The organism is Streptomyces sp. NPDC002896 (genome assembly GCF_040295225.1).
Lineage (GTDB): Bacteria > Actinomycetota > Actinomycetes > Streptomycetales > Streptomycetaceae > Streptomyces.
Genome location: NZ_JBEOVA010000043.1, coordinates 1 through 56,670, shown reverse-complemented (window position 1 = coordinate 56,670; position 56,670 = coordinate 1). Strand labels below are relative to the sequence as shown.

At 69.7% G+C, this 56,670-nt stretch carries 51 protein-coding genes and 6 pseudogenes; 30 read left to right on the top strand and 27 right to left on the bottom strand.

The features are described from left to right. Positions 1-165 (top strand): transposase (locus ABT009_RS41790; RefSeq protein WP_351306946.1); only part of this gene is annotated, 165 nt, incomplete at its 5' end. Positions 166-390: 225 nt separating this feature from the next. On the opposite strand, the gene ABT009_RS41785 is transcribed toward ABT009_RS41790, so the two are convergent. From ABT009_RS41785 to ABT009_RS41775, 3 genes are all read right to left on the bottom strand, one after another. Continuing rightward, complete coding sequence (locus tag ABT009_RS41785) at positions 391-945, bottom strand: DUF3291 domain-containing protein (protein WP_351306942.1); 555 nt, start codon at positions 943-945, stop codon at positions 391-393. A gap of 32 nt (positions 946-977) precedes the next feature. After that, positions 978-1,658: a helix-turn-helix transcriptional regulator gene (locus ABT009_RS41780; protein ID WP_351306940.1), complete on the bottom strand. Its 681-nt coding sequence runs from the start codon at positions 1,656-1,658 to the stop codon at positions 978-980. A 285-nt stretch (positions 1,659-1,943) separates the two neighbouring features. After that, positions 1,944-2,099: a hypothetical protein gene (locus ABT009_RS41775; RefSeq protein ID WP_351306938.1), complete on the bottom strand. Its 156-nt coding sequence runs from the start codon at positions 2,097-2,099 to the stop codon at positions 1,944-1,946. Between the two features lie 297 nt (positions 2,100-2,396). On the opposite strand from ABT009_RS41775, the gene ABT009_RS41770 reads away from it, so the two are divergent. Together ABT009_RS41770 and ABT009_RS41765 are read left to right on the top strand one after the other, a co-directional pair. Further along, positions 2,397-3,122, top strand: a complete 726-nt coding sequence (locus ABT009_RS41770) for a glutaminyl-peptide cyclotransferase (protein ID WP_351306936.1) — start codon at positions 2,397-2,399, stop codon at positions 3,120-3,122. 281 nt (positions 3,123-3,403) lie between these two features. Beyond that, positions 3,404-4,855, top strand: coding sequence for an amidase (locus ABT009_RS41765; protein WP_351306934.1), 1,452 nt, complete (start codon positions 3,404-3,406; stop codon positions 4,853-4,855). A 550-nt stretch (positions 4,856-5,405) separates the two neighbouring features. Here ABT009_RS41765 and ABT009_RS41760 read toward each other — a convergent pair. Beyond that, positions 5,406-6,509 carry an IS481 family transposase gene (locus ABT009_RS41760; protein WP_351306932.1) on the bottom strand — a complete coding sequence of 368 codons (1,104 nt, stop codon included), beginning with the start codon at positions 6,507-6,509 and terminating at the stop codon, positions 5,406-5,408. Positions 6,510-6,558: 49 nt separating this feature from the next. After that, complete coding sequence (locus tag ABT009_RS41755; RefSeq protein WP_164408749.1) at positions 6,559-6,957, bottom strand: VOC family protein; 399 nt, start codon at positions 6,955-6,957, stop codon at positions 6,559-6,561. A gap of 93 nt (positions 6,958-7,050) precedes the next feature. Here ABT009_RS41755 and ABT009_RS41750 point away from each other — a divergent pair, with 93 nt between their 5' ends. From ABT009_RS41750 to ABT009_RS41740, 3 genes and pseudogenes are all read left to right on the top strand, one after another. Beyond that, positions 7,051-8,040, top strand: coding sequence for a helix-turn-helix transcriptional regulator (locus tag ABT009_RS41750; protein ID WP_351306929.1), 990 nt, complete (start codon positions 7,051-7,053; stop codon positions 8,038-8,040). Positions 8,041-8,287: 247 nt separating this feature from the next. Continuing rightward, positions 8,288-8,944 carry a hypothetical protein gene (locus tag ABT009_RS41745; RefSeq protein WP_351306927.1) on the top strand — a complete coding sequence of 219 codons (657 nt, stop codon included), beginning with the start codon at positions 8,288-8,290 and terminating at the stop codon, positions 8,942-8,944. Between the two features lie 571 nt (positions 8,945-9,515). Next, positions 9,516-10,258 (top strand): annotated as a pseudogene (locus ABT009_RS41740) (IS110 family transposase); the annotation flags it as partial. Here ABT009_RS41740 and ABT009_RS41735 read toward each other — a convergent pair. Further along, positions 10,259-11,378 (bottom strand): annotated as a pseudogene (locus ABT009_RS41735) (IS3 family transposase); the annotation flags it as partial. 118 nt (positions 11,379-11,496) lie between these two features. Between ABT009_RS41735 and ABT009_RS41730 the strand changes: the two are divergent. Next, positions 11,497-11,925, top strand: a complete 429-nt coding sequence (locus tag ABT009_RS41730) for a hypothetical protein (RefSeq protein ID WP_351306925.1) — start codon at positions 11,497-11,499, stop codon at positions 11,923-11,925. Here the strand turns inward: ABT009_RS41730 and ABT009_RS41725 are convergent. From ABT009_RS41725 to ABT009_RS41715, 3 genes are all read right to left on the bottom strand, one after another. Next, a complete protein-coding gene (locus ABT009_RS41725) occupies positions 11,884-13,368 on the bottom strand; it encodes a sulfatase family protein (protein ID WP_351306923.1) in 1,485 nt (494 codons plus the stop codon). The genes ABT009_RS41730 and ABT009_RS41725 overlap by 42 nt on opposite strands. A 4-nt stretch (positions 13,369-13,372) precedes the next feature. After that, a complete protein-coding gene (locus tag ABT009_RS41720) occupies positions 13,373-14,344 on the bottom strand; it encodes a TauD/TfdA dioxygenase family protein (RefSeq protein WP_351306921.1) in 972 nt (323 codons plus the stop codon). A 149-nt stretch (positions 14,345-14,493) separates the two neighbouring features. Then, on the bottom strand, positions 14,494-14,586 hold the full coding sequence (locus ABT009_RS41715) for a putative leader peptide (RefSeq protein WP_502990068.1): 93 nt from the start codon (positions 14,584-14,586) through the stop codon (positions 14,494-14,496). A 175-nt stretch (positions 14,587-14,761) separates the two neighbouring features. On the opposite strand from ABT009_RS41715, the gene ABT009_RS41710 reads away from it, so the two are divergent. The 10 genes and pseudogenes from ABT009_RS41710 to ABT009_RS41665 all read left to right on the top strand — a co-directional run. Beyond that, positions 14,762-16,021 (top strand): ROK family transcriptional regulator, encoded by a 1,260-nt coding sequence (locus ABT009_RS41710; protein ID WP_351306919.1) that lies wholly within the window; start codon positions 14,762-14,764, stop codon positions 16,019-16,021. A gap of 60 nt (positions 16,022-16,081) precedes the next feature. After that, complete coding sequence (locus tag ABT009_RS41705; RefSeq protein WP_351306944.1) at positions 16,082-16,165, top strand: putative leader peptide; 84 nt, start codon at positions 16,082-16,084, stop codon at positions 16,163-16,165. A 163-nt stretch (positions 16,166-16,328) separates the two neighbouring features. Further along, positions 16,329-17,915: an ABC transporter substrate-binding protein gene (locus ABT009_RS41700; protein WP_351306918.1), complete on the top strand. Its 1,587-nt coding sequence runs from the start codon at positions 16,329-16,331 to the stop codon at positions 17,913-17,915. 2 nt (positions 17,916-17,917) lie between these two features. Further along, positions 17,918-18,862, top strand: a complete 945-nt coding sequence (locus ABT009_RS41695) for an ABC transporter permease (RefSeq protein WP_351306917.1) — start codon at positions 17,918-17,920, stop codon at positions 18,860-18,862. Positions 18,863-18,870: 8 nt separating this feature from the next. Then, entirely contained in the window at positions 18,871-19,743 is an 873-nt protein-coding gene (locus tag ABT009_RS41690; protein WP_351306915.1) for an ABC transporter permease, read from the top strand. Beyond that, positions 19,740-21,665: an ABC transporter ATP-binding protein gene (locus tag ABT009_RS41685; RefSeq protein WP_351306913.1), complete on the top strand. Its 1,926-nt coding sequence runs from the start codon at positions 19,740-19,742 to the stop codon at positions 21,663-21,665. Before ABT009_RS41690 ends, ABT009_RS41685 begins: the two co-directional genes overlap by 4 nt. Continuing rightward, positions 21,662-22,438, top strand: a pseudogene (locus ABT009_RS41680) (SUMF1/EgtB/PvdO family nonheme iron enzyme); the annotation flags it as partial. The gene ABT009_RS41685 and the pseudogene ABT009_RS41680, both read left to right, overlap by 4 nt. A 211-nt stretch (positions 22,439-22,649) precedes the next feature. Beyond that, the gene (locus tag ABT009_RS41675) at positions 22,650-24,257 is read left to right on the top strand and encodes a transposase (RefSeq protein WP_351306911.1); all 1,608 of its coding nucleotides are present in this window, start codon (positions 22,650-22,652) and stop codon (positions 24,255-24,257) included. Positions 24,258-24,625: 368 nt separating this feature from the next. Beyond that, positions 24,626-25,366: pseudogene (locus tag ABT009_RS41670) on the top strand (sulfatase/phosphatase domain-containing protein); the annotation flags it as partial. A 247-nt stretch (positions 25,367-25,613) separates the two neighbouring features. Continuing rightward, positions 25,614-26,012: pseudogene (locus ABT009_RS41665) on the top strand (arylsulfatase); the annotation flags it as partial. Between the two features lie 136 nt (positions 26,013-26,148). Here ABT009_RS41665 and ABT009_RS41660 read toward each other — a convergent pair. Further along, positions 26,149-27,942 (bottom strand): endo alpha-1,4 polygalactosaminidase, encoded by a 1,794-nt coding sequence (locus tag ABT009_RS41660; protein WP_351306909.1) that lies wholly within the window; start codon positions 27,940-27,942, stop codon positions 26,149-26,151. Positions 27,943-28,857: 915 nt separating this feature from the next. Between ABT009_RS41660 and ABT009_RS41655 the strand changes: the two genes are divergently transcribed. Together ABT009_RS41655 and ABT009_RS41650 are read left to right on the top strand one after the other, a co-directional pair. Then, entirely contained in the window at positions 28,858-29,502 is a 645-nt protein-coding gene (locus ABT009_RS41655; protein ID WP_351306908.1) for a CBS domain-containing protein, read from the top strand. Positions 29,503-29,778: 276 nt separating this feature from the next. Then, positions 29,779-30,135, top strand: a complete 357-nt coding sequence (locus ABT009_RS41650) for a hypothetical protein (protein ID WP_351306906.1) — start codon at positions 29,779-29,781, stop codon at positions 30,133-30,135. Between the two features lie 634 nt (positions 30,136-30,769). Here the strand turns inward: ABT009_RS41650 and ABT009_RS41640 are convergent. The 3 genes from ABT009_RS41640 to ABT009_RS41630 are packed head-to-tail and all read right to left on the bottom strand — an operon-like array spanning position 30,770 to position 34,333. Next, on the bottom strand, positions 30,770-32,374 hold the full coding sequence (locus ABT009_RS41640) for an FAD-dependent oxidoreductase (RefSeq protein WP_351306904.1): 1,605 nt from the start codon (positions 32,372-32,374) through the stop codon (positions 30,770-30,772). Continuing rightward, complete coding sequence (locus tag ABT009_RS41635; protein WP_351306902.1) at positions 32,371-33,099, bottom strand: class I SAM-dependent methyltransferase; 729 nt, start codon at positions 33,097-33,099, stop codon at positions 32,371-32,373. The genes ABT009_RS41640 and ABT009_RS41635 overlap by 4 nt, the downstream gene beginning before the upstream one ends. Positions 33,100-33,139: 40 nt before the next feature. Further along, positions 33,140-34,333 (bottom strand): lycopene cyclase family protein, encoded by a 1,194-nt coding sequence (locus tag ABT009_RS41630; protein ID WP_351306900.1) that lies wholly within the window; start codon positions 34,331-34,333, stop codon positions 33,140-33,142. Positions 34,334-34,570: 237 nt separating this feature from the next. Between ABT009_RS41630 and ABT009_RS41625 the strand changes: the two genes are divergently transcribed. Genes ABT009_RS41625 through ABT009_RS41610 form a run of 4 tightly spaced genes read left to right on the top strand, consistent with a single transcriptional unit; the run spans position 34,571 to position 39,463 of the window. Continuing rightward, positions 34,571-35,899, top strand: coding sequence for a polyprenyl synthetase family protein (locus tag ABT009_RS41625; protein ID WP_502990067.1), 1,329 nt, complete (start codon positions 34,571-34,573; stop codon positions 35,897-35,899). Beyond that, positions 35,896-37,437 carry a phytoene desaturase family protein gene (gene crtI / locus ABT009_RS41620; protein ID WP_351306897.1) on the top strand — a complete coding sequence of 514 codons (1,542 nt, stop codon included), beginning with the start codon at positions 35,896-35,898 and terminating at the stop codon, positions 37,435-37,437. Before ABT009_RS41625 ends, crtI begins: the two co-directional genes overlap by 4 nt. Beyond that, the gene (locus ABT009_RS41615; protein WP_351306895.1) at positions 37,434-38,447 is read left to right on the top strand and encodes a phytoene/squalene synthase family protein; all 1,014 of its coding nucleotides are present in this window, start codon (positions 37,434-37,436) and stop codon (positions 38,445-38,447) included. Before crtI ends, ABT009_RS41615 begins: the two co-directional genes overlap by 4 nt. Further along, positions 38,444-39,463 (top strand): DUF5914 domain-containing protein, encoded by a 1,020-nt coding sequence (locus tag ABT009_RS41610; RefSeq protein WP_351306894.1) that lies wholly within the window; start codon positions 38,444-38,446, stop codon positions 39,461-39,463. The genes ABT009_RS41615 and ABT009_RS41610 overlap by 4 nt, the downstream gene beginning before the upstream one ends. Positions 39,464-39,874: 411 nt before the next feature. On the opposite strand, the gene ABT009_RS41605 is transcribed toward ABT009_RS41610, so the two are convergent. Continuing rightward, positions 39,875-40,678, bottom strand: coding sequence for a methyltransferase domain-containing protein (locus ABT009_RS41605; RefSeq protein WP_351306892.1), 804 nt, complete (start codon positions 40,676-40,678; stop codon positions 39,875-39,877). Positions 40,679-40,822: 144 nt separating this feature from the next. Next, positions 40,823-41,182: pseudogene (gene tpg, locus ABT009_RS41600) on the bottom strand (telomere-protecting terminal protein Tpg); the annotation flags it as partial. Positions 41,183-41,771: 589 nt separating this feature from the next. On the opposite strand from tpg, the gene ABT009_RS41595 reads away from it, so the two are divergent. The 5 genes from ABT009_RS41595 to ABT009_RS41575 all read left to right on the top strand — a co-directional run bounded on the left by ABT009_RS41595 (position 41,772) and on the right by ABT009_RS41575 (position 46,958). After that, positions 41,772-41,990 carry a ferredoxin gene (locus ABT009_RS41595; RefSeq protein ID WP_168497133.1) on the top strand — a complete coding sequence of 73 codons (219 nt, stop codon included), beginning with the start codon at positions 41,772-41,774 and terminating at the stop codon, positions 41,988-41,990. Beyond that, positions 41,987-43,390 (top strand): NAD(P)/FAD-dependent oxidoreductase, encoded by a 1,404-nt coding sequence (locus tag ABT009_RS41590; RefSeq protein WP_351306890.1) that lies wholly within the window; start codon positions 41,987-41,989, stop codon positions 43,388-43,390. The genes ABT009_RS41595 and ABT009_RS41590 overlap by 4 nt, the downstream gene beginning before the upstream one ends. Before the next feature lie 61 nt (positions 43,391-43,451). Next, positions 43,452-44,720, top strand: a complete 1,269-nt coding sequence (locus tag ABT009_RS41585) for a cytochrome P450 (protein ID WP_351306889.1) — start codon at positions 43,452-43,454, stop codon at positions 44,718-44,720. A 23-nt stretch (positions 44,721-44,743) separates the two neighbouring features. Beyond that, the gene (locus tag ABT009_RS41580; RefSeq protein WP_351306887.1) at positions 44,744-45,790 is read left to right on the top strand and encodes an NAD(P)-dependent alcohol dehydrogenase; all 1,047 of its coding nucleotides are present in this window, start codon (positions 44,744-44,746) and stop codon (positions 45,788-45,790) included. A gap of 163 nt (positions 45,791-45,953) precedes the next feature. Further along, complete coding sequence (locus ABT009_RS41575) at positions 45,954-46,958, top strand: diacylglycerol/lipid kinase family protein (protein WP_502990066.1); 1,005 nt, start codon at positions 45,954-45,956, stop codon at positions 46,956-46,958. 303 nt (positions 46,959-47,261) lie between these two features. On the opposite strand, the gene ABT009_RS41570 is transcribed toward ABT009_RS41575, so the two are convergent. The 8 genes from ABT009_RS41570 to ABT009_RS41535 form a co-directional block, all read right to left on the bottom strand. Then, entirely contained in the window at positions 47,262-48,008 is a 747-nt protein-coding gene (locus ABT009_RS41570; protein WP_351306885.1) for a dienelactone hydrolase family protein, read from the bottom strand. A 133-nt stretch (positions 48,009-48,141) separates the two neighbouring features. Then, complete coding sequence (locus tag ABT009_RS41565; protein ID WP_351306883.1) at positions 48,142-48,417, bottom strand: hypothetical protein; 276 nt, start codon at positions 48,415-48,417, stop codon at positions 48,142-48,144. Beyond that, a complete protein-coding gene (locus tag ABT009_RS41560) occupies positions 48,414-48,749 on the bottom strand; it encodes a GAF domain-containing protein (RefSeq protein WP_351306881.1) in 336 nt (111 codons plus the stop codon). The genes ABT009_RS41565 and ABT009_RS41560 overlap by 4 nt, the downstream gene beginning before the upstream one ends. Positions 48,750-48,988: 239 nt before the next feature. Next, positions 48,989-49,123 (bottom strand): hypothetical protein, encoded by a 135-nt coding sequence (locus tag ABT009_RS41555; protein ID WP_351306879.1) that lies wholly within the window; start codon positions 49,121-49,123, stop codon positions 48,989-48,991. Further along, entirely contained in the window at positions 49,120-49,815 is a 696-nt protein-coding gene (locus ABT009_RS41550; RefSeq protein ID WP_351306877.1) for an alpha/beta hydrolase, read from the bottom strand. Before ABT009_RS41550 ends, ABT009_RS41555 begins: the two co-directional genes overlap by 4 nt. A 181-nt stretch (positions 49,816-49,996) precedes the next feature. Beyond that, complete coding sequence (locus ABT009_RS41545; RefSeq protein WP_351306875.1) at positions 49,997-50,422, bottom strand: hypothetical protein; 426 nt, start codon at positions 50,420-50,422, stop codon at positions 49,997-49,999. A gap of 255 nt (positions 50,423-50,677) precedes the next feature. Further along, positions 50,678-51,250: a hypothetical protein gene (locus tag ABT009_RS41540; protein WP_351306873.1), complete on the bottom strand. Its 573-nt coding sequence runs from the start codon at positions 51,248-51,250 to the stop codon at positions 50,678-50,680. Positions 51,251-51,379: 129 nt separating this feature from the next. Then, a complete protein-coding gene (locus ABT009_RS41535) occupies positions 51,380-51,949 on the bottom strand; it encodes a TetR/AcrR family transcriptional regulator (protein WP_351306871.1) in 570 nt (189 codons plus the stop codon). 258 nt (positions 51,950-52,207) lie between these two features. Here ABT009_RS41535 and ABT009_RS41530 point away from each other — a divergent pair, with 258 nt between their 5' ends. Beyond that, on the top strand, positions 52,208-52,738 hold the full coding sequence (locus ABT009_RS41530; RefSeq protein ID WP_351306869.1) for a hypothetical protein: 531 nt from the start codon (positions 52,208-52,210) through the stop codon (positions 52,736-52,738). Between the two features lie 49 nt (positions 52,739-52,787). Here the strand turns inward: ABT009_RS41530 and ABT009_RS41525 are convergent, their stop codons facing one another. The 4 genes from ABT009_RS41525 to ABT009_RS41510 all read right to left on the bottom strand — a co-directional run bounded on the left by ABT009_RS41525 (position 52,788) and on the right by ABT009_RS41510 (position 55,021). Beyond that, positions 52,788-53,198, bottom strand: a complete 411-nt coding sequence (locus ABT009_RS41525; RefSeq protein ID WP_351306867.1) for a four-helix bundle copper-binding protein — start codon at positions 53,196-53,198, stop codon at positions 52,788-52,790. A 158-nt stretch (positions 53,199-53,356) separates the two neighbouring features. Then, complete coding sequence (locus tag ABT009_RS41520) at positions 53,357-53,890, bottom strand: DUF4396 domain-containing protein (protein ID WP_351306865.1); 534 nt, start codon at positions 53,888-53,890, stop codon at positions 53,357-53,359. Between the two features lie 84 nt (positions 53,891-53,974). After that, positions 53,975-54,169: a hypothetical protein gene (locus ABT009_RS41515; RefSeq protein WP_351306863.1), complete on the bottom strand. Its 195-nt coding sequence runs from the start codon at positions 54,167-54,169 to the stop codon at positions 53,975-53,977. A 255-nt stretch (positions 54,170-54,424) separates the two neighbouring features. Further along, a complete protein-coding gene (locus ABT009_RS41510; protein WP_351306861.1) occupies positions 54,425-55,021 on the bottom strand; it encodes an alpha/beta hydrolase in 597 nt (198 codons plus the stop codon). 510 nt (positions 55,022-55,531) lie between these two features. Here ABT009_RS41510 and ABT009_RS41505 point away from each other — a divergent pair. Continuing rightward, on the top strand, positions 55,532-56,218 hold the full coding sequence (locus ABT009_RS41505) for a methyltransferase domain-containing protein (protein WP_351306859.1): 687 nt from the start codon (positions 55,532-55,534) through the stop codon (positions 56,216-56,218). Positions 56,219-56,670 lie beyond the last annotated feature (452 nt).

Here is a 56,670-nt window from a genome sequence, read left to right as displayed (position 1 = left end):
AAAGGCGTATCCGCCCGCCGCCTCCGCCAGGAGTTTCCCGACCACATCCGAAAGTATCTGTGGGGCGCGCACTTCTGGTCGCCGTCATACTTCGCTGCCTCGTGCGGCGGGGCCCCGCTATCGATCATCAAGGAGTACATCGACAACCAGAAGCGCCCCGACTGAGGTCAACAGTGCGGACCCGTAGGAACCTGCACGTCAGAGCAGTCCAGAGAAGCGCTTCCTCCCGGGCGTGAACGCCCGGGGTGCCGCGCTAGATCATGCTGAACAGCGGCGCTGGACCGGGCAGCGGCCCAGGCCCGGACTGCCCCAGAGCCGCCGAACCCGGGCAATCACGCAAAGGAGCGCAGCCGCCATGCCGCCGCTCTGCTGGACTGAGCATCCCCTCCCCTACACCGCCGCCGCGTCCCCGGCCGACGCCAGCCGCGCGCTCCGGGCTGCCTGCTCAGGCTGCACTGGCGGCGCGGCCTGAAGGTGCTGGGCGGCCTCGGCGGCGGTGTAGGAGGAGGCGAAGGTGAACGCGCGCGGGGACGGCCCGTGCGCCCGCAGGTCCGCCAGCCGCTCCAGGGCCTCTCCGACGGTCGGGAGGTGACCGGCGGGGACCCACCAGAGCACCAGGTGCGCCTCGACGTGCCGCTCGAACCATTCGCGGCGCCGCCGCATCACCTCCAGGTGCCCGCTGCGGTAGGCGAAGTCCCACAGGGCCTCCTGGGTCTCCCACACCGACAGGTTGACGATGACGTCCTTGCCCGCCGGGCGCAGGCCGGTGGCGTCGGCCGCCCCCTCCTCCACGAGCCGCCACACGAAGCCTGGCGCGCCGTCGGCGGCGGCGTTGACCGGGTCGAGCATCTCGACGAACGGCGCCATGCGCGGGTCGTCGAGGGGGTGGCGGAGCGTGGCGACGTTGAGCTCGGCGAGGTGGGCGGCATGCGCGAATGCGGTCATGGCCACATCCCAGCACGGCCCGCTTTTCTATGTCAATCACCATTGTTTTTAGAAGTCTCGACCACCACGCAGCACTCCCCCGGTCGGGCGTCCATGCGGGCGTGGACGGGACCGTCCGTGCCGAGCAGCCCCTCCAGCAGCCCGAGATTCATGCCGCAGACGAGCGGCGGGAAGCGTTCGGCGACGGCATGGAAGGGGCAGTTGCGCATACGGACGACGCGCGCGGCTGCCCCGGTCGTCCCCTCGGCGCCTTCCAGGTGCGGTTCGTAGCCGCGAGCGGCCAGCATCTCCATGGCCTCTTCGAGGCCGCCGCAGGGCGCCGCCGAGCCGCGCAGAGCCTCGCCCCGGCGGCGCGCGGCCGCCCAGAGCCCGGCGTCCAGCCCGGCCTGCTCGGCGGCCTCGGCGAGCAGCTCGGCGGCGGTGCGGTAGTCGCGGGCGGGCAGCGACACCGCCCGCTCGACCCGCGCCCGCGTGTACACCTTGGCGGGACGGCCCGCCCCCGGCCCCGAGCGGCCCGTCAGGCGGCGACTGCCGCTCTCCAGCAGACCGGCCTCGGCCAGCCTGTCCAGATGGTGCGCAGCAAGCGTGCGCGCCACCCCGGCCGCCTCGGCGGCCTCGTTGCGGCCGACCTCGCGGCCCTGCGCCGCCACGTACTCATACAGGCGACGCCGCACCGGATCCTGCAACGCCGCGATCGCGTCGATGTCCTCCACCCGGCCATTCTAGGAACAACACAGGTTGGAGATAGAAGCGCGGGACGCGGCCCCGGCGAGTGCACCCCGAGGAACGCCCCCAGCCGCGCCCTGACCCTCGTCGAAGACCCCGTCCGGCGGCAACCGGGATGTTGACCGGACCAAAGACGGCGACACGCGTGTGTCATGGACGGGCCTTCTCTGGGGGAGCGACTGTGGCGCGAGGCCAACCCTTGAGGCTTCATGCAGCTCAGCGCCGGTTTCGTCGACGCTAGCAGGTGCAACAGGTGTGGTGGTATCGCCGGTTCAGGTGAAGCCCCGGCGGCGCTGGAGCCGCCGGGGCCGGTGTCCGATCAGCCGCAGCAGGAGGCCGCGCTCGAACGTGTTGCCTGTGGTTCCACCGAGCCATCGCCCGGCGAGCTGGAACAGGCTGCGGCTGGGCCCGATGGGGGTGTCCTGCAAGGCGATGGAGCTCGCTCTGAAGCGCACTCGCGACGTACGGGTTCTTTGCGCCGGGGCGGTCGACGTCGGGCAGGTGCCGACCGCACGGATGACGGGCCTTCTCCGCGCTCCGAAAGTAGATTTGGCTCACGGTGGCCGGATGGCCCGTTTCCTGCCCTGGGAGTTGTCCTGTCGCTCTGCCCTGGAGGCCACTTGTGCCCCTCGTTTGGGTCGCGACGGTCAGTCCTGCGGGGTCTGACGGTCAGTGCATGCCTCATCGTGTTCTCTGGGCTGACCGGTGTGCCCCCGGCTGGCCGTATGGCAGTGCCCGCCGATCCAATGGAACTGGAAGCGAAGGTGCTTCAGATACTGCCGCATGACTCCAGCGCCTTCACCGAGGGCCTGGAAGTTCTGGCCGGCTCGCTGTACGAGAGCTCCGGAATGTACCGACAATCCTGGGTACAGAAGGCAGATCTGTCCTCGGGCCGGGTGAGCCGACGCGTGGCGCTGCCCGCCTCATGGTTCGGCGAAGGCCTGACCCTAGCCGACGGCGGGCTGTGGCATCTGACGTGGCGTGAGCATACGGCCGTGTTCCGGGACAGCCGGACCCTGGCCGAGCTGCGCCGGGTGACTTACGACGGTGAGGGCTGGGGCCTCTGCCACGATCGAGCACGGGGCCGGCTCATGATGAGTGACGGCAGCGCAACCCTCTCGCTGCGCAACCCGCAGTCCTTTGAGCTGCTGGGCCGGATCACGGTCCACGACGGTAACGGGCCCGTAAGCGGGCTGAACGAGCTTGAGTGCACCGGCACGGACGTGTGGGCCAATGTCTGGCCCACCGATGAAATCGCCCGCATCGATCCCGGCACAGGGCGCGTGAAGACGACCCTGCACATCGGTGCCCTCCCAGATCTTCCGCCCGCTGCTCGGCGGCCCGGCAACGTGAACGGCATCGCCGTGGACCCTTCCACGCACGACTTGCTCATTACCGGGAAGCATTGGCCGCACGTTTACCGCGTCCGCCCACAGCCTGCCGACCGATAAGGCGACTCGGCCGTCTCTCTCAACTGGTCATTTATGAGAATCACGGTGCGCGGCAATCGTTGGTTGGGGTGGGTGCCCGTGTCATATCGCCATCGATCGGGGCGCTGGGGCGCCTCCGTCGTGACCATCTCTGTAGGTGTGCCAGACCGCCGCGCCTCGCCATGGCCAGCGGTCGGGCGAATTTTCTGTGGCCGGAGAGCAACATGATGAGTTGAGACATCTATCCCGTTGTGCGAATCAGCATTTTATGACCTCTGCCAGAGGTCAGTACGGTCGGATTCATGGAGTGGAACTTTCAGACTGCAGAAGAACTCGCGGCTGCCTTGCGTGCCGGTGAAGTGACCTCGGCGGAACTGACCGACGAGGCGATTGCCCGTATCGAGCGGGATGACAAGGTGATCAACGCGATCTGTGTGCCGGACTTCGACCGTGCGCGGGCCGCCGCGCGCGGTGCCGACCAGGCGCGCGCCCGCGGCGAGGTCCGGCCGCTGCTCGGTATTCCGGTGACGGTCAAAGAGTCCTACAACATCGCCGGGCTGCCCACGACCTGGGGCATGCCGCAACACCGGGGCTATGTGCCGGCCGAGGACGCGGTACAGGTGTCGCGGCTCAAGGCCGCCGGCGCGGTTGTGCTCGGTAAGACCAATGTGCCCTTGGGGCTGCAAGATATCCAGAGCTTCAACGAGATCTACGGCACCACCAATAACCCGTGGGATCATGCTCGCACGTCGGGCGGATCGTCCGGTGGATCGGCGGCGGCCCTGGCGTCCGGATTCTGCGCGCTGTCCATCGGCTCCGACCTCGCCGGTTCGCTGCGCACCCCCGCGCATTTCTGCGGCATCTACGCGCACAAGCCGACACTCGGACTGGCGGCAACCCGCGGCATGGTCGCGCCGCCGGCACCGCCATTGCCGGTCGACCTCGACCTCGCCGTCGTCGGTCCGATGGCGCGCACTGCCCGCGACCTCACGCTCCTGCTCGACGTCATGGCCGGACCGGACCCGCTGACGCTCGGCAAGGCGCACGACTTGACGCTGCCGCCCGCGCGCCACGAGCGGCTCGGCGACTTCCGGGTCTTGGTCGTCGACGAGCATCCGCTCATTCCGACCGGGTCCGCTGTGCGGGCGGGCGTGAACCGGGTGGCCGACGCCCTTGTCGACGGCGGCGCCCGCGTCGAACGGCACACTCCGCTGCTGCCCGATCTGACCGAAGCCGCGACGCTCTACACGCAGTTGCTGTTTTCGAGCTCCGTTGCGCGTTTTCCCGTCGAAGCGTACGAGCAGCTGCGGACCCGCGCCGCCGGACTGAGCGCAGACGACCAGAGCCTCGACGCGGCGCGGCTGCGCGGGATGGTGTTCAGCCACCGCGACTGGATCGAGGCGAACAACCATCGCGAACTCCACCGCCACGGCTGGCGGCAGCTCTTCGCCGAGTTCGATGCCGTGGTGTGTCCGATCACGCCGACTCCCGCGTTCCCGCACGACCACAACCCCAATGTGTTGGAACGCCGGATCGACATCGACGGAGTCGGGTACCCGTACTTCGACCAGCTTGTCTGGGCCGGTCTGGCCACTATGCCCGGCCTGCCCGCCACCGCCATACCAGCGGGCCGGTCCCCCGAGGGTCTGCCGGTGGGAGTGCAGCTCATCGGTCCGATGTTCGAGGACCGCACCCCGCTGCGGCTGGCCGAACTGCTCGAGCAGAAGATCGGCGGCTTCCAGGCACCGAGGTAGGGCGTACTACCGGGTGTCCGTCGAGGATGAGGTGCGGATGACGAGCGAGGGCTGGGGCCTGGTCCTGACGCTCGCGGCCTGGCACGCGGGACCGGCATGCCGGCTGTCCAGTCGCCTCGACAGCCGGATCGTGTTCGCATCAGACGCGAAGCCTTCGCGTCTGATGCGAACACCGAAGGTCCACCAAGGATGTTGTCTTTCCACTGACCAGCGGGGAACAACCGCCACGGCCCCTTTCTGGTGTATTCGGTTCCCACCCCGGGAAGATCCATCGCCCGTGGTCGCTCGTCCCGAACACTGGTGGTCTGTCGGCGTCGGCTGAACTCGACCGTCGCCGAGACGGTCCTGGGTGCTCGCGCGCAGCGGCTTCAGTGCCTGTTCCACATCGCCGAGTTCAAGCACGACTCCGCCGCCTGTGTGCAGCACGTGGAAGGCCCGGTACCGGGGGATTCGGTACCGGGCCGTCTGCCTCTGTGGCGGTCCAATGGCCGCGACTGCGTTGAACCAGTGAGCGTCCTTCCGTGTTTGCTGTGGTGTCTCGGGACCTTGGTTACACGAAGTCCTCGAAGGTGAGCTGCTGCGGGATGTCCGCGAGTGGTTCGGGCGGCTGGGCAAAGACGATCCGGTAGTCGCTCCCGGCGGTCCGGCTGATGAGCGGTCGGCCGCCGAGCGCGGCGTGCGGCCGCTCGTGGTTGTAGTAGTTTACGAACTCCGCGAGTGCGACGCGGCGTTCATGCTCGGTTGTGTAGTCGCGGACGTACGCCCACTCGCGGGTGAGCGTCCCGTTATACCTCTCCACCTTCCCGTTCGTTCGCGGCGTGTACGGCCTGGTCCGCTTGTGCTTCGTACCGGTCGCGGCGAGGGCGTCAGCCCAGGTCGTAGACCGGTAGCACGCGCCGTTGTCGGTGAGGCAGCGGCGGATCGGTGTGATGCCGTGGGCGGCGAAGAATGAAACGGCCCGGTGCCAGAAGGCGACCGTGGTGACGGCCTTCTCATCGTCCAGGGCCTCGGTGTAGGCGAGCCGGGAGTGGTCGTCGAGCGCCGAATGCAGGTACGTGTATCCGACCTTGCCGGTGCCGGGACCGGTGCGTTTGGAGGCGCGGGCGGACTCGGTGCCGACGCCGTGCATCCGCCAGCCGCCGCCGGTCGGGATACGTCCGAGCTTCTTGACGTCGACGTGGACCAGGTCGCCGACCCGGTCGTGCTCGTAGCGGATGACCTCGCGCAGCTGCTCGCCGGTCGGTGGGTCGAGGTCCCGGAGCCGGTTGAGTCCTCGCCTCACCAGGATGGGGTGGACGGTCGCGGGCGCGAGTGTGACGCCGTGCAGCCGCTGTAGGTCGGCGGTGAGCCGGGCTGGCCCGTGCTTGGTCTGCCGTCGCAGCGCCTCCACCAGGTCGGCGATGTCCTCGGGGGTGCGGGCGGGGCTGGTAGCGGGGCGGGAGGAGTGGTCGGGCAGTCCGTTCTCGCCGTGCGCCCGCCAGCGGGCGTACCACTTGGCCAGGCAGCGGCGGGAGATCCCGGCTTCCGCAGCGACGTGCGCGATCGGACGTCCGGCGTCGATCCGCAGGCACAAGCGCAGACGTCCTTCGGGGGTCAGCGGTGCGTTCCCGTGCCCCCTGCTGGTGGCGCTACTGGACTCGGCGGCCGCGTTCACCGGGAGCCCTGGGATCTCAGGGCCCCCGCGTGAGCGGCTGTGCGTGGCGTCAGCGTGCGAACTTTTCGATAGCCGCCGGGGTGACGGGGGTGAAAAAGTTGACGAGGTTGCCGTCGGGGTCGCGGAACAGCAGCGACCGGTTGCCCCAGGGCATCGTGGTGGGCTCGTTGACGAAGTCGGTGACGAAGCCGGTCAGGTTCTGGTGAACGCGGTCCACGTCGTCGACGAGGAACTCAGTGATCACGCTGTGGTTGTCCGCCGGGCGGGCAGAGCCTGGGGCGAACAGCGGGACGGTGCGGGTGCCGGCGATCGCGAGGGTGGCGCCCGGGGTCTTGAGTTCGGCGAAGTCCTCGGTGGCCCACGTCGCCCGCACTCCTGTGGCTCGCTCGTAGAACTCGACGAGGCGCGCTACGTCGCTGGTGATGATGCGGATCGAGACGAAGTCCATGGGGATCTCCTTGGCTGTGCTGGAGGCGTGCACGTCGCAGGCTAGGAGAAATAGTGGACAGAATCGGTCCTGCATTCGCGTTAGGTTGTGCGCATGCCTCGACCCACTGCCCGCGTGCTGACACTCCTGGAGCTGCTGCAGTCGGGCGGCACCCGGACGGTGGCCGAACTAGCCGACCGGCTCGGCGTCGAAGGGCGCACCGTGCGGCGGTATGTGGACCAGCTGATCGACCTCGACGTGCCCGTGGAATCGGTGCGCGGCCGCTACGGCGGGTACCGGCTCGCCCCCGGGTACCGCTTGCCTCCGCTCATGCTCAGCGACGACGAGGCGCTGGCCGTGCTGCTCGGCCTGGTCGCCGGCCGCCGAGCAGGGCTGACAACGACGCAGCACACGGCAAACGAGACGGCATCGGCGAAGATCCGGCGGGTGCTGCCCAAGCACATCGCCCGCCGGCTCGACACACTCCTGGAATCCCTCGCCTTCACGGAACAGCCCGGAGAGTTCGACACCCCGGACGCCGGGGCCTTGCTCACCATCGCCGATGCGGTGCGCCACCGCCGACCGGTCTCGATCCGCTACACCGACCGCGACGGACGGCGCAGCGAACGCACGCTGCACGCGTACGGGATCGTCGCCCATTCGGGCCGGTGGTACGTCACGGGCAAGGACGCCCGGATCGGCGAGGACCGAACCTTCCGGCTCGATCGCATCGCAGACGCGCGGACCCTGCCCGGTTCATTCGAAGCGCCGGCGGGTCCCGGTCCGGCACAGCGCGTGTTGTCAGGCTTCGCCACGGCTGAGTACCAGCATGAGGTGACCTTGCGGATCCACGGGACGGTCGAGCAGATCCGCGCCCACCTTCCCGCCAGCGTCGCGAGCCTGGAGGAGTACGCGCCCGTGGCAGGCGAGGACCGGGCAACCGAGCGCTGGCTGCGCGTCGAGCTGCGGGCGGAGCGGCTCGACTGGTTGCCTCCGGTACTCGCCTCACTCGACCGGCCGTTCGTCATCGAGCGCCCCGCTGAACTGCGCGACCTCGTCATCGAGCTCGCCGATCGCCTCGCGTCCTACGCCCGCCAAGCCTGACAGCGAGGAGGTTGCGTCCATGGAGATGGTGTACGGGTTCGACCTGATCCGGGGGTTTGCTCCGGCTTCTGGCTGATGCCCGCATAGATGAACGGCCACCGGCTGATCTTCGAGATGTCGAGTCACGAAGGATGGCTTCGTTCACGTTCAGCAGCAGCGTTTGTCGATGAGGATTGTCGGCCGCACCCTCACGGACAGCGCACTAGCTGGAAGGGGTTGCCCTCTTCCCCCGCGATACGGTGCTGCCATGTCTCGATCAAGCGAAACCGGATCAGTCTTGTCTCCCGTCACCGCGGACGACGTCGACCTTGCCGTGCGGCTCGCCGTGGGCATCCTTCGGGACGCACCCCCGGAGGGGTGGGGCGGTAAGGCCGGTTCGCTGGAGTGGGACTGCTGGGAGACCGCCGAGCACCTCGCCAACGACCTGTTCTACTACGCCGTGCAGCTGGGGCCGCAGAGCCCGCCGCTGGACACCCATGTGCCTTTCGCGTTGAGGCAGAAGAGGCCGGACGGACCCGCGGTCTTCCTCTTCGCGGACCGTGATGCGGGTCCGGCCGGCCTGGTGCAGGTGCTGGAGGCGTGCGGCGCGCTGCTGGTCGCCATGGTGCGTACCACGCCGCCCCGGGTCCGCGCCCACCACGCCGCCGGGGTGTCGGACCCCGAAGGCTTCGCGGCGCTGGGGTTGCAAGAGACGCTGGTACACATGCACGATCTGGCGGAAGGCTTCGGGCTTGCCTGGACCCCGCCCTCCGCTCTCTGCTCGCGGGTGCTCGCCCGTCTGTTTCCAGAGGCTCCGGGCGGCGCGGATCCCTGGCTCACCCTGTTGTGGGCCACCGGCCGCGCCGAACTGCCGGGGCACCCTCGTCTCACCACGTGGCGCTCGGACAGCACACCGCGGTCATAGGAGCGGATCGGCTTCAGCCGCCGCCAGGCTGATGATCGTGCCCTTGCCGCGGCGAGAGCGCACCGGGCCACCCGTCCCAACCGGCAACCCGGCGAACCTAATTCCTTGCTAACGGTGCGGCGAGGAGCTGTGAGCCTTGCGGTGCTGTTCGAATGCTGGACCGTGACGTCTAAACGTTGCCTGGCGACAGACGCCTCGCATCAGAGCGGCGGACAGTCCGGCTATCTCGTGGTGGCGGTCGCGTGGGCGCCGGGCGGATGCCTTCGGCGAACACGGCGTTGATGCCTCCGCAGAGCGGTGACGCTCGGTGCCTTCGCGGCCGCCACCACGTCAACACCCGTCACATGATTACTCGTTGGTGTAGTGGTGCGAGCCCGCCGCACGGTGACCTCTTGATACGCCCGAACCGTCCGAGCTCCGGCTTAGACCGAGGCCCGTGGGGTGCGCTGGTGCCACGAACGGCTACTGAGGTGGCGGACCGGCCCTGGTGCCGAGTCCTGGAATTAGGTCGCTGCGTGGCCCGCATGTGCTTGTGACCAGCGCAAACGTTCACTCCTCAGGGGAGAGAAACTTGATCTACTGTGGAATCGACTGGGCCGAACGAACTCACGACGTCGCCCTCGTCGACGACTCCGGCCAGCTGCTGGCCAAGCGGCATGTCACCGACGACGCAGCCGGCTACCGGATCCTGCTGGACCTGCTCGCCGAATACGGCGACACCGAGGACAACCCAATCCCAGTGGCGATCGAGACTTCCCGGGGCCTGCTCGTGGCGGTGCTGCGGACCGGAAAGAGGCAGGTCTTCGCGATCAACCCAATGGCCGCCGCCCGCTACCGCGATCGTCACAGCGTCTCCCGCAAGAAGTCGGATCCTGGCGACGCGCTGGTGCTGGCGAACATCCTCCGTACGGACATGCACGCCCACCGCCCCCTGCCCCAGGACAGCGACCTAGCCCAGGCCATCGGCGTCCTCGCGCGCGCCCAGCAGGACGCGACGTGGAACAAACAACAGGCCGCCAACCAGCTCCGGTCCTTGCTCCGTGAGTACTACCCGGCCGCCCTGGACGCCTTCGCCAAGTGGAACAACGCGGCCTGTGCCGGCACGAGGCCCGCGAACTCCTCAGGACGGCCCCCACGCCCGCAAGGGCTGCCCGGCTGACCCGCACACAGATCCAGGCCGCACTCAAACGCGCCGGCCGCAAGCGAGGTATCGAAGCCGAAGCCGAGCGGCTCCGCGAAATCTTCCGGGCCGAGTGGGCGCACCAGCCGCCGCTGGTCGAGGACGCTCTCGGCAAGCAGATGCAGGCTCTGCTGGTGACGACGTCGGGTGTTGTAGCGGTGCAGCCACCGGAATGCGTCGAGGCGGGCCTCACGCTCGCTGGACCAGCTCTCGCGGCCCTGGAGCGTCTCCCGTTTGAACGTCGCGTTGAAGGACTCGGCGAGCGCGTTGTCCGCGCTGGAGCCGACCGCGCTCATGGACTGGCGGACGCCGGCCCTGCGGCATGCGTCGGCGAACGCCCGGCTCGTGTACTGGGCGCCATGTCCGTGTGCATGACCGCCCCGGCGAGGCTGCCGCGGCATCGCTCGGCGGCGGCCAGCGCATCGGTGACGAGCTCAGAGCGCATGTGATCCGCGATCGCCCACCCGGTCAGGCGGCGCGAGGCGAGGTCGATGACGGTGGCCAGGTAGAGGAACTTCCCACCCTCCAAAGGGAGATAGGTGATGTCGCCGACGTACTTCGTGTTCGGCTCACTCGCGGTGAAGTCGCGGCCGATCAGATCCGGGGCCTTCGCCGCAGACGGGTCCGCAGTCGTGGTGCGGTGCCTGCGACGCAGCCGCACTCCTGTCAGATTGACGCTCCGCATCACACGGGCGATCCGCTTGTGATTGACGCGCTCGCCCTGCTCTCGGAGCTCGGCGGTGATCCTGGGGACGCCGTAGGTGCCGTCCGATTCCCGGTGCACGGCACGTATCCGGGCGACCAGCCGGGCATCGGCCGCTTGCCGGGCGGCTCGGTCCGCGGCCGTCCGGCGCCAGTAGTAGAAGCTGGAGCGAGCGATCCCGAGGATGCTGCACAGCCGCTGCACGCCATAGCGGCGCTGGTGGTCGGCGACGAACTGGAAGCGGTTCACCAGCGCGTCTCCCCGGCGAAATACTTGGCCGCCTTCCGCAGGATCTCGCGTTCTTCCTCCAGCTCGCGGATCTTCTTCCGCAGGGCCGCGTTCTCCGCCTCCAGCGGCGTGGGCGGCTCCGTCGGCACCTCCGCCCGGCGTCCCCGTGGCCGACTCGCTCCGGCCGCCCGGACCCAGTTCCGCAGCGTCTCCGGGTTGACCCCCAGATCAGCAGCGACTGACCTGATAGTCGCTCCCGGGCGCGACTGGTACAGCGCAACCGCGTCCGCCTTGAACTCCGGCGGGTAGTGCTTCATGACCACAAGATGTCCGTTCCCAGATCCTCAAGATCCACGTCTCAAGTGTCCAGGATCCGGGGGGCAAGGCCCATGTTCCCTTGACGTACTGCGCCGTACAGCGTCGTCAACGACGGAGCCCTGCTTGCATTCGGTTCAGCGTCCGCCGCCGGTGCTCGCGGACGCAGCCGGTGCTGCCCCGCTCGTGTCGCGGTCGCGGGATCAGGCATTGGCCCGGCAGGCGGTGATGCGTCGTCTCCTCGCGCTGGATGAGGACAGCGGTTTGGAGACGGTGCATGTACGCATCGTGGCCGGGGCCGCAGGTGTGTCGGTGCGGACGGTGTGGCACTGGCTGGCCGCCGCCAGGGAATCGGGCCGGGTGGAGCCGGTGCCGCGGCGTTCCGCCTTTACTGTCACCGATGAGTGGTCTGCCGGCGCCCGGCACTTGGGCCCGGTGCGGCCGCCGCACCGTACGTCGATGTGCAGTCAATCGACGAATGACGTACGCCACGGACCTTGCGAGGTCGGCGTTTCAATGGACTTCGCCGAGTGGATTCCCGAGCTGAGGGGATGAGACGTGGTTCGCGGGAGGTTGGTGGCCGAAGCGGGCCTCCGCCCATGGGAGCCCGGACACCTCGGGCTCCGGTCTCCGTTGGGTGGCTGTGCGCGGGGGTGCGGGGTCGATGGTCGCGTCGTCTTCGCCCACGCGCCGGAGCCACGCCCGCAGTGCCGCGCGGAGCTCGTCGGCGACGGTTTGGTGGGAGGTCAGGCCTGCGAGATTGTCCAGCTCGTAGGGGTCGGAGTGCAGGTCGTACAGCTCCGTCTCCACATAGCGGGTCGCCGCGGGCTCGTTCCAGGCGTCCGCCTCGGGTGCGGCGACCGCGTACTTCCAGCGGTCCGTCCGTACGGCTCGGCCGACGTGGTCCTCGCTGATCTGGACATAGACCTCGGCGGGGCGGCCGGGGTCGGTGCCGCCGCCGGTCAGGGGCAGGAAGGAGCGGCCCTGCACGCCGTCCGGCACCGGGATGCCGGCGGCTTCCAGCAGGGTGGGGAGCAGGTCGATGGTGCTGATGGGATGGCGGATCCGGCCTCCGCCCGTGAACCCGGGCCCCGTCAGTGCGAAGGGAACGCGTACGGATGCCTCGTGGGCGGAGCGTTTGTACTCGCTGTTGCGGGTACGGAAGTGCGAGCCGTGGTCGGCTGTCCAGGCGAGGACCGTGTCGTTCGCGATGCCGAGGCTGCGCAGGGCGTCGCGCAGCCGGCCGACACCCTCGTCGACGCGTTTGATCTGCCCGAGATAGCCGCCCAGGTGACGGTGCGCGCCGCCCTGCGGGGCGTTCGGACTCAGGGCCGCCAGATCCGGGGGCAGCCAACGGCCCTCATAGCGCTCTCGATACCCCTCGGGTGCGGGGTAGTCGTCGGTGGCGTTCTGGTGGTGTGGTTCCAGCAGGGAGAGGAACAGCAGGAACGGCCGGTCGTGGTGGTCGGCTATGAACCGGATCGCCGCGTCGATCAGGGCGTCGGAACGGTAACCGGGCAACCGCACCGGTTCCCCGGCGCCGTCGTAGACAATCGTCCGGTACGCGTCCGAGGTGAACTCCAGCCGGTCGGAGGCCAGCCACTGTTGGTAGCCGGCGCGGTGCTCGGGTGGCACCGGGCCATCCGGCTGGTCCGCGCCCGCCAAGTGCCACTTGCCGATGTAGCCCGTCACGTACCCCGCCTCTGCGAACGCCCCCGCCAGCGTGGGAACGTCCGACGGCAGCGGAAGGCCGTTGCGGAACACCCCCGTCGCCGTCGGGTACCGCCCCGTCTGCAGGGACGCGCGCGCCGGCGCGCACACGGGGTTGGGCGTGATCGCCTGTTCCACGTGTGTGCCCTCACGGGCGATCCGGTCGAACTCCGGCGTCACGTCGGCCGGATTGCCGTGCACCCCCGTGGTGTCCCACCGCTGCTGATCGGTGAGCACGATGATCACTGAGGGTTGCTCGGGCCGGGAGGGCGGGGTACGGACGGTCATCGGGTCAGGCCTCCGCGAGGGCGCCGTCGGTGGAGGCGCCGGACGCGATCCCGTAGACGGGCTCCGGCACCGACTCCGGGGAGAGCAGCACCGAGCGGCGGCCGTCCACGCCGACGGGGACGTCGCCGTCGATGGTGACGCGGCGCAGGGTGCGCTCGTGGTCGTCGGAGTCGTCCACACCGTAGTGCTGGGTGGCGCGGTTGTCCCAGATGGCGACGTCGCCGGCGCGCCACTGCCAGCGGACGGTGTTCTCCGGGCGCTCGACGTGCGACTGCAGGATGTCGATCAGGGCGCGGGAGTCGCGGCCGTTGAAGCCGGTGAGCTTCTGCAGGAAGTTGCCGAGGAGCAGGGTGCGCTCACCGGTCTCCGGATGGACGCGTACCACGGGGTGCTCGGTCTGGAACTTGGTCGAGGTGAACACCTTGCGGTACTTCTGCAGCGCCTCGGCGGTGGCGTTCGGGCGTACGGCCGCGTAGTCGTAGTCGTTGGTGTGCACGCCGCGCAGGCTGTCGGCCAGCACCCGCAGCGGCTCGGGGAGTTCGGCGTAGGCGGTGACGGTGTTGGACCACAGGGTGTTGCCGCCGTACGGCGGGATGACCTCGGCTCGCAGGATGGAGAAGGCCGGGTAGGCGGGGACGAAGGTGACGTCGGTGTGCCACTGGTTGGCGCGGCCGCCGTGGTCGTTGTCGATGCCGAGGGCGTAGCGGCCGTCGACGGAGGGCACGGTGGGATGGGCGACCGGGGAGCCGAGGAGGCGGCCGAACGCCTCGTGGCTGTCTGCGTCGAGGTGCTGCTGGTCGCGGAAGAAGACAACCTTGTGTTCGAGGATGGCGGCGCGTATGGCGGCCACGGTGGCCTCGTCCAGGTCGCCGCCCAGGCGGACTCCGGAGATCACGGCGCCGATGCGGCCGCCGATCTTCTCGACGCTGAGAGCAGTGGTTTCCGCGATGGGAGCGGCGGGTGTGGTGGTCGTCATGGGAAGGTCCCTTCACCAGAGTTTCTGTTAGTTGCTTTCGGAGCGGAAGGAAATCAGGACAGGTGAGAGCCTCGTTCTCATGTACAAGGTGAGAGAGCACGTGGCACACAGCGCACGAGGCGAACACAGTCGGAACGGAAGGAGCGCCGTCAGCGGCGGGGACACGCCGCCGAGGCGAGGCGCCCCAGGTCGACGTGGAGCCGCGTCACGAGAGAAGTCGTCGCGGTCATGGCCACGATCATGGTCGCGCCTCGGGGAGGCAGTCAAGGTGTCTCCGACTCGCTTCATGGTTCTGCAACACGACCGCCACAGTGGCCGTGTTCACGGCGGCGACAGTTCGCCAAACACCCCACAGACCGGGCATCTTGAGTTCCTTCACTCCCGCTCACGCCACCTGATGTCTGCGAAAGGACCGTCATGCACACCCCCTCCGATATGCGGCTGGCGGCGCATGCCACCGCACCGGGTACCCGCACCTCCGGTGACGGCCGCCGCGAGGCCAACGCCGCCGCCGTTCTGCGCGCCGTGCTCGACCACGGTCCGGTGGCCCGCAGCGGCATAGCCAAGTTGTCCGGGCTGAGCCCGGCGGCCGTCTCCCGGCAGTGCACCGACCTGGCGCGCCTGGGGCTGATCAGGGAGATGCCCGAACTCGTGGCGTCAAGCGGCGTGGGCAGACCCCAGATACCGGTCGATCTGCACTCCGGTACGGACGGCGGGCCGCTGACGGCGGGAGTGCACATCGGAGTGCCGTATTCGACTTTCGGTCTCACGGATCTGCGCGGCACGGTCCTGGCCCGGCGGACCTTTCGGCACGACGGGATTGCCGCCTCCGCGCTGTCAGAAGAAGTAGGACGGGCGCTGGCTGCGTTCCTCGCCGAGCATGCACCGTCCGGCACCAGGATCCTCGGGGTCGGCGCGGCCATCGGCGGGTGGGTGGACCCGGAAACCGCAACAGTCGTGCGGCACGACGCCCTCGGCTGGCACCAGCGCCCGCTGGGGGCAGAGCTGCAGCGGCACACCGGCCTGCCGGTACGCGTCGACAACCACGCACGCGCCGTCGCACAGTCCGAGCTGCTCTTCGGCCGGCCGGCCGCGCGACGCTCACTGGTCCATCTGTTCATCGGCAACGTGGTAGATGCGGCGCTGGCCATCGCCGGGGTGGTGCACCGCGGGCCGGGGTCCGGCGCGGGCGACGTGGCCCATCTGCCGGTGCCGGAGAGCGCGGTTAAGTGCCCGTGCGGGCGGACCGGCTGCCTGGAGGCGACCGTCTCCGACACGGTGCTCACCGGGCGCGCCGTGGCGGCCGGCATCGTCCCGGAACCCAGTGCCGCGCTGCTGGTGGACGCCGCGGCGGCCGGGGACCGCCGCGCCGACACGCTGCTGCGGGAGCGGGCGCGCGCGGTGGGCCGGGCGACGGGACTTCTGCTCGACGTACTCAACCCCGACCTGGTGATGGTCACCGAGCACTCGAGCCTGCTCAACCCGGAGTATCTGGAGGAAATCCGGACGGCCGCGACCACTCACTCACACGTCTGCGACAACCCGGAGCGGATCGTGATCCCACATGCCGGACCCGCCACAATTCTCGTGGCGGCCGCCACCGTGATGCTGAATCCCCTGTTCAGAAGCCCGCTGCAAGCTTTCAGCAACACTGCCGCAACGATCCTGTCACCCTGACAAGTCCCTTTAATCCTCGGGATGTTGACCCTCGGCGACGACCGCTGACATCCTGCTCACGTGAACCCGGACCCGCACCTCGTCTCCCGCCGGCACGTCGACCTGTGTCGACAGGCCAGCGCGGTCTGTGCCGTCCGCCGCTGATTCACTGCTGACGTACCGGGCGCGTCCAACCGCCCGGGCTCTTTCCCACGGGCCTTCCGTCGAGCCTTCTTTCCCGTACACGCGCCACTGATCGCGCCATTGCCCGGCGAGCCGCGTACGGGTAATTACTTCCTGCCGAAGCGAAATGAATAGGGCTTCCACCATGCGTACACCCTCTCCCCTGCCTCTGGATCAGCTGTCCCGGCGCAGCGCACTGCGTGCCGCAGGCGCCGGCGCTCTGCTGCTCGGAACGGGCGGCGGGCTCGCCGGCTGTCGTTCGGCCGTCGACACGGGCGAGAAGGTGGGCGGACCGAAGCGCGGCGGAACGCTGACCATCGGCGTCAACGTTGATTTCACGCCCGCCCTGCTGTTCACACAGAGCGGGCAGTCGCTGCAGCAGCGGCTGATCTACAACACCCTCATCCGCTACGACGACAAGCTCAAGCCGCAACCGGAGCTGGCCAGTTCCTGGGAGTACGCCGCCGACGGCCGGAGCATCACACTCAAGCTCCGCGAAGACGTGACGTACCACGACGGCCGCACGTTCACCGCCGACGACGTCATCTTCGCCGTTCAGAACCTGCAAAAGCCCGAGCGCTCGGCCCAGTTGGCAGCCACGGCCAGAGCGGTGAGCGGCTTCGAGAAGCGCGGCGACCATGAGCTGGTGGTGAAGCTGGCGCATCCGGTGAGCAATCTCTTCGATCTCTTCGAGTTCATGATCATCACCGACCGGCACACCGTCGACGACGCCGTGAAGGGCAAGAAGCTCAACGGCACCGGCCCGTTCCGGCTCAAGAAGTGGCAGCCGGGGACGGGGCTCAGCCTCACCCGCAACGACACGTACTGGATACCGGAGCGGCCGTATCTGGACGCCGTCGAACTGCGCGTCTACACCCAGCCGGACGCGCTGCTGTCCGCGCTCCGCTCGGGTCAGGCGCAGCTCTCGTACAGCGCGTCGGGCAAGTATCTCGCCACGCTCAAGGGCAGTGGTGACTTCACGATCAAGCAGTACGCCACCGGCAGCGGCGCCGTGTACGTGGGCGCGACCGTCGACGACTCCCCGGCCGACTCCAAGGCCTTCCGGCACGCCATCGCCTACGCTGTGGACCGGGACCGGATCGTCGAGCAGGCCCTGGGCGGATACGGCCTCGCCTCGGCAGCGCCCTGGCCCAAGTCCTCGCCCGCCTACAGCGAGGCCAATCGCAGCCACTACACGTACAACCCGGGCAAGGCCCGCGAGCTGCTGAAGTCCTCCGGTGTGTCGACGAAGCAGACCCTGACGCTGGGCCACCCCAACGTTGCGCTGTACACCGCGGCCGCCGAGATCGTGCAGTACGACCTGGAGCAGATCGGCATCAAAACCGAGCTGCAGCCCTTCGACCCCGCCGCGTTCCAGAAGAAGCTGATCTCCGGCACCATGCCGACGCTCTGGGTCAACGGCCACGCCTTCGCGCAGGTGCAGCCCTCCACGCTGGCCGTGAGTGCCTACCCGTTCAACGAGGCCAAGAACACCTCGCACTTCCGCTCCGACGAGTACACGGAGTTGGTCCAGGACGCATGGCGGCAGAAGGACGCAGACGGGGCGAAGGCACGCGCTCTCTACCAGAAGATCTCCGACCTGCTCCTCGACGAGGCGTTCATCATCGATCTCGCCGTCCTGGGCTCGGTGCAGGTGGCCGCCAAGAAGCTGCAGGGCCCGACGCTCAACAAGTTCTCATACCTCAACCTCGACGACGCCTACCTGGTGTGACCATGCGCGGATACCTCCTCAAGCGGATCCCCTCCGCGCTCCTGGTCCTGCTCCTCGCCTCCTTCCTGATCTTCGCCATCTTGCGACTGGTCCCCGGCGACGCCGCCGAATCGCTCGCCGGGCCCGACGCCTCCCAGGCGTCCGTCGACGCCATCCGCCACCAACTCGGCCTCGACCAGCCGTGGTTCACGCAGTACGCCACGTGGATCGGCGATCTGCTCCACGGCGACCTCGGCCCGTCGTACTCCATCGGCGGGCAGGTCGCCGATCTGATCGGCGACGGGCTCGGCGCCACCGCCGAACTCACCCTGGGCGCCCTCTTCTTCACCGTGGTCATCGGTCTGCTGCTCGGCGTGCTCGGTGCCACCTCGCGGCGGCGCCCGGTGCGGGCGGCGGTACGGGCGCTCACCACCGGGGCGCTTGCGGTGCCGCCGTTCGTCACGGGGGTGCTGCTCGTGCTGCTCTTCGCGGTGGCGCTCGGTGTGCTGCCGTCCGGCGGGCGGGTGGGACTTCTGCAGGCGCCCGATCTGGAGGTGCAGTATCTGCTGCTGCCCTCGCTCTGCCTCGCCCTCCCCAGCGCCGCCGTGATGGGCCGCTATCTCAAGGACAGCCTGGAGCGCGCCCTCGGGGAGGACTACATCCGCACCGCCACCGCGGCCGGGGTCTCCCGGCGCAGGCTGCTGTGGCGGCACGCCATGCCGAACGCCCTGCCACCCGTCGTCACGCTGCTCGGCATGCAGACCGGCCAGCTCCTCGGAGGCGCTGTCCTGGTCGAGGCCATCTTCGCCTGGCCGGGGCTCGGCCAGCTCGCCGAACAGGGCCTGACCCGCCGCGACTACCCGGTCGTCCAGGACCTGCTGCTGCTCCTGGTCGCGGTCTTCGTACTGGTCCAACTGCTGACCGACCTCCTCTACGTCCTGCTCGACCCGCGCATCAGGTGGGAGTGATCGCCGCCATGACCACGCTCTTGCTCGCCCAGGGGCGGAAGCGGCCCGCCGGAGCCTCCCGCCGGCCGCGCCACCCCTACCTCGCCGCCCTCGGCACCGCACGCGGCCGCGTCGGACTGGCTCTGGTCGGCCTGGTCGTCCTCGCCGGGCTGCTCGCACCACTGCTCAGCGCCCACAGCCCGACCGCCCAGAGCGGCGGGGCACTCCTGGCCCCCGCCAGTCCGGGGCATCTCCTGGGCACCGACGATCTGGGCCGCGATCTGCTGAGCCGGGTGCTGTACGGCATCCGTACGGATGTGGAGGTGATCGCGCTTGCCGTTCCGCTGGGCGCTCTGCTGGGCTACGCGTTCGCGTTGCTCGCCGCGGTGCACCCGGTCCTGGACACGGCGGTGCAGCGGCTCTTCGACCTCGTGCTGGCCTTCCCTGGACTGATCCTGGCGCTCGCCATCACGGCCGTGCTGGGGCCGGGCAGGCTGCCGGTGATCGTCGTGATCGCGCTCGCCGAGATCCCGGTCTTCGGACGGCAGTTGCGCGCCGGGATCCTCATCCAACGCGAACGGGAATACGCGGTGGCCGCGCGGGTCGGCGGCACCGGCCGGGCCCGGCTGCTGATCCGCCACATCCTGCCCAACTGCGCCGACCCGCTGGTGGTGCAGATCGCCGTCTCCCTCACCGTGGCGGTCTTCATCGAGGGGGCGATGAGCTTCCTCGGCGTCGGCGTCCGCCCGCCCGAGCCAACACTCGGCAGCATGCTCAGTCAGGCGCTGCCCTACCTCGCCCAGGCCCCGCACTTCGCCGCCGGCCCCCTGCTCACCGTCACCTTGCTCGTCCTCGGCCTCTCGCTGCTGTCCGAGGCCCTGAACCGGGAGATTCGCCGATGACACCCCCTCTGCTGGAGGTACACGGCCTCAGCGTCGACTTCGCCACGCCCGATGGCGCCGCCGTCCATGCCGTACGCGACGTGAACTTCACTCTGCGGCGCGGCGAAACCCTCGCCGTGGTCGGCGAGTCCGGCTCCGGGAAGTCCACCACCGCACTGGCGCTGATGCGCATGCTGCCGGGCACCGGCCGGATCACCGCCGGCTCCATCCGCCTGGCAGACACCGACCTGACCGCCGCCAACGAGGACGAGCTGCGCGCGGTACGCGGCGCCCGAATCGGGATGATCTTCCAGGACCCGATGACCTCCCTCAACCCCGTCCTGTCGATCCGCAGCCAGCTGGACGAGGTGCTGCGCGCCCACGGCCAGGGCGACCGCGCCGCCCGCCGGGCCCGCGCCGAAGAGCTGCTGGACCTGGTCGGCATCCCCGACCCACGGCGCCGCCTGGACGACCACCCGCACCAGTTCTCCGGCGGCCAGCGCCAGCGCATCCTCATCGCGATGGCCCTGGCGGGCGGGCCGGACGTCCTGCTGGCCGACGAGCCGACCACCGCGCTCGACGCGACGGTGCAGGAACAGATCCTGCAGCTGCTGACGAAGCTCAACGAGGAGACCGGCACGGCGCTGGTCCTCATCACCCACAACATGGGCGTCGTCGCCCGCACCTGCGCCCGCGTGCTGGTGATGTACGGCGGGACGGTCGTCGAGGACGGCCCGACAGCCGAGGTCCTCACCCGCCCCCGACACCCGTACACCGCCGGGCTCCTCGCCGCCGTACCCCGCCTCTCCTCACCCTCCGGCACCCGCCTCACCGGCATCCCCGGCTCCCCGCCCGACCTGTCGCGGCCGCTCGTCGGGTGCGCGTTCGCGGCCCGCTGCGCGCTCGCCGACGAACAGTGCGTGAGCAAGACGCCCGCGCTGGGGACAGCCAAAGACGGCAGCCGTGCGGCGTGCTGGCACCCGGACCAGCTGGACGCCACGGAATCCCTGCCGCCCGTACGTGCCGTGTCGCCCCGTCCAACCGTGCCGACTCGTGCATCCGTGCCGGCTCTCGGTGAAGCCGAGCCGAAGATCGAGGGAGGGCCTGTTGATCTCTCTCTCGCCCCCGCGGCGCCGCTGCTGGAGGCGTCCGGCCTGCGCAAGGAGTTCAAGGGGCGCGGCAGGGCGGGCCGCCGCGATCCGCTGGTCGCTGTCGACGACGTCGCGCTGCGTCTGCACGCCGGCGAAACCCTCGGGATCGTCGGCGAGTCCGGCTCCGGCAAGTCCACCCTGGCCCGAGTCCTCGCCCACGCGCACCCCGCCGACGGCGGCACGCTCAGCCTGCGCGGCGAGGATGTCACGCGTCCCTCCCGTACCGCGCTGCGGGCCGTTCGCCGCCAGGTGCAGATGGTCTTCCAGGACCCGTACGCATCCCTCAACCCGCGCATGACGGCCGGCGACATCATCGGCGAGCCCCTCCTCGTCCACGGCCTCCACCGGGACCGGGCCGCCCGGGAGCAGCGGGTCGCCGAACTCCTGAAGCTCGTCGGCCTCGACCCGGAGGCGGCTCACCGCCTCCCCCGGTCCTTCTCCGGCGGTCAGCGCCAGCGCATCGGCATCGCCCGCGCGCTGGCCCCCGAGCCCTCGGTCCTGATCTGCGACGAGCCCGTCTCGGCGCTCGATGTCTCGGTTCAGGCGCAGATCGTCAACCTTCTGTCCGATCTGCAGCGCGACCTCGGCCTCGCCCTGCTCTTCATCGCCCACGACCTGGCGGTCGTACGGCAGGTCAGCCACCGCATCGCGGTCATGCACCAGGGGCGGATCGTCGAGACGGGACCCGCGGACGAGCTGTGCGAGTCCCCGCAGCACCCCTACACCCGGGCGCTCCTGGCCGCCGCACCCGACCCTGTCCCGACGCAAGCCCTGGGAGCGTCGGCCGCATGACCCGCCCCGTCGAACTTGGACTCGTCCCTGCGGCGTCCCATCCCTGTTGCGCCCCACGACGTCCCGCGCCCCGCAATGCACCGGCCGTACCCAGCGACCGCCCGCCAGCCGGGCGTCCAGCGACGCCGATGGTCGAACTCCCAGGCGGCACCTTCCTCATGGGCGACGCCTTCGACGAGGGCTACCCCGCCGACCGTGAGGGCCCGGTGCGGCAGGTGACACTCGCCCCGTTCGCCATCTCCCCCACTGCGGTGACCAACGCCGAGTTCGCCGCCTTCGTCGACGCCACCGGGCATGTCACCGACGCCGAGCTCTTTGGCAGCTCCTTCGTTTTCCACCTTCTGCTGCACCCCGGGGCTGAGAAGCATGTGCTGGGCCGGGTCGCCCAGGCTCCCTGGTGGCTGGGAGTCGCCGGAGCGACCTGGCGCGCACCGGAAGGCCCCGGCTCGGACATCGGGGACCGGGCCGACCACCCCGTGGTGCACATCTCCCACAACGACTCCCTCGCCTACTGCACCTGGGCCGGCACCCGGCTGCCCACCGAGGCCAATGGGGTCTCCCCTGCTCGAGCGAAGCCGAGAGCTTGGGGAAGGGAGTACGCGGCCCGCGGCGGCCTGGTCGGCGCCCGGTATCCGTGGGGCGACGACCTCACCCCCGGCGGCCGGGAGCGCTGCAACACCTGGCTCGGCGAATTCCCGCACCACTCCGATCGGCCCGGCAACCGCACCGGCACCGTCCCCGTCACCTCGTACGAGCCCAACGGATTCGGCCTCTGATCGGCGGTCCGCGCAGCCTGGTGCACTACCCGCGAGGCTCATGTATTTCCTTTGGGATCCGTTGTGATGTGTCGTCGGTGGGCGTCATGCCGTGGGTCCGGGGCCGGTGTCGGCGTCCCGTACGTGAGTGCGTGTGTCGAATGCGTGACCTTTGCGCGGGGGTGTCGTTGATCTGGTGACAGCATCACGGGCGGGGATAGGGGGGCCGGTGAGTCGGAGGCTGCCGCTCGGCGAGGGAGAGACGTCCCGTACCGCCTGCGCCCGTGGCCTGCTGCGGGCGGGCGTGGTGGAGAGGACGGGCGAGGTGCTGTCGGCCCCGGTGCTGGCACAGCGGGTGGGCTGGGCTGCCGGTCTGGTGTCCGGTATGGCCGCCGAGGTGCTGGCCGCGCACTGGAATGCCGCCGATGTGGACGCGCTCGCCTCCGGTGAGGACGCCGACGGGCGGGCGCTGCCGTCGAACGCGTGGATGGCGCTGCGCCGCCTGGGCTGGAGCGTTACGCCACCTCAGGGCGTCCGCGTCAACGACCGCATGGTGCGCATGGCCCAGGAACAGGCGGGGCGTACGCTGCGGTCGGTGAAGTGGCGGGCCGATCTGACCGCCGGAATCCTCAAGACGTGGCCTGCCGACCCGGGCAGGCGCACCCCGCAGGAGTGGGAAGCCGTCCGCGGGGCCGTCCCCGGCGGCCAACACCTGCCGTCCAGCGTCATCTCCTCCCGCACCCGGCAGATCGCCGCCTTCGTACGCAGTCACGGCCGGTTGCCGGCCGACGTGTTCGAGCTGGAGGCCACGCCCCGCATGGCACAGGTGCTGCCGCTCTCGGCCTGTGACGGGCAGCAGGCCACCCTCGCCCGCGCCGACGATCCGGGCCGGACACTGCTGCGACTGCAGCTGCCCACCCGTCCCGATCCGCGCTCCTACCAGGACTGGACGTGGGTGGCCTGCCCCATCACGCTGCCGCCGACGATCCCGCCCTGCGCGCTGCTGCACCTGCCCACGCTGCGTGTTCACGAGGACAGGGTGCGCGCCGATCTGGCCTACACCCACGCCGTACCGAAGGCCCGGCGCACCGGGCACACGATCGCGCTGGGCGTGGACTGGGGCCTGAATACGCTGCTCAGCGCGGGCGCGGTCCGGCTCCACGACGACGGGAAGATCACCGCTGTTGGCGCGGGCGGGATGTTCCGTGCCGCAGGCGTCCTGGCGAAACAGCACCGGCTACGCCGCGAGTTTGAGCACCTGCACGCCAAGACCGACTACTACCAGCGGCTCATCGGCGACACCGACGGGCATTCCCTGACCGGCAAACACGCCGTCCTGACCGAGGAGATCCGGCACCTCTCCAACCGCCGCTCGAACCTCAACGACGCCCTCGCCCGGGCTGCGGCCCGCTGGACGGTCGATGAGGCCATCACCGCCGGCGCGACGGTGATCTATGTCGAAGACCTCCGCTCGATGGAGGCCCGCAACATGGGCCGCACCCTCAACACCCGCCTGTCCCAGCAGATACGCGGGCAGATCGTGCAGCGGATGCGGCACCTGGCCGCCGAGGCCGGCATCGCCGTAGTCACCGTCCCCGCCCGAGGCACCTCCCGGCACTGCCCCCGCTGCCTCACCCCACTTGCGCCACCGCAAGGCCCCCGACCGACCCACGACGCCGGGCTGGAAATGGGCCCTCTGCCCCCACCCGGACTGCGGCTGGCAAGGCGACCGCGACACCGGAGCGTGGCAACGCATCGCCACACGCGGCCTGACCCACCAAGCCAAGACGGTCACCGACCGCGCCAACGGCATCCTGGCCATCCGCTCGGTGGTTGACAAGGTCGAAGCCCAAGCCGTGGTCACCCCGACGACGAAGGCCAGCCGGAAGGACCGGTCCAAGACCGGACCCACCCGGCGCAGGACAACACGCCCCACGCCCAGGCGACGCAGGGCACCCTCCCCCACCAGACCCCTCGGTCCGGCGGGCAAGCGTCCGGAGGGACACGCACCAACGGACCGGATGCGGCTGCCCCGCACAGCCCACCGGCACCAGGGCGTGACAACGATCAGCACACCCACCAGCCGACACCGGCCGAGAGGAACGTCGTTGGGCGCGGGCTTCCACCTGCACGCCCACGCCACCCCTCCACGATGGGCACAACCCACGCCAGACACTACGTCTCACATGGGATCGCTTAGCTAATCCGAGACGCTGGGCGATGGCGTCCAACACGCCGTTCCAGCTGTACAAGCGCCACACGTACGCGGGCGGAGTACGGGCGCCGTTCCTGATCTCCTGGCCTCGGCGGCTGCGCCGCTCCCCCCATGACGACGGCATCCGCCACCAGTACCAGTACGTCACGGACATCGCGCCGACCCTGCTTGAGCTGGCGGGGATCGAGCGCCCGACCGAGCGCGCGGGGAGGCCCGTCCAGGAACAGGACGGCGTCAGCTTCGCCCCTGTCCTCACGGACCCCGCGGCCGAGAGCACCCACACCGAGCAGTACTGCGAGATGACCGGCAACCGCAGCTACTACCGCGGCGGCCACAAGCTCGTCACGCTGCACCGTCCGGGCGCCCCCTACGACGACTCCGAGTGGGCCCTGTACGACATCCGCACCGATCCGACAGAGATCCACGACCTCGCGAATGAACGTCCGGACCTCGTGAAGGAGTTGGCCGCGGCCTGGGAGGCGGCGGCCTGGCAGAACGGGGTCTTCCCCCTCCCCGACGCCTCCGGCGCCCTCACCCTTCGCGGCCCCGCCGAGGAGAAGCTGGCCCGCCCGGTCACCCTGCTGCCGGGCACACCGGAGCTGGAGCGCTACCGCTCCTCACGGCTGATCGCCTTCCGCTCCTTCACCGTCACGGTGGAGCTGTACTCGTATGAGCCGGGCGACAGCGGCGTCCTGGTGTCGCACGGCGACCAGGGCGGCGGCTACAGCGTCTCTGAATGGCTTAGCGATCCCATGGGTTACACAGGACCAGAGCGTGTAAAACCGCCCCATGCCGCCAATCGTCTTCGTGCCCTGGTGCCGATGGGCAAAGCCGTCGGCCCGCGTGACACGTCCCTCCGGACGCTGGCGGGCAGGCCGGTAAGACCTGGCCGGGGAGGGTGCCCGACGTCGCCTGGGCGCCGGGCGTGCGCGTCACACCCTGCCACCGCATCACTACGGTTGGCTAATCCAACTGGTGAGCCTGTACGTCGAGGACGGGCGGCTGCGCTTCGCGTACAACGAATACGGAGCTCTGCGGGAAACGGACGCAGGCGCGCTGGGGCCCGGCACGCGCACGATCCTTCTCGCCGCCACCGCCGAGCCGGGTCTGCGCTGGCGCTTCGGTATCACGGTCGAGGGGGTCGAGCGTGCCGCGCCGGAGCCGGTCCATCAGCTGATCGGCATGGCACCATTCCAGGGCATCAGCGTCGGCGTGGACCGCAAGTCGCTTGTCTCCTGGCCGGTGTACGAACAGCACGGCGTCTTCCGTTACACCGGCGCCCTCCGCTCGGTCACCTACCGCCCGGGCACCCCGGGACCGGACTCGCCGGAGGACGTGGCCCGGGCGCTGCGCGCAGCCGCGGCAGCCTTCGAATAATCAGGCAGAGCGCCCACACGGCGCTGTCCGGTTAGGGCATGCCTACCCCCCCCTGTCCCATGCCGGCGGACTGCGGGGCGGGCTGGTCCCACGAACCTGTTCTGCCGTTGGGCAGGTGGCGTCATCAGGTGTGGCGTCAGCAGGTCTGGCGGACGTAGCCGCTCGTGCCCTTGGGCACGACTGACTGGTCGCGAAGGACAATACTCAGTGTGCTGCTCCAGCCGGAGCACGCTGCCGACAGGCCCTTCGCCGTGTACTCCACCACGAGCACGTTGTTGTCGAACGCCTCGGCGAACTCGCCGCACTCATTCCACTGGCCGCACTCCTCCACCACGGCGAAGTCCAGGCCCACGGACGCACGGTCGGGCACGAGCTCCAGGGTGTTCTTCTGTGCGATGGCCAGGCCCTTCTCGTGGGCGTGCACCGCCAGCAGCTTCATGAGCGCCTTGGCCTGGTTGGCCGTGAGGTATTTCGGGAAGCGAGTGAAGGTGTCGTAGTTGTCGGGCTCGACGGCCTTGTACCCCTTGGCCGCGCACTCGTCGATCCAGGTGTTCACCTTGGCGGCGATGCGCTGCCGCTTGGCGTCCGTGCGGATGTCCAGGACCGCCTCGTCCCAGTCCTTGTCGTAGACGACATCCCCGCCTGCGTCGCGGAGCAGCAGGTCGGAGTCCCAGTCACCCTCCGCGCCCTCTTGTGCCTGGAAGGCGTTGATATTGCAGATGTTGTACACACCCGGCGCGGGCGCGTCCTCGTGGCTGCGGCTGACCACCTGCACACCGGTCGGCGGGGTATACGCGCCGCCGATCTCGTAGTCCCACCGCACGTGCTTCGGCGGTAGCGTCACCGTGGCGGCGGACGCGGACGCGTGCGCGGTGGGCGACTGGGAAGTGCTGTTCTGGCGCGACCCGGTTTTCACCGCCGCGATGCTCAGCCCGGTGATGGCCAGGGCTGCAGCGAGGCTGACGAGGGTGAGCCGCCGCCCTCGACGTCCGTGACCGGTTCGAGTCCTGTCCGTTCCCTCCTTCCCCGCGGCGGTGGCCACGCCTGGTGCGAGGGGGCGTGTATGGGAAGCCTGGCGGCTGGTCTCCGCTGAGTCGGCCACTCCCGGCGCGGCCGGCGCGGCGGAATCCGGCAACGTCTGGAACATACTGTGCAGTTCGGTGAGTTCTGGCCGGCTGGCCGGGTCCTTGTCCAGGCAGCGTTCGGCGATGCTCCGCAGCGGTTCGGCTACTCCGTCCAGGACCGGCGCCTCGTACATCACCTGATACCCCGTCAAGTACGGGCTGCTTCCGTCGAACGGACGGTTGCCGGTGGCCGCGTACACCAGCAGCGACCCCAGCGAGAAGACGTCCGATGCCGCGGTGACATCCCGCGGCGCGATGAACTGCTCCGGAGACATGAAGGGCGGGGTGCCGATCAACCGCCCGGTCACGGTGAGGACCTCGTTGTCGACGGCGTGCGAGATGCCAAAGTCGATGACGCGGGGTCCATCCTCGGCCATCAAGACGTTGCTCGGCTTCAGATCACGGTGCACCACACCAGCCCGGTGGATGTCCCGCAGCGCCTCGACAAGGCCCAGCGCGAGTACGCGCAACTCCCGTCCGCGCAGCGGGCCGTCCTTGGCCACGATGTCCGACAGCGTGCGGCCCGGCACATACAGCGTTGCCATCCACGGCCGTTCGGCGTCCGGATCGGCGTCCACCACCGGGGCCGTGAAGGCCCCGCTCACCCGGCGAACCGCCGCGACCTCCTGCCTGAAGCGCGTCCGGAACTCCTCGTCCTGCGCGTACTGCGCGTGCACGACCTTGACCGCGACCCGCCGTCCCGAGGCCGAGTGGCCCAGATAGACGACGCCCATACCGCCACTACCGAGCCGGTCGACCAGCGCATAGCCGCCTATGGACTCCAAATCGCCGGGGCTCAGCGACATCACCGGTCACCTTTTCCATGTGCCGTGCTTCGAAAAGCTGTTCAGGGGCATCAGACTAATACTGAAGTTTCTCGGAAGCCGTCGCTATCGATCAGGGCGAGCGCGGAATCGAGTGCGGTGGCTCAGTCGGGTGATCTCCGGGTGTCTGGTCATGAAAACAGGGCCTTCTGCCCAGCTCGTGGGTGTCGAAGTCCAACCGAGCAACAGACAGACCCTGTTGTTTCAGTCTTCCGTGTCGGTGTCCGCGTCAAGGCCGACGTCGAGTGGGCCGAAGTCCGCGCGTCTTGGCCGGTACCGGGGTGGCTGGAGGGTCCGCGCGGGCAGCCGGAGCTACTGTCACCGGCAGATGGTCGACCAACGCCGCGACCGTCACGATGGCTTGATCGGCGTCTGCCCCCAGGGCCTGGCAGACCTGGCCCAGCAGCGAGAGGGCTTGCGGGCTGGATCGTGCGCAGGGGGGCCGCCGCATGAGGTCCCGGGCGGACAGCTCGGTGAGCGATGCCGCAACGGCGTCCAGCCTGGGCCGCAGTCGGCAGAGGAACCGGCGGGTGGACGAGGCGAGCAATCGGTAAGCGTGCCGAAGATTTGGCAGTCGGCGGTGCGGGTGCGGGTTTCGGCCTCGACGACCCCCAGAGCGAGGACGGCGATGCGGGTGAGTAGGAGCCGTCAGGCAACGGGGCCAGTACGGGTGGCACCGGACACTGATGCAGCGCACCATGAAGTGCGCGCCCTGGTGGTGGCCACTGCCGCACTCCTGGTCGTGGGACCGTCGGCCCTCCCCCGCCAGGCCGAACGTCACTGGTCGCCGGAGCGGGGCGGTGCTGTCATGGGTAGGGGAGACGGCGTGGATGAGCCGGCAGGACCACCGCGGAGGCCGGCACGCCGCCCCGTCGCGAAGCGCAGGAGGCCAATGCCATGCTGCACCGCCGCACGGTCGGTGATGTGATGACCGAGGAGGTCGTCACCCTCCGCCCCGACACACCGTCTCACGAGATCGCCGCCCTGCTGGACGCGAACGACATCGCCGCGGCCCCGGTCGTCGACGACGACGGCGCCCCCGTCGGCGTCGTCACCTCGTCCGACGTGCTGCGGCACGAGACCGGCATGCCCGATCCACAAGGGGAGGACGGCAACGACGAACACGCCTGGAGCAAGGCCCGGGCCCGGACCGCGGGCGCGCTCATGAGCAGCCCCGTCTTCGCCGCCCGCGCCGACTGGACGATCCCCCAGGCTGCCCGGGAACTCCGCAGACGGCACGTCAAGCAGCTGCCGGTGGTCGGCGACGACGGGCTCCTGACCGGCATCGTCAGCCGCAGCGACCTGCTCGACACCTTCATCCGCTCCGACGCCGAGATCCGCGACGAGGTCGAGCAGGACGTCCTGGGGCGCATCCTCGGCCTGGAACAGGGCACCATCGCGGTCGAGGTCCGCGACGGTGCCATCACCCTGCAAGGTCACGTCCCGCAACCGCGTCTCGTCCCGGTGATCGTGGGCCTGTGCCAGGGCCTCGACGGTGTCGTCGCCGTCGAAGCCCACCTCAGCGCCGCCCAGGCGGACTAGGTATCGCGGTCATGACGTCGCTGACACTCGGGCACCTTCTGGCCGCTCGGCCCGGTCTGCTCTCTCTGCTACCGCCGTGCCCGCAGCACGCCGAGCACCTGCGCATCCTGCGGCCACTCGCGGATCCTCGTCGGGCAGGCACCCCACGGCGCCGGGATGTGCACGACCTGCTGCACAGCCGGCGAGCCAGCCGAGATGTACTCCGCCTACAGCCAACCCGGCGACCTGCCGGCTGATGGAAACTGCCCCCGCAGCAGCCAGAGCCAGACGGCCCGCGTGACCGGCCTGCTCACCGCAGAGGACAAGGTCGTCCCCGAGCTACTCGTCCCCGTCGCGCACGTTTTGACCAGCGCGGACAACCCCTACCGCGTTCTCGCATGGCTCAGGCGCAGCCCGGCCGCGCAGCTCTGGGGCCGCCTCGCTCGTCAGCCCGGCGACCTCACCCACGAGGCCCTCGACGCGCTGCCCGAGCGAGCTGCCACCGCGCACGTCCGCGGTCTGCTCGTCAACGCCGGCGTCCTACCGCAGCGCGACGAGAACCTCGCCCTCCTGACGAACGGGCTCGCACGCACCCTCACAAAGCCCCCCCGCACCATGCCACCCTCATCCGCCCGTTCGCCGAATGGCATGTGATCCGCCACGCACGACGGCGCTCCGCACGAGGCCGCTACTCCTTCAGCGCCTACAAGACAGACGCCCGCAACATCCGGGCCGCCACGCAGTTCCTGGCTTGGCTGGACGCCCAGCACCTCACGCTCACCACCCCCGAACAACACCACCTCGACACCTGGGCGATCAACAAGCCCGGAGTGCGCCACCACTCCATCCGCTGGGCGCGGGCTCGACGCCTGATCTCCGACCTCACCATCGCCCAGTCCGCCCGGCCAGCTCCCGGGCTTCCAGATCGAGGAGGTCTACCAGGACGAGCTCAGGCGATGCCGCAACGACGCCTCGCTGCCCCTGCAGGTGCGCATCGCCGGCGCCCTGATCCGCCTCTACGCCTTTCCACTCACCCGGATCGTTAACTGTCGGCTGCGCACCTCCAGGGCCGGGGCGAGGCGCGCCCTCTGATGGGCTCCGATCGGGACCGAACCAGCGGCGACCCGGTGTGCCGTGGATGCGGAAACGGTCCGGGCCCTCCGGTCCCGCCGCATTGGAGAAGGCCGTGTGGCCGAGCCGTTTGCGCGGGACGGGGCGGTTGCCGGGGAGAAGTCTCATAGATGCCGCGTCCTGCTTCGCCCTGCGAACGCCCGGGTGGGTCACGCCATCACTTCTGCCCTGATCCGCTTGTCGGAAGCGGCCCCTCGTGCGGCGCGTGAGCCTCGCTGCCCCGTCCGGTTCCCAGGGCTCGCAGGAGGGCGCTGCGTCCGCGGTCGGGCACGGTCCACAGTGTCTGTCCGCGCACGTTCCAGCGCCGCAGGAGGGCATTGGCGGCAAGGAAGCCGGTCGTCGCCGCCCGTTCCATCAGCGCCACGGGCTGATCGGCTCGTACCAAGTCGCCGGCCAGCACCAGGCCGGGATCGGGAGTGCGCACGGTCGGCCGGTGGCGATGGCTGCCCACCTCGAACAAGGGGCAGTCCGTTCTCCACTCGTGGCGTGCGTCGACCACCGTGGCCGCACGTGTTTCCGGGTAGAGGCGGTGGAGTTGGTCGATGAGGCGCTTTTGCTCGACGTCCCGGGGCACGTCCGGCGGCACCGCGTAGGCGTGGAGTTCCACTACGGATCCGCCGGTACGCGCCGCCCACCGGGCCGCTTCGTCCTCCCAGCGTTCCAGCACGCTGACATTGTCGAGGCTGCCGTACCCGCTGGTGCCGAGGAAACCGGGCCGGTCGGAGGCAACAGGTCGGTCCAGCCACAGGCGGGTGACCAGGAACGGCGGGGCGTTGCGCAGGCGGGCGATGCGTTCTCGCCAGGGGGCGTCGCCCAGCCGTTCGGAGCGGGCGACCAGGGATCGCAGTCCCGCGGTGTCCAGGGCAAGTACTACGGTGTCGTGTCGCTGCTGTTCACAGGCGGTGGCGACCTCGTAGCCGCCGCCCGGGAGGGGGGTGATGTGTTCGACGGGTGTGGAGATGCGGACGTCGGCGCCGTGCCGCCGCAGGTATGCGGCGAGTGGGTTCCACAACGCCTGCGGGAAGGGTGCGCGGGGCACGTCGAAGAGAAGGCCTTCGGCGGAGCCGAGGAAGTAGATGTGGAACATCAGTGCCATCTCGGCCGCTGAAAGCTGTCGCGGGTCGGCGAAGAAACTGCGGGAGAAGACCTCGAACGCGAGATGGCGGGCGCTTGCGGGGAAGCGGATGTTTTCCAGGAAGTCATGTGCGCAGGTGTCGTCGAAGCGTTCGTAGATCTCGGGGACGCGGACGTCGAGGAGTGGGAGGGCCGCGGCCGGATTCATGCGGCGCAGGTCGCGCAGGCCGAAGGAGGGGCTGAGCGCGGCAAAACTCAGGGCGCTCCACGGTGGCGTGCGCGGGATGCGGCGGAAGCTGTCCTGCAGCCCGCTGCTGTGTCGCAAGGGGTAGTCCGGAAGCGCGGTGAACCGCTCGAGCCGGGGGTCGGTGCGGCGCAGCAGGCCCCGCAGGTTGTAGTACTGGCGGAAGAAGGCGTGGAAGCCACGGCTCATGGTCATCGTGGTGCCGTCCCGCAGTTGTACCGGCCATCCGCCGACCCGTCCGCCCAGGAAGGGCTGGCGCTCGTACACGGTCACGGCCACGCCCCGTTCGGCCAGTGCGGTCGCCGCGGCCAAGCCGGCGATGCCTCCTCCCACCACCGCGGTCGTGGGCCGGGTGCCAAGGATTCTCGGGGCGCCGGGCGGGGGCGGCAGCAGGCATGCCCGGCGGTCTCGGCCGCGGCGTGCGGCATCCGGCCGGCGCCTCATCGGTCCTCCGGTGCGGCGTCGGGGCGGCGGGCGATGAAGGTGTGGGTGATGCCCGTGTGCCAGCCCGGTAGCGGCAGGGTGCGGACGCGGTCGAACGCGGCGGTGCGCAGGCGGTCGGCGAAGCGGTCGGCGGTGTCGAACTCGACGACACTGCGCCACAGATGGCGGTACAGCTCGCCGTCTCCCAGCAGGGTGGCTACGGGCTGGACGATGCCGCGGCACACCAGGGTCCACACCGCCCGGTCCGTGCGGCGCCCGCTGAGGGTGTATTCGTGCACGCCGAGCCGGCCTGACGGGACCAGCATCTGGTGCACCGTGGCAAGCACAGCAGCGGGGTCGGACACGTTGCGGAAGAGGTAGGCGGCGAATACGGCGTCGAACGGCCCCTTCACACCAGCCTCTGCCAGCCGCTCCGCCGGTGCCTGTACGAACGTGACGCCGTGCGGCCAGCGTTTGGCGGCGGCCCGTTCGAGCATGCCGGCGGAGGCGTCCACGGCGGTGATCTCTGCAGCCGGCACAATGGCACGAAGTGCGGCGGTGGAGGCGCCGGTGCCGCATCCGAGGTCCAGGATCCGCAGGCCCTGGCCCTGAGCGGGTAGGCCGAGACGGCGTACCGAGCGACGCAGGTGGGCGTGATAGCCGGGGTTGACGGCCACCAGCACGTCGTAACTGCGGGCGGCGTGGTCGAACGCGGCAGCCAGATCTTGGTCGCGCAGCAAGGTCATGCGGTCTCCGTACGGTGTCGAGCGACCATGGGCCGCTGGGTCAGGGTCCGTCGAACGGTCGGCGGGGCAGGAAGGGCAGCTCCACCGCCGAGCGCAGCATCGGCCCGATCGGGACGTGCAGGCCGATGGCGAGGTCCTCGCGCAGTCGTGTGCGGCCGTCAAGGAAGTCCAGGAGCCGTCGCATGGGTACGCGTGCGAAAAGGAGCGTGAAGAGGTCGGGGCCGTCGGCCCGGCCGCTGTCCAAGGTGCGCAGCAGCACAGCGTCCATGGCTCGGGAGCGGGCCGAGTGGGCAGGTGGAGGCACGGGCCGGCGGCCGTGGTGCAGGGCCGCGGCCACGGCCCGGGTCTGGCGTTGCAGGCCGGCGAAGGTATAGCCGGTCGATGGGCGGGTGGCACCGCCGGCGGCACCGATCCGGAAGACCGACGCACCGACCTGCTGGGGCAGCGGGGCATCCGTCATCGGGATGACCCCCGTCTCGGTCGAAAGGACCTTCAGATCACCGAGTCGGAGCACCTCCTCGGCGTAGTGCCTTATCGCCGTCTCGTAGTCGGTCGCCGACAGCACCTGCGAAGAGAACTCGGTGTACTCCACCAGCGCCTCGCGACGGCCGAGGGGCAGGACGTAGCCGAACGACAGGCCACTGCGGGGCTGAGGAGTACGAAAGTCCATCAGATCGGCTGTGCCGGGGTCGAAGATCGGGCGGGCGGTGCGGACGAACCAGCCGTGGAAGTGCTGCAGCAGCGTGGTACGCGCGGCCGGCAGGCTGCCCAGCGGGCGTGAGTCGAAAACCCAGCGAGCGCGCACGACGGCAGGTAGACCATCGATGTCCCGCACGTGGACCTCAGCTCCCCCGTGGACGTCTTCCACGGTCTCCACGGTGGCCTCCAAGCGCCGCAGGCAGGGGTTGTGCGCCACCTGGCGGGCGACCAGTTCCTCGAAGTCGTCCGAGTTGATCATCTTGTAGCGCAAGGGTGAGATGTCCCCCTCGATGGGGTCCCCTGTACGTGCACGGATGCGCAGATGCCGCCACGACGCCGTGACCGCGGCGTCGAAGCGGCCGCTGCCGGGCTCCCAGAAGCACCACGTGCGACGCGGCGGACGCAGCGGGCCGGGCGGAGCGTCGATCAGGACCACCGACAGCCTCCGCCGGCGAAAGACGGGTGCCGACAGACCATGGGCCAAGGAGAGTCCGGCGGCTCCCGCACCGACGATGGCAACATCCGCCTCCCACACGACGGCTTCCTCCTTCGGTCTTCGGCACGCACCGTCAGCATTCCTGGCCCTGCGCCCGATCGGATGCAGACCACTCGCTCGTGTGACAGCCGCCCGTCGGTGCGGGACAAAACCGTAGACGGGAAAACATGTGCCAGCCGCCCGTGCCGCAGGTCGCCCCTATCCGCATCCGCGTCCGACCTGCAGGCCGAAGGAAGTGGGGACGGAGCAATGCGCGAACACGATGAGAGGAACGGGATGCGCCCCACACAGGCGAAAGATCACCACACGGACGGGCCGCCGTCCGTCCCTCGCAGGCCAGCCCTGTCAGCCTCCATCGCGCGGGTGCAGCCGTACGGGCCAACGGCCGAGCCACTGCCCTTCTCGAGGGATGCCGCGACTGCCCCGCTGCAAGCGGAAACCGCTGATGCATGCGCCGTCGACAAGGACGTGCCCGCAGCCGTAGGCCGCGTACTCGACCAGGTCCTGGCCGACCGTGTCGACCGCGCCCGGACCCTGAACCCACTGTTCGCCGACGACGTGGCCGAGCGAGTCGCGCGCTTCAGCCAGGGCGGCCACCGCACACGCTCGCAACTGCTGTGGTGGGCGCTGCGCGCCTGCGGCGGCAACGACCGGGCCTCGGTGGTGGCGGGGCTGCGGGTCGGCGCCGCCCTCGAACTCCTGCAGACCTGTGCGCTCGTCCACGACGACGTGATGGATGACTCCGCACTGCGTCGCGGCCGGTCCGCACTGCACGCCGATGTCTGCGCGCAGTACGCCGGCGCAGCCGCACCGGCCCGCCTCGAGCCCTTCGGGAAGGCCAGCGCGATCCTCGCCGGCGACTTGGCGCTCGCCTGGGCCGACGACCTGATGGCCGAAACCACGCTCGAACCCGAGGTCGCGAGACGGGTGCGCCCCATGTGGAGCGACATGCGCACGGAGATGGTCGCCGGTCAATACCTGGACATCCACGGCCAGGCCATGGCGTCGCATTCCCTGCCCCACGCGCTGAGCACCGCCTGCCTCAAAAGCGCCCGCTACTCCGTCGAACGGCCGCTCGCGCTCGGAGCCGCTCTCGCACGGACGGACGAAACCACCATGCGGGCACTTCGCTCGGCCGGCCACTGCGTCGGCATGGCCTTCCAGCTCCGCGACGACCTCAACGACATCTTCGGCGACTCCCGGCAGACCGGAAAACCCGTCGGCGGTGACATCCGTGAAGGCAAGCCGACCTACCTGATCGCCCTCGCCCGGGCCCGGGCCGAGGCCTCCGGCGACCGCCACACCCTCGCCATCCTGGAGCACTCGCTCGGCCGCTCGGACCTCTCGGAGGCCGACCTCGACAAAGTGCGAGACGTCCTGGTGGCGACAGGGGCCCGCGCCATGGCCGAGGCCAGGATCGGCCGACTCGTGGCCCAGGGGCTGCACCACCTCGACAGCGCGCTACTCGACCCCGAAGGCGGCCGCCGACTGCGTCACGTGCTGAACTCGGCAGCCCCTGGCGGGGCTTGTCATGATCATCGAAGACCGGACGCCGCGGTGCCCGTGGCCCCGCTCGCCTCCGCTGCCGAAGGGGCCTGCCGGTGATGCGCACCGTGCCAGGACGTACCGACCATGTCGTGGTGGTGGGAGCCGGGCTTGCTGGGCTGTCGGCCACGCTGCACCTCATTGGCGCCGGACGTCGCGTGACGGTCGTTGAGCGCCACCTGATGCCCGGCGGTCGCGCGGGGCGGATGAACCTCGGTGGCTACCGCCTCGACACCGGTCCCACCGTGCTGACCATGCCCGACCTCGCCGACGAGCCCTTCGCCGCCATCGGCGACAGCTTGCGCCGACGCGTCGACCTCATCAAGCTCCAACCGGCCTACCGCGCCTGCTTCGCCGACGGAAGCAGTCTCGATGTGCACACCGACGCGGACGCGATGGCCGCGGAGGTCGAACGCTTCGCCGGAGGCAGTGAGGCTGCGGGCTACCAGCAGCTGCGCAACTGGCTCGAACAGCTCTACAGGGCCCAGATGCGGCGCTTCATCGACACCAACTTCGACTCTCCCTTGGGTCTGCTGACTCCCGAACTCGTGCGTCTGGCGTTCCTCGGGGGGTTCGGCCGGCTCGACGAGCGCATCGGCCGTTTCCTGCGGGACGAGCGACTGCGCCGCGTCTTCACCTTCCAGGCACTCTATGCAGGAGTCCCACCGGCCCGGGCCATGGCCGCGTACGCCGTCATCGCCTACATGGACACCATCGCCGGCGTGTACTTTCCCCGGGGCGGCATGCACGCGCTGCCGCAGGCGATGGCGGACGCCGCCGCCGACGCAGGGGCAGACTTGCGCTTCGGGCAGCGGGTGACGCACCTGGAACGCACCGGCGGCAGAATCACCGCCGTGGTCACCGACCACGACCGCATCCCTTGCGACGCCGTCGTCCTCACCCCCGACCTGCCCGTCGCCTACCGGCTCCTCGGCCGCCCGCCGCGGCGCCCACTGCGTTTGCGGCACTCCCCGTCCGCGGTAGTGCTGCACACGGGCACCCGGCGCACCTGGCCGCAGTTGGCGCACCACACCCTCTCCTTCGGCGCGGCGTGGCACAGCACCTTCCATGAACTCACGCGCACCGGGCTGCTGATGAGCGATCCCTCCCTGCTCATCACCCGGCCCACGACCACCGACCCAGACCTGGCTCCACCTGGCCGGCATCTGCACTACATCCTCGCGCCGTGCCCCAACACCGACATCGGCCCCGGCGCCACGGAATGGACCGACCTCGCCTCGCGCTACCGCGCCGCCCTCCTGCAGGAACTCGAGCGGCGCGGCCTCGATGGCATCGAATCGGCCATCGAAGAGGAGTGCCTCGTCACACCGGCCGATTGGCATGCCCAGGGACATGCCGCCGGTACGCCCTTCTCCGCAGCTCACACCTTCGCCCAGACCGGTCCGTTCCGGCCCCGGAACCTGGTCCGCGGCACCGAGAACGCCGTCCTCGCCGGCTGCGGCACCACACCGGGTGTCGGCGTGCCGACCGTGCTGCTGTCGGGAAAGTTGGCGGCGGCACGGATCACCGGCAGACCCGCACATGTCACCGCACGCACGCGCGGCAGGTCCGCCACGGTGAAGGAGGTTTCGGTATGACGGACCGTGAACTCGACGCGGCGGGCATCACTGATCCGGCGCTGCGCGAGGCCTACCGGCACTGCCGTCGGCTCAACGCTCGCCACGGCAAAACGTACTTCCTGGCCACCCGGCTGCTCCCGGTCGAGCGCAGAGCGGCCGTACACGCCTTGTACGGGTTCGCGCGCTGGGCCGACGACATCGTCGACACCCTCGATCGCGCTGTCGACGCCAACCGCCGTGAGGCGGCTCTGTCCGCCCTTCACAGGAGTCTGCGGACGGGGCTGAGGGAGGAAAGCAGCTGTGAGCCGGTGGTGCTGGCCCTGGCCGACACGGCACGCCGCTACGCCATCGACCAGGCCCACTTCGCCGACTTCATGGCCGCCATGCGCTCCGACCTGATGGTCACCGACTACGCCACCTACGCCGACCTGTGCGACTACATGCATGGCTCCGCAGCCGTGATCGGACTGCAAATGCTGCCGGTCCTCGGCACGGTCGTCCCACGCGAGGAGGCCGCACCTCACGCGGCCGCGCTCGGTGTGGCCTTCCAGCTGACCAACTTCCTGCGCGACGTGGGCGAGGACCTCGACCGCGACCGCGTGTACCTGCCCGCCGACCTGCTCAGCGCCCACGGTGCCGACCGGCGGCTACTGGAGTGGAGTCGCGCGACGGGCCGCCGCGACCGACGCATCACCGCCGCACTGCGCGAGTTCGAGGCCCTGACCCGTGGTGTCTACCAGGAGGCGGCACCCGGAATCGGGATGCTCCACCCGATGTCCCGTCCGTGCATCCGTACCGCGTTCGTGTTGTACGGCGGCATCCTGGAGGCCGTAGCCCGGGAAAACTACTCGGTGGTGCACCACCGCGCGGTCGTGTCCCGCCGACGCCGTGCCGCGGTCGCCGCCGACGGACTCGCCCGGGTGGCCGCCGCACGGCTGCGCGCCCGTGCCCGACGCCCTGCCGCTCTCTCTCCACGTCCCGCCCCGCCCGGCAGGCCTTGTCGACCGGTCCATGAGGAGGTTGTATGAGGATCACCCCACCGAGCAAGCGTGGACGCCTGCCTCTGTCCCTCCGCAGGCGACCAGTGCGCTGGGACCGCCAGCAGCCCACCTGGCGCGAGGCCCGCCCTGCCGTGATCGCCGAGGCGCTGAAGCGCGCTCAGGCACGCCCGTCCGGCAACTGGTACGTCGTGGGGGCCTCCCGTGACATCGGCGGCGACCGTCCGCTGGCACGGGCGGTGGCAGGACATGAGGTGGTCATCTGGCGTGACGCCGACGGCCGTCCGGTCGCCGGGCCCGGCATCTGCCCCCACTTGGGGGCACCACTGCGGGACAGTCCCGTGCGCTGCGGCACCCTGGTGTGCCACTGGCACGGACTCACCTTGAACGGCACCCCGTTCGCCGGCTGGAACCCACTGCCGGTGCACGACGACGGTGTGCTGGTGTGGGTACGACTCGACGAAGCCAGCGGCGAGCCGCCGCTGGACGCGCCTGTCGTGCCGCGCCGTCCCGCACCGGCGGGTGCCACGTCGGCCGTCTACGTCGGCGTGGGGGCTTGCGAGCCGGAAGACGTGCTGGCCAATCGCCTGGACCCCTGGCACGGTGCCTGGTATCACCCCCACTCGTTCGTCGACCTCACTGTGGTCGGCGCACCGGACAGAGCCGCATGCGGGACCGACGACTGCTTCACCGTGGATGTGTCCTTCAAGGTCGCGGGACGTCTGGTCGTACCGGTGCGGGCGGTGTTCACCGCGCCGGAACCGCGCACCGTCGTCATGCACATCACCGGAGGCGAGGGGGTGGGTTCCGTGGTCGAGACGCACGCCACCCCGCTTGGACCGGATGAGCAGGGCCGGCCGCGCACGGCGGTCATCGAAGCCGTGATCGCAGCTTCCGACCGGCCGGGATTCGCCTTGGCACGCAAGGCGGCTCCGCTGCTGCGCCCGCTCATCCGTGCCGCCGCCGGACGCCTGTGGCGCGACGACCTCGCCTACGCCGAACGGCGCTGGCACCTGCGCTCAACGGGACGCTTGCCTGCCGACTGACGACCCTCACCCGCCCGAATGGAGCCCGGCGCACGTCCGCGAGGCGTTCGTGATCCCGCATGGCGTTGCGGTGCCGGAACGCGACCGCAGACTGCTGATCGATGCGGCTTCGGTCCTGACCTCCCAAGCGGCGCCTGGGCTCGTGTCATGCCGCTCATTCTCCCCTGTCTGAGCGCTTGTCCGGTCGGGCACCGCTTCATGGCTACCAACGGGTGAGCAAGGCGACCCTCGCAGAGCCGTCCAGCTTCTCGAGGACGTGCGCCGACACATCGGGCGTCGTAGCGGATCCCAAAGGCGCTTGAGTCGGCGTGCAAGGCAGCGGCCGTCCTTCCCCTTGCGGGGGTTGAAGCCGTGCTGGTGGCGACGGATCTTCGTGAGGGCGAACAGAGGGCGAGGGCCATCATGGGAGGGCTACGGGCGGCGTCCCCACGCGGAGATCATCGGGGCGGTGGCCAGGTCGAGGCGTCCGGTGGCGACGTTCGCCAGGTGACGGTCGATCTCCTCGTCGGTGGCGAGCCCTTCCGCCACCAGACGGCGGCGGATCTGCCGCACGGTCGCGGCCTCAAGAACGGCACATGCCGGCGAGGTGATCGGGAAGTACGCATCGGCCTGAACGTCGTCCAGACCGGCCTCACGCAACAGCCTGGGCAGGGTTCGCCCGTACGCCAGGTCCGCGCCGCGTGCGGCCATCAACGTGCGAAAGCCGGATCGCAACCGGTTGGCGAGCCGCTGTTCGGGACCCGACTCGTCCGGACACAACAGCGGCTGCAACCCCGGGTCGGCGTCCTCCAGGAGCAGCCAGCCGCCGGGCCGCAGCGCCTGAACCATCTGGCGCAGCGCCTCGGTGCGGTCGGTGACGTGTACCAGGACCAGCCGCGCGTGGACGAGGTCGAAGGCCCCGGGCGGCGGCGGTTCGGCCGCCACGTCGTGCCGCAGCACCTCGATCACGCCACCAGCCATATTCCGGGTCCAGGACACGTCGATGTCGGTGGCGATCACCGTTCCCTCGGGGCCGACTCGCTCGGCCAGCCCGAGGGGTACGGACGGACCACCGGCCCCGACCTCCCAGCACCGCATGCCGGCCGCGATCCCGAGCTGGTCGACGTGCCGGAACGTCACCGGATCGAACAACTCGCTGAGGGCGGTGAATCGGATCCCTGCCTCCGATTGCCGGTTGTCCAACAGGTAGCCGTGATCCGTGTCGTGCTCAGCCATGTGGCGATTCTCGCAGAGGGGCAGTCGGGTCCCCAGATCGGGCCCGCCAACTGAAACGCTCAGCCCTGCCGACTCAGACTCTCACCCACCAACTGAAACGCTCAGTCGCAATCGGCGGTCCGGGGCTCGCGGCTGTTCGGGGGTCTACACGTCGAAGTCGAGGTGCTCGATGTCGGTGAAGCGCATCTCTTCCAGACTGCCGGCGCGGCGGCCGCCGTCCTGGAAGTACACCTCCTTGAGCGCTTCGGCGGCGATCTCCTGCAGACGCTGGTCGCTGACGCCCTGCTCCTGGGCGTCGAAGAGGCGGGCGCCGTACTGCGGGGGCAGGGCCACGGTCAGGTGGCGGATCCGGTCCTCGTCGGTGGAGCCGATGGGGGCGGTGTAGCCGATCCGGGCGCGGGTGTCGATGACGATGCTGCCGGTGGCCGCCGCCTTCTTGCGGGCCTTGGCGCAGATCTGCGGCTGCCAGCGCTTCTTGACCTCGGTCTCCAGCCGGGCGGCGAGGTGCCTCGCGACGAGCGGCCAGGCGGATGCCGAGCAGCGGGCCCGGCTCGCGGACGACCCCTCGCAGCGCGGGTGCCAACCCGGCCCTCCCCCCGGGTGAGATGGCCGTGGTCATGGACGAGGCCAGGGTGCCCGCATGACGACGGGCGCCTGGAACGACGCGGCCGAGGTGCTTGCGGAGATCAGCGGCTTCAGCCGCGGCCGGGGCCGTATTGTCTCCACAAACGCTCATGATCACGGTGGCCGCTTCCATGCGGGCAGGCACTCCGGAAGCCCCGGGACCTGCACGAACCGGTCAGTGATCAAGAACGACAGCTGCCCTGAGAGATGTCTTCCGTAACAGCGGATTTGCGGTCGTCGGAAGGCGGGGCGAGTATTTTTTTAGGGTGAAACGGCCGGGGCAAACCTTGATGCCGACGTCATCGGATGTGTACCGCGACCTTCGGACCGTGACGCTCACCGGCGGTAAGCGTCACCGCGGGTACCGCCGTGGCGAAGAAGATCGAACATACGGGTGCTCAGCCGGTGGCGCTGGCCGGGGCGGCGGGTGGGCTGTCCAGCTGGGCGGCAGATCGGAAGGAGTCTGCCCATGCGGATCGCCGTGGACCTGAATCGATGCCAGGGATACGCACAGTGCGTGTATTTGGCGCACGAGGTCTTCAGATTGACTGGCCAGGAGGCGCTCACCTACGAGCCGAACCCCGATGACGAGCGGCGCCTGCAGGTTGAGCGAGCCGCTGCGGCGTGTCCGGTGCAGGCGATCGTGATCGACCGCTTGGACGGCGCGGAGGGGAGCGCGACGTCATGACCGTGCCGGCAACGGTCGCAGAGCTGGTGCGCGAGTTCCGAGCCCACGGCCGGATCGTCATCGTCGGTGCGTCCCTGGCCGGACTGCGGGCCGCCGAAGCCCTGCGTGAGGAGGGCTTCAACGGGTCTGTGACCATCATCGGGGACGAGCCGTACGAGCCCTACGACCGTCCCCCGCTGTCCAAGCAGGTGCTCAAAGGCTGGGTGCCGGCCGACCACACCAAGCTGCCCCGTCTGCGAGAAGTGAATGCGGAGTGGCGGCTCGGGGTGGCCGCCACCGGGTTGGACCGGGCCGCCAAGCAGGTGCGCCTGGCCGACGGCGAGCAGATCCCGTACGACCGGTTGCTGATCGCCACGGGCACCCGCGCGCGACAGTGGCCGAACCCGGACGAAGCCGCCCTGGACGGGGTCTACACGCTGCGCTCGCGTGATGATGCCGCACAGCTGCAAAAGGCGCTGGCCGCGCCGCCGTCGCGGGTCATGGTCATCGGGGCCGGGTTCATCGGCTCGGAGGTGGCCTCCGTCTGCCGGGAACTCGATCTCCCGGTGACCGTCGTCGAGCGGGGCTCGGCGCCGCTGGTCGGCGCGCTCGGCGGGGTGATCGGTGAGATCGCCACGGAGATGCAGCGCGACCACGGCGTGGACCTGCGCTGCGGGCTGGGTGTGTCGTCACTGGAGGGCGACTCCGGCGGACACGTGCGGCGTGCTCATCTCTCGGACGGAACCACCATCGACGCCGACGTGGTGGTGGCCTCGCTGGGGTCGATCCGCAACGTTGAATGGCTGGAGGACGCCGGGCTGGCGTCCGGTTTCTGGGGCGTCGGCTGCGACGCCGGCGGTCGCGCCTTCGACGTCAACGGCGTGATCACCGACAGCATCTACGTGGCAGGGGACGTGGCGCGCGCGCCCCACGTGCTGTACGAGTACCAGTTCCTCGCGATGGAGCACTGGGACAATGCCGTTCTCGGCGCCGAGGTCGCGGCCCACAACATGGTGAACCTCGAGCCCCACTATCGCCCGCATCTGTTGCTGCCCGGCTTCTGGTCCGGTCAGTTCGGCGTCAACATCAAGTCCGTCGGCGTGCCTCCTTTCGGCGACGAGATCGTCTTCACGCAGGGGTCCGTCAAGGAGCGCCACTTCGCCGCCGCCTACGGTCGCCGGGGCCGCATCGTCGCCGCCGTCACCTTCGATCACGGCAAGTGGCTGGAGTACTACGGGAAGCTGATCGAGCAATCGGGTCCGTTCCCGCCTCCGCCGCCGGGCTGGGACCAGCCCCCCGACATGAAGCCGATCCCGGCCGAGTTCCCGCAACCCGGCGTCCCGACGGCGATCCCCGACGTCGTCCTGACCGGCCACGACCCGAGCGAGCGGAGGGCCGAGTTCCGGTCTCGCCCTCGTTGACTCGCCCGCCTGGTCGGGCGTGCAAGCGGACAGCATCGACAGGAAGAAGGAGGGGAGCCTCGTGGTCGAGGAAACCCCCTGGCAGCAGGCCCTCCGCTACGCCAACCGCGCCAATCCGTACCCGTTCTACGAGGAACTCCGCAGAACACCGGTGGCGCGGCAGCCGGACGGCACCTACGTCGTCAGTACCTACGAAGAGATCGTCGCGCTGCTGCACGACCCCCGGGTCAGTTCGGATCCCAGGAAGCTCCCCGTCCCGGTTGCGGCCCCGGCCGAGGGCTCGGCAGAGGCCGAGCCGATCACGGAGGCGGTCATTTCTTTGGAGCCGAACATCATCACCCAGGATCCACCCGAGCACGATCGAGATCGCCGGACGATGATGCCGCATTTCGTCGGCCCGCCCCATTCCCCTCACCTGATCTCCGACCTGGAACCCGAGATCCGCCGCATTGTGGACGGCCTTCTGGACAACATGCAGGGCAAGACCCGGATCGATGCCGTCGACGAGTTCGCCTACCCCCTGCCGGTGACCGTGATCTGCAAGGTCCTGGGCGTGCCGCTTGAAGACGAGCAACGCTTCCACGGCTGGATCGAGACGGCCCTGGACTCTTTGGATTTCGGCCCCGAGGCTGCCTCCGAGGAGATGCAGAGCCGACTGGCCGGGGGTCGCCGGGCCGTGAAGGAGTTCGGGCAGTTCGCAGCCGAGCTGCTCGACCGGTACGCCCAGCAGCCCGGCCCGGGCATGCTCTCGGCGATGGTGCACGAGGACGGCGCGGAGGGAGGGATGTCCAAGGGCGTGCTCGTGAGCAATGCCTTGCTCCTGATCTTCGCCGGGCATGAAACCACGGTCAATCTCATCGCCCACAGCGTGCTCACCCTGCTGCGGCACCCCGACGCGCTCGAGAAGCTGCGCCGCCGGCCCGAGCTGATCGTGCCCGGAGTCGAGGAGTTGCTGCGCTTCGAGTCGTCGGTCCAGTTCTGGCACACCCGCTCCGCTGTGGAAGACATCGACATCGCAGGCACCACCATCCCGAAGGGCGCGCCGATCTTCCTGGCATACGGCTCGGCGAACCGCGACCCGAAGCGGTTCGCCAACCCCGACGAGCTCGACCTCGAACGCCGAGACAACCAGCACCTCGGGTTCAGCCAGGGCATCCACTTCTGCTTCGGCGCTCCGCTCGCGCGGCTCGAGGTCCAGGTCGCGGTCGGCGAGTTCGTCCGCCGAGTGGAAAACCCCCGGCTCGTAGAGGACCCACCGCCGTACCGCCACAACCAGATTTTCCGCGGCCCGCGCCACGTCCTGGTCGACATCGACGGGATCCGCGACTGAATCGGCGTGCGTAAAGGATCGCTATGCGGGCTTTTCAACTAGTCGGATGGCAGCAACCGCCCGAGCTGCGCGAGGTGCCGGTGCCCGAGCCCGGGCCGGGGCAGGTCCTGGTGAAGGTCGGGGGTGCCGGTGCGTGCCACTCAGATCTGCACATCATGGAGGCACCCGGACCACCACCCGGGTTCGCCACGGAACTGCCCTTCACGCTCGGCCATGAGAATGCGGGATGGGTGGAGAGGCTGGGGCCGGGTGTCACCGGGTTCACGCCCGGAGACCCTGTGATGGTCTACGGTCCCTGGGGCTGTGGGGTGTGCGCCAACTGCCGGGAGGGCCGGGAGAACTACTGCCAGAAGATCAGTGGTCAGGGCGGGGGCCTGGGAGGCGGCCACGACGGCGGAATGGCTGAGTACCTGCTGGTCCCGGCGGCGCGATTCCTGATTCCGCTGGGCACCCTCGACCCCCGCCAGGCCGCCCCGCTCAGCGACGCGGGGCTGACCAGCTATCACGCCGTCAAGCGATCGCTGCACCTGCTGGGGCCGGGCTCGACCGCGGTGGTGATCGGGGTGGGCGGTCTGGGCCAGATGGCCATCCAGATGATGCGAGCGCTCAGCGCGGCGACCATCGTCGTCGCCGTGGACACCGATGCCGGCAAGCTGGAAACCGCCAAGCGCATGGGCGCGGACGACGCGCTGCTCTCGGGCGAGGAGGCGGTCACCCGCATCAAGGACATGACGGAGCAGCAGGGCGCTCAGCTCGTGCTGGACATGGTCGGCATAGACCCGACTCTGCGGATGGCTGCTCAGGTGGCCAGGGTGCTTGGCCACCTGACCATCGTCGGTCTCGGCGGCGGAGCCCTGCCCGTCAACTTCTCGAGCCCGCCGCACGAGTGCTCGGTCGCCTCGCCCTATTGGGGCTCCCTTCCCGAACTGATGGAAGTGATCACCCTCGCCCAGCAGCAAAAGATCAAGATGCTGGTCGAGCACTTCCCCTTGGAACGCGCCAACGAGGCATACCAGCTCCTGCACGACGGCAAGATCCAAGGACGCGCCGTCATCACCCCTCACCCGTGAGTACTGTCATCAAGGCGACCGGGCTGGTGCCGTAGGCCGCAACTGTCGGAGGAAACGTCATGGGGACGGCACGGTCAGCAGCGGGCGTGGTAACGGCAGCGGTGTCGGCGCCTGTGACTGTGACGGGCGCCGGGCTGATGAACGCGGCCTGTCGGCGCTTGCCATGACCGAGAACGCGTTCCGACCGGTGGCCGCTGCACGGCGGCCGTATCTGATCGTGAATCCCCGTTCGGGAGGAGGGAAGGCGAGCCGGTTCCGGATCGCGGAAAATGCCCGTGCGTTGGGGGCTCAGGTGCTCCTGCTCGATCCTTCCCGGCCCCAGGACCTCGCGACTTTCGCCCGACGCGCGGTGGATGACGGTGCGGATCTGCTGGGGGTGGCCGGCGGAGACGGCACGCAGGCACTTGTCGCCGGGGTGGCTGCGAAGAGCGGCCTTCCTTTCGTGGTCATTCCGGCCGGTACCCGCAACCACTTCGCGATGGACCTCGGCCTGGACCGTGACGACCCTTCGGCCGCGCTGGAGGCCCTCACGGACGGCGTCGAACTGCGCGTGGATCTCGGGTTCGCAGGCGAGCGGGTGTTCGTCAACAACGTGTCGTTCGGTGCCTATGCCGCCCTGGTGCAGGACCCGGCCTATCGGGAGGACAAGATCGGCACCATGGTGCGGATCCTCCCGGAATTCCTGGCCCGCCACGAGGGCCCGGAGCTGATCGTACGCGCAGGGCTGCTCACTGTGGACCGGCCTGATGCCGTGCTGGTGAGCAACAATCCCTACCGGGTCGATGACCCGGCCGGGCTTGGCAGGCGTGCGCAACTGGACTCCGGGCTCCTGGGGGTACTGGCCGCCAGGGCGGAGACGCCCGCCGAGACGGCCGCCCGGCTGCGAAGTGGGCAGACGCACCGCCAGACACACGGCCTGACCAATCTGGCCACCTCTGACGAGGTGGTCGTCGATGCCGACGTCCCGGTCGTCCCCGTCGGGCTGGACGGTGAAGCCGTCACCCTGCCGACTCCCGTGCGGTGCCGGATCAGTCCCCGGACGCTACGGGTGCGGGTTCCCCGCCATCGGCCGGGCGCCGCGCCCGCCGGGCGGCCGCCGGGCTGGATCACCATCCGGCGGGTGGCCTCAGCTGTCGGGCGAGCTGTTCACGGCCGTCATACCGGCTGACCGAAGCCGAACCGGGCAGACGCGCGGACTTCCCCGGTCGCCACGTGTGCACCCAGCGCGCGGCCCTGGCTGGCGACGAGCCGCGCAGCAGGTCCCAGACAGAACGGGCAATGCGGGATCAGCCACGATCGTGGCGGACGGCGGTGATCTGGGAGTGATGCCGAGCGGGCGGCGGACGCCGAAGCGATCGTTGCTCCACCGTCGCAACGCGTTCGCTTCGCGGTCATCCGCGGCCGTGCGGCGTCGGCGCCGGCCGAGGCGTCTGCCCGTCCGGGCGGGCGGCTTGGTTTCCGGGCCGGAGCCTCAGCCGTTGGCCAGGGTGCGGCGGAGAAGGGGCAGCAGGCGGTCCCAGTGGCGCTGCAGTGCGGCGGGGTTGAAGGCGTCGGTGTCGGACATGGTGAAGCCGTGGATGGTGCCGGGGTAGATCTCGGAGGTGTAGCTGACACCCGCGGCATCCAGGGCCTGGTTGAGCTCGCCGAGGGCCTCGGGCGTCATGTCGGTTTCGGCGTGGCCGAGGTGGACCTGGGCGGTGAGCTTGGAGAGGAGGCGGTGCAGGCTGTCGGGCCCGTCGGCGCCCACAGGGCCGTGGAATCCGGCGACAGCGGCCACCTGGCCGGGGTGGGCCGCCGCGGTGCGCATCGCCAGGAGGCCGCCTATGCAGTAGCCGGTCACTGCGACCGGTCCGGCACCGACCTCGGGCTGGGTGGTGAGGAACCTGAGGTAGGCGTCGGCGTCGCTCAGGACACGTTCGGCGGTGTGCGCCTCGATCAAGGGCATCAACTGGGCGAAGACCGCGGGCCGGACCTCTTCTCCAATGTGCTCGGGAAGTTCGATCACCGGTGCCGGGCCGTGCCGGTAGAAGAGGTTGGGGACGAGCACGTAGTACCCGTGCCCGGCCAGTTCGCGGGCCATCTCCCGCAGCACGGGCCGGATGCCGAAGCCGTCCGCGTACATCAGCACCCCCGGGTGCCGCCCGCCACCGTCGGGGAAGGCGGCGAACGCGTCGGCCTGGCCGTCCGCGGTGGGAATCTGCAGCATCTTGGTGGGCATGAATTCTCCTGTCGTGGTTGACGTGTCGAGCCTGTGATCAACACGACGGAGGCGGAGCCCGCGCAGCAGCGCAAGATCCTCGATCCAACAGCGGGCCAGCACCGGCCCGTACGGCGCTCAGAAGAGCACCGGGTCACCAATCCGTGTGTGGCGCGATGCCGTCCCGGTAGTCATGGCTGCATAACGTAGCCCACCGGATAAAGCCGATGCCAGCCCCCCAATCCACAGTGCTGTTCGCGAGAATGATCTCGGTCACCGCCTCGGGATCCTGAACCCGGTCGACGCGCTGCCCGTCACAGGGATACCCATCTTGTGGCTGCACGGTCGTCACCGTGCTTCGAAATACTCCCTTGCCGAACGCTCCGGACGTGGCCGAATCGGAGCCACTCTTCGGGTCCGGTTTCGTCATGTTCGTAGCCTTGTGGGGCAGCAGCCTGGCCTGGAGGCCGTGTGCGAGCCGGTGTTTGGCGTCGTGCGGGCGTGCCCGGTCCAGGCCTGGGCGATCAGGGCACTGAAAGAGGTGAGGGTGAGGCGTTCCTCCGGGGTGAACGGGTAGGGCTGGTCGTAGCCGAGCACGCAGGCGCCGACGGGGTTCCCGGAGGCGGTCAGGGGCAGGAAGGTCCAGGCGGCCATGCCGTTGTCCATCACGGCTTGGGCGGGAGAGGCCTCGCGGGGCTCCTGCCGGGAGGCGAAGAATGACGGTACCCCGGCGGTGGTTTCGTAGGTGGGAGTCGTCGGCAACGTTTGTCGACGGTTTTGGGCAGCACTTCGCGATCGCCGGACCCGGAAATGTCGATGAGAAGTAGCAACGCCCGAAGTGTGGGTGGGGCCTTCCCCGGTGCCGTGATGGTGGCCGGTCCTCGGACCGCGTCAAGGGCTGCCGGTAGCTTCCAGCGAAAAACAACGCTAAGCGGTTGACCTTGGCGGGCCGCGCGTCAGGGGGAGACGGCCCTTGAGGATCAACGGCCGGAAATCTGGCGCTAAGCCGGTGTTCGCAGGTCGACGTCCTGCCCGTTGTAGGCCGTGTAGGCCCTCGACAGAAGTTCTTCCTCGGCGCTCACGACGGCCTCCTGGTCCTCGGATCGCCGGCCCGGCTCGTCCGCGGCTGCCGTCACAGGCTCAGCAGCAGGTCCCGGACCGCGGCGGGCTGGGACAGGAACGGGTGGTGGCCGGCGTCGAGTTCGACGACGCTGCCGGCCCGGCGGGCGAACTCGCGCTGTAGGCGCGGCGGGGTGCCGCGGTCCTGGGCGCAGATGAGGTACGTCGAGGGCACCTGCTTCCATGCGGCCGCCCCGACCGGCTGCCCGGTCACCTGCACGCTCTGCCGGGCGAGGTGGTCCGCCGCCTGCGCTTGGACCTCGGAGTCGCAGTCCTGCAGGAACGTGTCCACGAGCAGCTCGGGGCGGACCCCGAATGTGCCGGCGTCGGGGTCGACGTCGAGGAACGGGGCGGGGCTGCCCTCCCCGAACTCCGACAGGCTCTGCCCGACCTCGGGCAGGTAGCTGGAGACCAGCAGCAGGTGGCGTACCGCCCCGACGCCCGCGGCGGCTTCCGCGGTGATGATGCCGCCGTAGCTGTGGGCGACCACGACGGTCGGCTCGTCGCCGGCCTGCAGCACCTGCCGCACCGCGGCAACGTCCTCGGACAGCCCCGGACCACCGACGCCGCCGGGCAGGCCCGCCTCGCCGCAGCTCGGCAGCGCCGGGGCCACGCTCGGCACCCCTCGCTCCTGCAGCAGCTCGGCGGTGCGGTGCCACCACCACGACCCGTCCCGCGCGCACGCCCCATGCACGAACACGACCCTCATCGCTACCTCCACGTCTGCCTTGACCGCCTTTCGATCAACGGTAGATGTAGCCGCCGTTACGTTGGTGGGCAGACGACCGCAACCGCACATCAAGGAGAGGCTGCTCGATGCGTGCGCTGATCACGCCCTCGCGCACGGCCTCCCCGACCGGCTCGAGCCGCTGGCCACCGCCACCGGCACCTCAGCCCGCATGCTGATTTATCACTTCGGCACCCGCGACGCCCTGCTGCGCGCCGTCCTCGGGCACGCGCGGCAACGCCAACTCGACACATTCGGCGACCTCCTGCGGGTGCGACCCGACGAGCCCTACACGGCCACCCTGGATCGCGCCTGGACCTCCATCACCGGCCCGGACGGGCGGCCGTACCTGCGGATGTTCGGTCAGCTGCGCGAGAGTGCGGAGCAGCAGTTGTGGCCCAACTTCCGGCGCACCGCGACGACCGACTGGCTCGGGCCGCTCGAGGACGGCCTGCGCAGCATCGGTCGGCCGGATCTCGCGACGCTCGTTCTCGCTGTCATCCGTGGTCTCCTCATGGACCTCGACGCCACCGGCGACACCACCCGCACCGACCGGGCCTTCCGCGACTTCCTCAGCGCAGTCGAGCACCTGTCCAGCGGCTACCGCTCAACCGCTTACCGCTCCCAGGAGCGCCAGCAGCAGCACGACCAGCACCGACACGGCGTCGGGCACGTAGTGCTGCGTCGCCCACCTAGCCATAGGTTTCGAATTTGGCAGACCCGAGCCGCGCGAGCAGCCGCTTCGAACCGGAGCAGGGCGACCGGGCCCCGCCGAGACACCGCGCGGCTCATGGCTCGCAACCTGCCGCCGGTGCACCGGCGGCAGGTCATGCGCACTCACTCGTCAGCCGCGACCTGGGGTGAGCCGCCACACGGAGAGGTCGAACGCGAAGGCGGTGGAGCAGGACAGCGGGACCGTCGAGCCGAGCACGTTCACCGTGGCCGTCGTGTGCAGAGGTGTGTTGGTGCCCTTGGTGATCACGTAGTGGTCGGCCGGGTCCTCGATGACCTCATGCACGGGCTTCGGCGCACCCGCGGCCGCGTAGGCGCCGCTGATAACCGCGTCGCCTGCCGGCTCTACGGTGTCGTCCAGCTTCCTGATCGGGATGTCGGCCGCGATTGTTCCGTTGGAGAACAGCGCGGTGTCCTCCGGTCCGTAACCGCCGCCGTACTCTCCGTCAGGCGTCTCGATCGACACGCTGGTGTGCGAGCCGAACGCGGAGTTCTGGTACAGGTCCACGGCTACAGAGACGCCTGCGGATTGCCCGGCACAGGACAGCGCGTAGCCCTTCTCGATCGTCTTCGCCGGCTTGGATCCGCCCTCCGCCGCGGGGGCGGCCTGTGCGGTCCCGGCGGTGGAGGCGATCGCGCCGACGCCGATCACGCATGCCAGTGCGACTCGTGTGATGGTTCTCAACTTGGTTCCCCCCTTGGACCTTGGGCCCATGTGTGACGTTTTACGCGCGTTGCGGGGCCTAAGACACGCCAGGTCGGTGTTCGGTTCCGGCCAACGAAAAATCACGGTCAGCCGTGTGATCTGGGTGGCTTACGGAACCGGGCGCAGCCCGTCCAGGGTGACCTCGACGAGCCGGCGGACGGCGGCCTTGGAGGGCAGGCCCGCGGCGGCGGTCAGTGCGTGGAGGCAGTACTGGGCGAGCTCGGCGGGCGGGACGTCGCCGCGCAGGCCGCCACTGTCGGCGCCTTCGGCGATCAGGGCCTGGACTACGTGCGCCAGGTGCCGTTCGGCGTAGGTGACGTGCTGGCCCTGGTGGAGGAGTGCGGCGAGTTCGCCGCCGTGGCGTACGCGTGCGATGTCCGCATACGCCTCAAGGACGGTCTGCAGTCGCCCGACGGCGGTGCCGGGCTGGTCGGCGGCCTCGGTCAGCTGGTGCAGGTGGCCCGTGACTTGGCGCTCGTGCCAGGCCAGAAGGACGGCCTCGATGTCGGAGAAGTACTTGTAGAGGGTGGCGCGGCCGATGCCGGTCTTCTCGGCGATCTGGGACATGGTCACCGACCGCAGTCCGCCGGCCTCCACCAGTTCGGTAGTGGTGTTGAGGATGGCCTCGCGTACGGCGTGGCGGTGCGCGTCGATGGTTTCGTTCCACAGCTTCGGCACCCCTCAAGGATACGGGCGTCTCCGATTGGATACACTCCGCCGCGATGGAGACACCCTGTCTCGAAAAGTAATCGCGCGGCGGGTCCGCGCGTCGGAATCCGTGGAGGACGCCATGGCCGATACACCCCCTCGCCCTGAGGCAACAGACGATCATCAGACGCCGCGCTGGGTGAAGACCTCCGCGGCAGTGGCCGTCTCCCTGGTCGTCGTGTTCGTGGTCGTGCACCTGGCCGGGGGCGGCATGGCCGGGCATACGCCGTGAGCCCGTTCCCCGCGCGGCTGCGCAAGGCGACGCTGACCGCGCACATCACCGCTTCGGTGGGCTGGTTCGGAGCGGTCGCGGCCTTCCTCGCTCTCGCCGTCGCCGGTCTGGTCAGCGACGCTCCGCAGACGGTCCGAGGGGCGTACGTGGCGATGGAACTGGTGGGCTGGGGTGTGATCGTTCCTCTTGCCGGCGCCTCGTTGCTGACCGGCGTGGTGCAGTCGCTGGGGACGGTGTGGGGGCTGATGCGGCACTACTGGGTGATCGCGAAACTCCTGATCACCGTGCTCGCCACCGTGCTGCTGCTCGTTCATATGCAGCCGGTCGGCCACCTCGCCGACGGCGCCGCCCGGGCCGCACTGGCCGGGGGTGAACTGGAGGGCATGCGCATTCAGCTGGTCGCGGACGCGGGCGCCGCCGCCGTGGCTCTGCTCACCGCAGCCGCCCTGTCGGTGGTCAAGCCCCGCGGGATGACCCGCTACGGCCGCCGCCGGCAGCGGCGGGAGCAGCACCAGGCCGGACCCTGACCCCGCCGTGGCGGCCGCCGGAGGGGAATCCGGCGGCCACGGGGCCCGGTCAGCCGAGGGCCTGGATGAGGTCGTTGCACGCCTGTTCGCAGGACCGGCACGCTTCGGCGCACAGGCGGCAGTGCTCGTGCATGTCCGCGTGCGAGGAGCATTCGTCGCCGCAGGCTTTGCAGGCTGTCGCGCACGCCTGAAGGATCGCGCGGGTGATGTTGGCGTCGTAGCCGGTGTGGCGGGACAGGACGGCCGCGGTGGCGTTGCAGATGTCTGCACAGTCCATGTCGGTGCGGATGCACTTGGTGAGCTCGCCGACCATGCCTTCGGACAGGCAGGCGTCCGCGCAGGCGGTACACGTCTGTGCGCAGGCGATGCATTCCTCGATGCACTTAGTGAGCTTCTCGCGGTCGACATCGCCGAGGTCGGCCGGGTACGTGGCGAGCATGTCCTTGACCGTGGTCAGCACGGGTTGCCTCCTTGTCGCTGCCGGAGGCCAGCGGGCCGGGCAGCCACACCTCTTCCACCCCCGGCCCTTGGCGGGTTGGCTTGGCGCGGCAACGCAAACGCGCCCGGGACACCCCCCGATCGGTGAAGGGGCGTCCCGGGGCGGCTGCCGGTTCGGGGTCAGTGGTAGGCGTGGACGACGGCGTGGCCCTTGCCGCGGCCGATCATCCACTTGTTCACGGGCGTGGTGATCAGGAAGGCGACCGCGAACCCGCCCAGCAGGGCGGACCAGAACAGCCCGTCCGACAGGTGGGCGTCCATCGCGCCCGGGGTGAGGGCGATGATGGCGTTGTCGACCAGCTCCATCACGGCGATCGAAACGGTGTCGGCGGCCAGCGCCACCTTGATCGCGGCCTTGAGGTCCAGGCCGACCCGAAGGACCGCGAACAGCGTGAACGAGTAGCCGAACAGGAACGCAAGCGCAATCGCCAGGACCATGGTCGGCACGTTGCCCCACAGCAGGGCGGTACCGATGACCATGCCGAGGATCTCGCCGATGGCGCACCCGGTGAGGCAGTGCAACGTCGCCTTGGCAGCCGTCGACCAGGAGGCTTCGCCGTGCGCGTGCCCGCCGTGGTGGGCGGCGTAACCGTGATGAGCCTCGTGGCTGGCGTGGTCGTGCGCGGCGCCGGTTTGCTGAGCGCTGTGGTCCATGACCGTCATCCCCCTTCCCGTCCAGTGTGGCCCGTCTTCCGAGCCTCACACGCAATGAACGATATACCCCCGGGGGGTATTACGCTATGGGGGGCCGTTTGTTGAGGGCCGCTGGAGGACCGTCCAGGTGCGTCCGGCATCGGTGGGTTCGTAGACGGCGTTGGTGCTGTCGGCCACCAGCAGCCGCGGTGCGGTCACGGCGGTGAGCACGGTGGGATCACCGCCGTCGGGCAGGCGGCCGTGCTCGGTCCAGGTCTGACCTCCCTGGCTGCTGACCACACGGCCGTCCGCAGCGAGTCCGACGAGTAACCCGGGCTCCGGCTCATCGACGGCGACGAGGCCGGGGCGGCACGGAAGGTGCGTCCGCCGTCGGTGCTGTGCTGCAGCCCGTCCCGGTGGTGGCCCACAGGGTTTCGGGGCTCTGGGCGCGGGCGGCGAGGTCGAGCAACACCGGCCCGTCGACGTTCGCCGCGCACCCGACGGATGACGCACGCCAGCAGGGACAGGCCCGCTATGGCGCGCATCGAAAGTGGATCAAGCCGTGCCGGCGAGCTCGACGAGGTGCCGGGCTGTGCCGGCGGGATCGATGATCTGGTGGAGGTGTGCGCCGGGCAGGTGTGCCACACGCCAGCCGCGCTCACGCGCGTCCGCGCCAAAGTCGTCATACGGAGGGCCGAACAGCAAGTAGGAACAGGGGTGGTCGTCCCAGCCGTCGGGGACCGGGATGTGCTGCTCGTAGTAGGACAGCGGCAGGGTCGGCTGCTCCTCAATGACTGTCTGCCGCACCATCGGATCGGTGAACATGGGTGCGACGTCTGCCTCGTCCCACCAGTCAGTCCAGCGCGGTAGCCTGCCGTTCACAGCCATCGGGCGGAGGAACTCCAGCAACTCGGGTGTGGCGACAGTGGTCGGTCCGATCCGGGCCGGCAGTGCGGCATCGACGAAGATCGAGCTGGTCACCGGATGGTCGAGGCCCGAGCGAATCACCGGGAGGAACAAGCCTGCGTTGCTGTGTACCACCAACGTGACGGGGCTGTCGGCCGTGACCTGCCGCAGATCGTCGCGGACGGCGTCCACAATGCGGGGCCAAAACGGCGGAGCGCCGGCGCCTACGTTCAGCAGGGACGGCACCCGTACCGGATATCCCTCCGCTCTCAAGTGATCGGCCACAGGGTGCCAGGTTGAGGGACCTACGGACGGACTGTGCACGAGGACGAAGATCGGCTGCATGTGACGATGCTCGCGCCCATGCCATGGGAGGCGCGACAGTCTTGGCTGACAGCAGAACGCTTCGTTTCGAGGAAGCCCACGCAAGGTCACAGCACGGCCGTTCACAGCCATTCGTTGATGGCCGCGACGAGAACTCGACAGCATCCGCGAGATGGTCAGAAGGCTGATCCCGGCCCCCGGCGCGCCACACTGCAGCGGCGTCGTGCCGCGCTGAAGCGGCGTATCGCCGAGGCGCAGGCCTCGCTCGAGCTGATCGAATGCGCCCTCGACTGCGTGCCCGCATTTCCAGAAGGTGGTGCGGGAGCGTATCGGTGTCGACGTGCCATCGCCCGTGCGGGCGTAGCCGCTGCTTCACGGCTACGGTGGGAGTGTGCCCGGCGCCGGTGCGCAGCCGATGCGTAAGGAGGCCCGATGCACGGCCACAAGGCGGCACAGCACGAGGAACCCGGGGTGCTGATCACCCATGTGCGGTTGTACAACGTCTTACTCGCCGTGCTCTTCGCCGGGCGGCGCGGGTCGCTGGATGCAACCATGGCCGCGGCCAGCGGCGCCGCGCCTGGGGACCGGGTGCTCGACGTCGGGTGCGGCCCCGGGCACTTCGCCCGCCGGCTCGCCGAGGTCGTCGGCCCGCGGGGCGAGGTCGTCGGTGTCGACCCCTCGCAGCCGATGATCGACTACGCCCGCAGCCACGCGGGCAAGGCGCCAAACTGCCACTTCGAGGTGGCGGCGGCCCAGGCCCTGGGCCTGCCCGACGCCGCTTTCGCCGTGGTCACCTCGACCTTCGTCGTCCACCACATCCCGCCTGAGAAACGGGCGACGGCGCTCGAGCAGATGCACCGGGTCCTGCGGCCGGGTGGGCGGCTGCTGATCGCCGACGTGTACCCGACGGGACAGATGGCGCCGAGGCTGGCGAGTCTGTTGGGTCGCCTCACCCTCCACCGGGCACCCGGCCCGGAGGGCCATCCCAGCGTCGACCCGTTCACTGACACCAACGTCCGGCTCCTTGCCATCCCGCTCCGCGAACTCGGCTTCTCTGGGCTGGAGTTCACCGACATCAGGCCGTGGACACGGTACGTGACCGCGACCAAGAACGCGTGAGTCAGTACCTGTGGGGTCTGCCGGGGTCCTGTCCGGCTGTCGCGCCCGGGCGCAAGCGGCGACGGAGCCGGTGCTGAAGACGATGGCCGACTCGCCGCTGAGGTTCTCGACCAGCCGCCTGATGTCGTCGGCGCGTCACTCTGGGGTCGGTTGATCGTAGTCATGCGGACCGTCGAGCCCGCTGCGGGAAAGCCCCCGCCGATCGCGACTGACGACATTGCGGTGCGATGGTCCGTTGGATCCACGGACCACGGCCGGACGGGTTGTAAACAACCGCTGCTGGCACGGACGATTTCACCTGACAGCCTGACCAGCGGCTGCGCGAAGTCGTCGACAGGGCGAACGTTGCTTGATGCGGCACTAGTGTGCTGCGCCAGAAATCCTCAGAGTTAGTTGATACCTTCTTTTCATGGCGCAACGAGGCCCTACTGCTGTGGAGATCGTTCTTTCCG

Excerpts from the sequence above, each read along its gene's own strand:
- ABT009_RS41785 (WP_351306942.1), bottom strand. The coding sequence starts at position 945 with ATGACCGCATTCGCGCATGCCGCCCACCTCGCCGAGCTCAACGTCGCC.
- ABT009_RS41770 (WP_351306936.1), top strand. The coding sequence starts at position 2,397 with ATGGCAGTGCCCGCCGATCCAATGGAACTGGAAGCGAAGGTGCTTCAG.
- ABT009_RS41765 (WP_351306934.1), top strand. The coding sequence starts at position 3,404 with ATGGAGTGGAACTTTCAGACTGCAGAAGAACTCGCGGCTGCCTTGCGT.
- ABT009_RS41755 (WP_164408749.1), bottom strand. The coding sequence starts at position 6,957 with ATGGACTTCGTCTCGATCCGCATCATCACCAGCGACGTAGCGCGCCTC.
- ABT009_RS41750 (WP_351306929.1), top strand. The coding sequence starts at position 7,051 with ATGCCTCGACCCACTGCCCGCGTGCTGACACTCCTGGAGCTGCTGCAG.
- ABT009_RS41745 (WP_351306927.1), top strand. The coding sequence starts at position 8,288 with ATGTCTCGATCAAGCGAAACCGGATCAGTCTTGTCTCCCGTCACCGCG.
- ABT009_RS41725 (WP_351306923.1), bottom strand. The coding sequence starts at position 13,368 with ATGACCGTCCGTACCCCGCCCTCCCGGCCCGAGCAACCCTCAGTGATC.
- ABT009_RS41720 (WP_351306921.1), bottom strand. The coding sequence starts at position 14,344 with ATGACGACCACCACACCCGCCGCTCCCATCGCGGAAACCACTGCTCTC.
- ABT009_RS41715 (WP_502990068.1), bottom strand. The coding sequence starts at position 14,586 with ATGATCGTGGCCATGACCGCGACGACTTCTCTCGTGACGCGGCTCCAC.
- ABT009_RS41710 (WP_351306919.1), top strand. The coding sequence starts at position 14,762 with ATGCACACCCCCTCCGATATGCGGCTGGCGGCGCATGCCACCGCACCG.
- ABT009_RS41700 (WP_351306918.1), top strand. The coding sequence starts at position 16,329 with ATGCGTACACCCTCTCCCCTGCCTCTGGATCAGCTGTCCCGGCGCAGC.
- ABT009_RS41695 (WP_351306917.1), top strand. The coding sequence starts at position 17,918 with ATGCGCGGATACCTCCTCAAGCGGATCCCCTCCGCGCTCCTGGTCCTG.
- ABT009_RS41690 (WP_351306915.1), top strand. The coding sequence starts at position 18,871 with ATGACCACGCTCTTGCTCGCCCAGGGGCGGAAGCGGCCCGCCGGAGCC.
- ABT009_RS41685 (WP_351306913.1), top strand. The coding sequence starts at position 19,740 with ATGACACCCCCTCTGCTGGAGGTACACGGCCTCAGCGTCGACTTCGCC.
- ABT009_RS41660 (WP_351306909.1), bottom strand. The coding sequence starts at position 27,942 with ATGTCGCTGAGCCCCGGCGATTTGGAGTCCATAGGCGGCTATGCGCTG.
- ABT009_RS41655 (WP_351306908.1), top strand. The coding sequence starts at position 28,858 with ATGCTGCACCGCCGCACGGTCGGTGATGTGATGACCGAGGAGGTCGTC.
- ABT009_RS41640 (WP_351306904.1), bottom strand. The coding sequence starts at position 32,374 with ATGAGGCGCCGGCCGGATGCCGCACGCCGCGGCCGAGACCGCCGGGCA.
- ABT009_RS41635 (WP_351306902.1), bottom strand. The coding sequence starts at position 33,099 with ATGACCTTGCTGCGCGACCAAGATCTGGCTGCCGCGTTCGACCACGCC.
- ABT009_RS41625 (WP_502990067.1), top strand. The coding sequence starts at position 34,571 with ATGCGCCCCACACAGGCGAAAGATCACCACACGGACGGGCCGCCGTCC.
- ABT009_RS41615 (WP_351306895.1), top strand. The coding sequence starts at position 37,434 with ATGACGGACCGTGAACTCGACGCGGCGGGCATCACTGATCCGGCGCTG.
- ABT009_RS41610 (WP_351306894.1), top strand. The coding sequence starts at position 38,444 with ATGAGGATCACCCCACCGAGCAAGCGTGGACGCCTGCCTCTGTCCCTC.
- ABT009_RS41605 (WP_351306892.1), bottom strand. The coding sequence starts at position 40,678 with ATGGCTGAGCACGACACGGATCACGGCTACCTGTTGGACAACCGGCAA.
- ABT009_RS41595 (WP_168497133.1), top strand. The coding sequence starts at position 41,772 with ATGCGGATCGCCGTGGACCTGAATCGATGCCAGGGATACGCACAGTGC.
- ABT009_RS41590 (WP_351306890.1), top strand. The coding sequence starts at position 41,987 with ATGACCGTGCCGGCAACGGTCGCAGAGCTGGTGCGCGAGTTCCGAGCC.
- ABT009_RS41580 (WP_351306887.1), top strand. The coding sequence starts at position 44,744 with ATGCGGGCTTTTCAACTAGTCGGATGGCAGCAACCGCCCGAGCTGCGC.
- ABT009_RS41575 (WP_502990066.1), top strand. The coding sequence starts at position 45,954 with ATGACCGAGAACGCGTTCCGACCGGTGGCCGCTGCACGGCGGCCGTAT.
- ABT009_RS41570 (WP_351306885.1), bottom strand. The coding sequence starts at position 48,008 with ATGCCCACCAAGATGCTGCAGATTCCCACCGCGGACGGCCAGGCCGAC.
- ABT009_RS41565 (WP_351306883.1), bottom strand. The coding sequence starts at position 48,417 with ATGACGAAACCGGACCCGAAGAGTGGCTCCGATTCGGCCACGTCCGGA.
- ABT009_RS41550 (WP_351306877.1), bottom strand. The coding sequence starts at position 49,815 with ATGAGGGTCGTGTTCGTGCATGGGGCGTGCGCGCGGGACGGGTCGTGG.
- ABT009_RS41520 (WP_351306865.1), bottom strand. The coding sequence starts at position 53,890 with ATGGACCACAGCGCTCAGCAAACCGGCGCCGCGCACGACCACGCCAGC.
- ABT009_RS41505 (WP_351306859.1), top strand. The coding sequence starts at position 55,532 with ATGCACGGCCACAAGGCGGCACAGCACGAGGAACCCGGGGTGCTGATC.